This is a genomic window from Sporomusa intestinalis, from assembly GCF_055383785.1.
Genome location: NZ_AP042390.1, coordinates 402,330 through 460,000 on the forward strand (window position 1 = coordinate 402,330; position 57,671 = coordinate 460,000).

Sequence of the window (57,671 nt, forward strand, 5' to 3'; positions counted from 1 at the left end):
AATACCCGCGTGAACCCCAGATAAGGGTCTACCTGGCGGATAAGGGTTATGTTACCACTATGGCTTTGGAAACCTATATTGAAGGGGTTATTGCGCAGGAGATGCAGCCTGACTGGCCGCAGGAGGCGCTAGCTGCCCAGGCCATTGCCTCGCGGACCTTGACAATGAGCGCGATTGAGGCCGGCACAATTAAAAGGCTGCACAATGCTGATGTCAGCACCTCTAAAGAAGAGCTGCAAGCTTATGCACCGCAGAAGGTAAATGATAGAGTGCGGCAGGCTGTAAAAAGCACACGCGGCGAAATATTACTGTATGCAGGCGGTCTCGTTAATGCCATTTACAGCTCCTGTAACGGTCAGATCGGTGCGACCAGGGAAGAGAGCTTTCCCAAAGAGATCGATCATCCGACCCCCTATTTCCAGCCGGTGCCTGACAATTGTTTTAAATATGCTCCGGAAAATATAAAATCATGGACAGTTAAAATCCCCGCTTCCCAGGTTGCCAATGCGATTGGCTATACTGGCAATCCCCGTGATATCCGGATATTGGAGAAAGGCCCCTCCGGCCGTATTCTGTATATCGGCGCCGGCAATAAAAAAGTGTATGGTTCTGACTTCCGGCGCGCAGTCGGTTATGACCGGCTTAAATCAACGCTGGTTACGGAAATGACGTATGATGGCGGCAGCTTTGTCTTTAAGGGACTTGGCTGGGGCAATGGCGTCGGCTTATGCCAGTGGGGCGCCTATACCTTTGCCAAGGAAGGTAAAAAGGCCGAAGATATTATTAAGCATTATTATCCGGGGGCAGAGGTAAAAAAACTATGGCAGTAGGATGAATTTAAGTGAATTTTAATTCTAATACTGCATACATTAATTACGCGAGGTAGTATGGCGGCTACCTCCCGGGAATGCGCCGCCTGTCTGGTACGCACGGACAGGCGGCGCAGCTGTTCCTGCTGCCAGGCCTTAGGCGTAGTTCCGGCCGCCTGTCCGGCAGTCTTTAATAGATTTCATGTTAGCAGCGTGCCCTACCTTGGCGACAACTGGAGCAGCCTCCGGTTTTTGCCAGGCAAGGAGCAGGCTTATTTTTATTTTGTAAAGATTTTTTTGCCGGGAATATTGGCAGTTGCTTTGGACTACGCTATACTATTATAGTTAAGGTACTCTGAAAGGACTGAGTCTGACAGTGGCATTAAACGGCAATACTGGTATTAATCAGGTGTTAATCACTGTGACAGGCTGCCAGCGGGACGCTTTTGGTGCTGAAAACACAATGGAGCTGTTTACTTGCGGTCGTAGTTATATGAAAAACGGGGTCCACTATATCAGCTACCGGGAGACTGAGGTTACCGGCTTAGAAGGGGCCTTTACGCTGCTGAAAATATATGGGGACTATGTAATTCTGGTCCGCACAGGCCGGGTAGAACAGCACCAGGAGTTTCGAACCGGAAAAAGCTGCTCCTCCCGCTATGTTACACCCTATGGCACGATGAAATTGGGCGTACGGACAAAATACCTGGCCATCACCCGCTGTGCTGAAACCGACCTGGTACGCGGGGTAGACATTGAATACGAACTTGAAATTGACGGGCAGTGGCAAAGTTTCAATAAACTTGCCGTCATTGTACAGGGGGATAAACAAAATGGACATTAAACAACAGCTAATCAGGGCCATTGAGCAAGCTGCGGCCAGCGCAATGGCCGACGGCGTATTTAGGGCTGGGCAACTGCCTGATATAGCGCTGGAAGTGCCGCCGCAAAAGGAATTTGGCGACTATGCCACTAATTTTGCCATGCAGTCAGCCAAGGTTGCCAAAACGAATCCGCGGATCCTTGCGCAGGCAATTGTTGAGCGGCTTAATGCCTCATGGCTGGAAAAAGCAGTGATTGCCGGCCCGGGGTTTATTAATTTTTATTTAAAGCCTGACTGGTTGTATCAGGAGCTGGCAAAAATACTGGCAGCCGGGGAAAGTTTTGGCCGCACCAATGCCGGCCAGGGACAGCGTGTGCAGGTCGAGTTTGTTAGTGCTAACCCTACCGGACCACTGCATGTAGGACATGGCCGGGGGGCGGCTTTTGGCAGCGCCCTGGTTAACTTGCTGAGAGCCGCCGGCTATCAGGTGGAAGCCGAATTCTACATAAATGATGCCGGCAATCAGATTGACAACCTGGCCGCTTCCGTTAATGCCCGTTATTTGGAACTGTTGGGACAAGCTGTTGAATTTCCGGCCGACGGCTACCACGGACGGGACATTATTGATACCGCCCAAAGAATTATCAACAATCATGGCGATAAGTACCTGGCTTTGCCGGCGGCCGAGCGGCTGACAGCGTTCAAGGAACTGGCGCTTGCCGAAAAATTGGCCGGCGTAAAAGAAGATCTTGAGCAATTTGGCGTGACCTTTGATGTCTGGTACAGTGAACGCACTCTCCACCAAAATCAGGCCGTGGCCAAGACCTGTGAGCTCTTACAGGCCAATGGCAATATATATGAAAAAGACGGGGCCCTGTGGCTTAAATCAACCGCTTATGGCGATGATAAAGACCGGGTGGTTATCCGCGACAACGGTATCCCTACCTATCTGGCATCTGATATTGCTTATCACCGGCATAAATTTGGCCGTGGTTTCGAGCGTCTTATTAATATTTGGGGAGCAGACCATCATGGTTATATCAGCCGGGTCAAAGCGGCCATTGCCGCCATGGGCTATAACCCGGATAACCTGGAAGTCCTTATTTTGCAGATGGTTAGTCTGTATCAAAACGGTGAACTGGTCAAAATGTCCAAACGGACAGGCCAGGGTGTAACCTTAAGCGAATTGATTGAAGAAGTCGGCAGGGATGCGGCCCGCTTTTTCTTTATCATGCGCTCTATCGACAGCCAGCTCGATTTTGACCTTGATCTGGCGAAATCGAATTCCAATGATAATCCAGTCTATTACATTCAGTATGCTCATGCCCGTATCTGCAGTATTTTTCGGCAGGTTGCCGAGGCTGGCACGGTTGTGCCGGCAGTTCCGGACAGCCGTGTCAGTTCGCTAAGCCTATTGAATGAACCGGTGGAGATTGACCTGATTAAAAAGATGGCGATTTTTCCCGAGGAAATCGCCAGTGCGGCCCGGGAACGGGCACCACACCGCATTGCCCGTTACGCCCATGAACTGGCAGGTATGTTCCATACCTTCTATAACCAATGCCGGATTATGGGGGTTGAACCAAACCTGCAGTTGGCCCGGATAGCGCTGGTGACGGCAGTAAGATCAACGCTCAGGCAGGCATTAGCTATTTTGGGGGTAGCCGCGCCTGAAAAAATGTAGCAGGAATTTGCCTCTGCATGTGGAATATAAAGTGGGACTTGCCGCAGAGGATCCAGTCTGGCCCTATTCCTTGCGGGGTCTAACTGAACGCAGCCAGGGTTTAGCAGTTATTATAGACAATGGTGACGGCATGAGTGGCACTTGTTTTTTTGGTTAGCAGCGGATTGTTAAGGGCGGAGGTTAAGATTATGGCAAATAATACATCAAAGAATGATTTAGGGGAAGTTAGTTTAGCGTATCAAATCCTAAAGTCAGCAGGCCATCCGTTATATTATAGAGAGTTAATCGACCGGGTGGTTGCCGCTAAAGGCAGCACCATTCGCCCGCCTGCGCATATCATTGCAGAAATCCATACGCAAATTAATTTGGACAGCCGGTTTGTGCATACCGGCAAGAGTACCTGGGGCCTGACCGAATGGTCGCCGCAGCGCATAAGTCTGCGTGAAACCGAGGAAACGGCTGCCGCCCGCCAGGATGATGTACGGCGGGAAAAATTGCTTGCTGCGATCCAGCAGGATTTTGATCATGACGATGCCGGGCTTGCTGAAGAGCCGGCTGATTTGATTGAAGATGAAGCTGAAATGGAAGATGAGGAAGAAGACCTGGAAAGCAACTAACCGGTTGGGGCCATCGGATAAAAACAGCAAACAGTTGGTAAAACTAGCTTTGCAACAGCTAATTGTGGGAAGGTAGTAGGAGGATATTTTTTATGGCTAAATATATTTTTGTGACTGGCGGTGTGGTATCTTCACTAGGGAAGGGGATTACGGCCGCGTCGCTGGGACGCTTGCTTAAAAGCCGCGGCCTCAAAGTTACCATTCAGAAATTTGACCCGTACATAAACTTTGATCCAGGAACCATGAGCCCCTACCAGCACGGCGAAGTGTTCGTAACTGAGGACGGCGGTGAGACCGATCTGGATCTTGGCCATTATGAGCGGTTTATTGATATTAATCTGAGTAAAAGTTCAAATGTTACAGCCGGCAAAATATATTGGTCGGTGATCAGCAAAGAGCGTAAAGGCGACTATCTGGGCAGTACCGTCCAGGTAATTCCTCATATTACCAATGAGATTAAAGAACGCATTTACCGGGTTGGCAAGGAAGATAATGCCGATATTGTCATTACTGAAATCGGCGGCACCGTTGGGGATATCGAGAGTCTGCCGTTTCTGGAAGCGATCCGCCAGGTCAAAAAAGAAGTAGGCCGCGGCGGGGCCCTTTATATTCATGTTACGCTGGTGCCTTACATTTCGGCGGCCGGTGAGCTGAAAACGAAACCCACTCAGCATAGCGTAAAGGAACTTCGCAGTATCGGTATTCATCCAGATGTTATCGTATGCCGTACTGAACATGAGATTTCACCGGAGATGAAAGAAAAACTGGCTCTGTTTTGTGATATTGACGTCGATGCCGTCATCCAGAACAAAAATGCCGCCAGCATCTATCAGGTGCCGCTTATGCTGGAGAAAGAAGGACTGGACCGTATTGCCCTGGAGAAATTAAATATTGTGGATACCGGGGCCGACATGAGCGGCTGGCGGCAGATGGTGGATAAGATTGTCCATCCGTCCCGTAGTGTGCGCATTGCTGTTGTCGGTAAATATGTCGCGCTGCAGGATGCCTACATGAGTGTGTCTGAGGCCTTGCGGCACGGCGGTATTGCCAATGATGCGGCCATTGAAATCAAATGGATCAATGCTGAGGCTATCGAAGATGAGCAGGCCGATCTTGCGGTTTATCTGGGCGATGTCGACGGGATTCTGGTGCCGGGGGGCTTTGGTGACCGGGGGGTAGGCGGCAAGCTGAAAGCCATCCGCTATGCCCGGGAAAACAAAGTGCCATTTTTTGGGCTTTGTCTTGGCATGCAGTCGGCTGTCATCGAATTTGCCCGTAATGTCTGTGGCCTGGCTGATGCCCACAGTTCCGAGTTTAATCCGGATACGCCGCATCCGGTTATCGATCTTATGCCTGAGCAAATGGCGGTTGAAGATAAAGGCGGCACTATGCGCTTAGGTGTGTATCCCTGTAAAGTGACGGAAGACACGCTTACATATAAGGCCTATCAGGATGAGATTATTTATGAGCGCCACCGTCACCGGTTTGAGTTTAATAATGCCTATCGGGAGCAACTGGCGGCAGCCGGTCTGATTATCAGCGGCACGCTGCCTAACGGCCGGTTGGTCGAAATTGTGGAAGTAAAAGATCACCCCTGGTTCGTCGGCACCCAGTTTCACCCTGAATTCAAATCGCGGCCGACGGCGCCGCACCCTTTATTTAGGGATTTTGTCAAAGCATCGCTGGCGAATAAACAGGGTAAGCTATAACGAAGAGAAAACTGTTGGATAACCTCCAACAGTTTTCTTTTAACTATCTAAAGTATAAGGAGGCAGAATTGTGTTCAAAAGATCAGTGGTTCTTTTTCTGGCAGGAATTATCGGCATATCCATGCTTGCCGCACTTTTTATCACCCCAGGCCTCAGACAAAAGAAAATGACCGGCAATGATAAGCTGGCAGTCATTTATGTGGAAGGCATGATCATCGGCGGCCGTGGCCAGGTCGGATTATTCAGTGAGGGGGGTGGTACAGACCATCTGATCCGGCAATTGCATGCGGCCCGGGATGATGCCGCGGTAAAAGCAGTCATACTCAGGATTAATAGTCCCGGTGGCACGGTTCCGGCCTCGCAGGAGGTCGGGGAGGAGCTTAAGAAACTCCGGGTGGCAGGTAAGCCGGTTATAACCTCTATGGCCGATATGGCCGCCTCCGGCGGCTACTGGCTGGCTGCCTGCACTGACAAGATCTATGCCAACCCCTCGACAATAACGGGCAGCCTGGGAGTATATATGCCCTATTCCAACTGGGAAGAGCTATATAAGAAAATTGGCGTGCGGCAGGAAAAAATTAAAAGTGGACCGCATAAAGATATCTTATCACCGGACCGGCAGCTGACAGCAGAAGAGCGGGCGATTATCCAAACCATGGTTGATGATATGTACAATCAGTTTGTTGAGGTCATTGCCGAGGGCCGGCAGCTTGACCCGGATACAGTTCGGCAACTGGCGGACGGACGCATTTTTACCGGACGTCAGGCCAAGGAACTGGGGCTTGTCGACGAGCTTGGCAATATGTATGATGCGATTGATGGCGCTGCTGCGCTTGTGGGTATTCAGGGCAAGCCTGAAATTGTTGAATATGGAAAAATGAGTCCCCTCGAGGTTTTGTTAGGGGCTCAGACCAGATTTGCTTCAGACCAGATTATGCTTCAACGCCTGCAGGAATTGCTCTCGGCCAGTCCGGCGGCTGTGCCTCAGAGCAATTAAGGAAGGAGCAAGCTTATGGGAAGTTTTATTGAAATAATCTATGACGTACTGTTTAAGCCTAAAGCTGCCATGCAGTATATTGCCGAAAAAAGACTGGCCGGCCAGGCGGTAATTATGTTTATTATCGGCATGCTGGTGCCGGTATGGGCCGTATTCAGCAGCGTAAAAGGCACAGCAGGCATGCCGGCTCTGGGTTTCCTCTTTCTCTGTCATGTGATTGGCAGTTTTACTTTTTGGGTCCTTAGCGCCTCCCTTCTGGCCTTTATTGCTGAACTGGCCGGCGGCCGGGGGACGCCTGTCGGCCTGTTTTCCGCCTTAGGATTCTCTCATCTTCCCCGGGTTGTCGTTATGCCGTTATGGGTGGTTGCCTCGCTGCTGCCGGCCGGTATCCAGGAAGTCTGCTTCGGCCTTATCGGGGTGCTTGTCGTGGTCTGGACTCTGGCTTTACATGTCACAGCCCTGCAGGGCGCCTATGTGTTGTCAGGCGCCAAGGCCGTACTTGTGCTGATGACGCCGCTGCTTGTGAGTATGGCCGTTGTGGCGGGGATTATCATTTTTGCCGGTTCTGCCTTGCTGCACTTACCGTTTTCTGTTTAGCGGGCCTGATAGAGATAAATCTCCCATGGTGACCAGGGTTCGGTAAAGCGCTGTAAAAACTCAAGCTGGTTTTCTTTGTAATTTGTGATTTCGGCGGCCGACAGGATATACTGGCCGCCTAATTTTTTGAAGGCTTCCATATCAAGTTCCAGATGATTTAATTTTAGCTGATACGATTTCCGTATTTGAAAATATTCAAGCTCGGCGGGAAAGAGATAGCAGGTTATGCCCCAATCATCAAAATACCTTTGCCAGAACGGATTTTTGGCCAGTTCTTTGGCTATGATCTGACGGAAGGCATGTTTGTAGACAAGCGGATAAATATTGAGCCGTCCGTCCAGCGTGTAAAAACCATTGTACTGGGTGATGGCCGGATAGAGGCCGATGCTGGCTATCCGGTATTCCTGCTTGGGGCGGCCGATGTAATGATCGACTTTTTGGAGCAAACTGACCGAAAAAAACTCGCCGTAACTTACATTCTCATACAGCCAGGCGTTTTCCATAACTGAAAATCCTGTGTGCTTGTGGATAGCCAGGTTATATTCGCTGTGATTGCCAAATAGATAGCCAAGCTGCAGCACAATGAGCAACATCGCCAGCAGCCGGCCAATATACCGGATATTGGCAATAACAGACAGACACAGGGCAAAGATGATATACCAAATAAGCGGATGCAGCCAATGAAACCGCTGGAGCTGGAAGGTGTTGAAAAAGCTGATGCCGGCGACGGCGGACATAAAGAGCTCCGAATAACGCAGGCCATAGAAAATGGATAGGCAGAGCGCCAATGCCAGCAGCCAAATGATTAATTTCCACTCGCGTTTCTGCCGCCAGCCCAGGGCTAATGCCAGGGGCACGGCAAGGCATAAAATATATTTGTGCAAACTGACGGCATGATATTGCCCCATGGTGAAGTTTTCGGCAACCAAGGCCCGCACACCGGCCCAATCCCGGGCTTGGCCCAGGCTGATGCGGTTAATCTCCTCGCGGCTGGAAACAAAACCTGTACTGAAAAAGGCATTGTATATCAGCCAAGCTTCAGTAATGCAGTAGGCGCCGGCCAGGAGGGCGATTCCCCCCCAGAAGCGCGGCCGGTATTGCCGATTCCGCCAGTAATCGTAGAGAGCTGCAAGTCCGAGCGCGGCCAGAATAAACACGCCGGCAAGAGGAAGGGACGAATAGAGGGCGAATGTAATAATAATAATAGCAGAACCAATCACTTTTTTGTCATAAAACAGATTCACCATTGCATAGAATAGTAGAGGCTGTCCGGCGATAGACAGTCCATAGACTGTATAAAAGGGGATGGTGGCAAAGGCCGCCGCGCCTGCCCATGCCAACCAGCTCTGACGCTGGTCGGTAAGACAGTAGTGTCTTAATAAAAGATACATGCCAATAAAGGCGGTGCTATGTACAAGGAGCAGGTTGACGAGATAAGCGCGGAACGGCGGTAAAGCAAGATATAGCCAGGTAATAATATTAAAACCGCTTGGCAGGCAGCTGCGTGGCACTTCGCCCAGCATTTGCCCGACTGTTCCGGTCAGGCTGAATGTTTTGCCACTATTGGCCAGCACTGTCCAAGCGGTAATCCAGTCCAGATTATCATTAATGGTAAAATGAGCGTTTTGCCGCAAGATCACAAAAGGCGCTAAGTAGGCCAGCAATACAAAGCTAAAAAAAAGGGCAGCCTTGTGCCTTGGTAAGAATCGGCAAAGCTTATGCAGCAGGGCAATCATAATGGCACCTCATAAAAAATGTTTTATACAAATAGTAGCATAAACTTTTATATTTTAAAAATTTTTTGAAGATCAAGAGAAAAAAACTAAAAAATTTCTATTTTCTTCCAGAAATTAGCAGGATATTTTCATTTTATTGCGAATATGGATATATTAGGAAAAGCTAAGGAATATCTTGGGCGAATACTATGGAGAAAGCAAGGTGCAGAGTAATGAGCAGTTCCCGGGCAACGATTCTCGTGATTGATGACCAACCTGGAATTAGAAGATTGCTTACTGAAGTTCTCCAGGATGAAGGTTATAATGTAATGACAGCCTCTAACGGCTATGAGGGTATACAGGTGGCGAATGATGTTAAGCCGAATGTAATATTGATGGATATGAAGATGCCTGGTATGGACGGTATTGAGACACTAAAGGAGCTTAAACGCCATGGTCAGGGCGATCAGGTTATTATGATGACAGCTTACGGGGAATTGGATATGGTAAATGAAGCCAGAGAAGCGGGGATGCGTGATTATATTACCAAGCCCTTCGACATTATGTCCCTGTGCCGGATTATTGAAGAGCATATCGGCAGCAGTTTTGATGCACGCCGACTGTTGATCGGCTAACCCAGAGCAGATGGCATGACCCGGGGCATACAGGCCCCGGGTCATTACTTAATTGCCGGCTGGCTGCTCTTTCAGCCGGCCATGCTCTTTTTCCTGATGTTGCCAAGTTGAATAAAAGGCAGGCAGGATTTTTACTGCTGGCGGCGAAGTATATGGAGCAAGGGGGGATATCAATTGTTTATTAGCGCTGTTTCTACACTGGCGCTTTATTGTTCGCGCTGTGGCAATATTGAACTGCATAATGTCTCCCGGTTTGCGCTCAATAACTCGCGGCATCAGCTTGCCTGCAGCTGCGGGGAGGTGCAAGGTGCCATTGCCAGCGCGGGACGGCATCAATATTTACTGGATATTCCCTGTGTCGTATGTGAGACCAATCATTTGATTTTCCTTGACAGCCAGTTGTTTAGACAGCCTAAGGCTAGTAAAATATATTGTGCTCAGGCGAATCTTGAACTTGGGTTTATCGGCAGTCCGGCTGCGATTGCTGAGATTATTGCCCGGCATAAGCAGGAAGTAGCCAGTATAGCCAGTGAAATGGCAGAGCTGCCGGACGGCCAGGGAATAGAAAACTCGCAAATTTTGCTTGAGATCCTCAATAAAATTCATGATATTGCCGAGCAGGGCGGGGTATACTGCTGTTGTGGCAATGCCAATGTCGAAGCAGAGGTGTTAGTCGATGCCATTGCACTGACCTGCAGCCAATGCGACGGCCGGCTGGTTATTCCAGCCAAAGATGAGCGGGATTTGGCCCGTGTGTCCGTAATGGGTAGCATTGAACTGGTACCTCTCAGACGCACCAGCCGTAAGTGAATGCCGGAAAATAAGGTAAGACTGGCTTGGGCCAAGTCCTTCAGGACGCCGGCAGCAGTCAAGTCGTTCTTATGTCCACGGAATTTATTTTTAAATTCCGGTAGATTGAAAAGAAGCAGGTGAGCATCTGTGAAGTTTTTTCTTGATACAGCCAATATTACTGAAATAAAAGATATTCTGCCTTTGGGCGTCGTGGCCGGGGTAACAACCAATCCCACGCTCATTGCCAAAGAAAAGCAGGATATCAGAGCCGTAATCAGAGAAATTGCCGCCTTGACGCCAGGGCCGGTGAGTGCGGAGGTCATTAGCACAACATTCGAGGATATGCTGCCGGAAGCGCACGGTTTGGCGCAGCTTGGCAAGAATGTGGTCATTAAAGTACCGGTAACTGTGGATGGTTTAAAAACAGTCAGCGCTTTGGCTGCCGCTGGCATTAAAACAAATGTTACTTTGATTTTTACGGTTAATCAGGCCCTGTTGGCCGCCAGGGCCGGCGCTGCTTTTGTAAGTCCGTTTGTGGGCCGTCTTGACGATATCAGCCAGGATGGCATTGCCCTCATTAAGGATACTGCTGATGTATTTGCCAGCCATGGTATTGAAACGGAGATTATTGCCGCCAGCATTCGCCACCCCATGCATGTTACGCAGGCGGCACTGGCCGGTGCTCACATTGCTACTGTGCCGGCTAAGGTACTGGTATCACTGTTGAACCACCCTTTGACTGAGGCCGGCATACAGCGTTTCTTGTCCGACTGGCAAAAAGCCAACATGTAGACTGGTACTTCATCTCCCTTAAACCCTCGGTTTTAAGAAAGATGAAATACTGTGAGACTTGCCGGGCGGATGCCCGGCCTAATTTTTCATCAGGAATGTAAGGAGATGTAGTTCTATGGAACGTGAATTAGCACTGGAATTTGTACGGGTTACTGAGGCTGCGGCCATTGCCAGCGGCCGCTGGATGGGACGCGGTGATAAAATAGCTGCTGATCAGGCGGCAGTGGATGCCATGCGTGCTGCTTTTGATACAGTAAATATTAGCGGCTGTGTGGTAATCGGTGAAGGGGAAATGGACGAGGCACCCATGCTGTATATCGGCGAGCAGGTTGGACACGGTGGCCGGGAGGTCGACATTGCCGTTGACCCGCTCGAAGGCACCAATCTGGTAGCAAAGGGGCTGCCGGGGTCTATAGCGGTGCTGGCCATTGCGCCGCGCGGCTGCCTTTTGCATGCGCCGGATATGTATATGGATAAAATTGCTGTCGGACCGCGCGCCCGGGGCAAGATTGACATCAACGCCCCGGTGCGGGAGAACTTACAAGCAGTGGCTGCCGCTCTTGACCGCGCTGTGGAAGATCTGACTGTCGTAATTCTTGATCGCCCGCGTCATGCCGCTATTGTCAAAGAAGCCCGTGAGGCCGGAGCCAGGATCAAGCTGATTTCTGACGGCGATGTGTCGCCGGCGATTAATGCTGCTATTGAGGGTACGGCTGTTCATATGCTCTTAGGTATTGGCGGCGCCCCGGAGGGCGTATTGGCGGCCGCTGCTGTCAAATGTCTCGGTGGCGATATGCAGGGGCGGCTGTGGCCGGAAAGCGCTGCTGATATTGAAAGGGCCAAGGCCATGGGTATTGATGATATTAATAAGGTGTTTACCATTGATGATTTGGTTAAAGGCGATGAGGTTATATTTGCCGCCACCGCCATTACCCAGGGGGATCTCTTAAACGGCGTCCGCTATTTTGGCGGCGGGGCCCGTACGCATTCGATTGTTATGCGCGGTTCCACCGGTACGGTGCGGTTTGTTGACGCGATTCACAAATTTGATAAAAAACCGCTGCCAATTAAACGAACATAATATTTTGGCATGAAATTGCTCAGAATATGTATGTTTTCAGAAAAATAATCCAAGTTATGCATATTTTGCAGGCCTGTCGCTTATGCTAATACTGGGGGAGAATTTAAGTCAACAGCTGTATCGTTGGCTGAAATAGCCTAGTAAGCGAGGTGATAGTATTGAACCTGCTGAAAATGAATGCCCGGCAATGGGCTTATGTTGGCGGGGTTGCGCTGCTGGCCGGTGTATGGGCGGCTCCCGGCGGCGTACAAACTGTGCCGGAACCTGTGGTTGTACCGCCGCCAGCTGAGCAGCAAGCGGCACCGGTGCCGGCCGTTACTGCAGAGCCCAGCCGCCAAGCCTTTCAGAAACACGTTGTCGTTTCCGGTGATACCCTAAGTGGGATTGCCTACCACTACGGTATTGACCTTGAAACACTTATGGCAGCTAACCCTGGTGTAACTGAGCTGATTCACCCGGGTGACGAGTTAGTCATCCTCCCGCATAAAGGTGTTGTTTATCAAGTAGATACCGGTGACACGTTGTGGGAAATTGCCCGTGTCTACGGTGTACAGGTAGAGACCATTAAATCAGCCAATGCCAAAAGCAGTGATGATGTCGCTGTTGGTGAGAAGCTTTTTATTCCCGGTGCCCGCTGGGGCCGGGCTGAACCCGCGGTAGCAAGGGCTTATGCCAGCCGTTTCACCTGGCCGACCAAAGGGGAAATTTCTTCACCGTTCGGGTGGCGCTGGGGGCGTTTGCACGCCGGTGTTGATATTGCCAATGACATTGGTACCCATGTAATGGCTGCCCGGGCCGGGCTTGTGATTTGGGCCGGCTGGCGGGGCGGCTACGGCTACACGGTCATGATTGATCATGGTGGCGGCTATGTAAGCTTGTATGGCCACCTTAACGATTATTATGTTGAACGGGGCCAATACATCCGCGCCGGTCAGCGCATTGCCTCCATGGGGAATACGGGCAATTCCACCGGGCCCCATTTGCATTTTGAAGTGCAAAAAGATGGTCAGCCGGTTGATCCGATGGGATTACTGCCCTAAAGAGAGAATGCCGCGTCATAACGACGCGGCATTCTCTTTTTAGTCTACCAGAATTTATTTATAGATTCTGTGGATATAAGAACCCCTATCCCTACAGGGCATCGTCCTAAGGACTTGGCACAAGCCAAGTCTTTGCTTTATGTATCAGACTTGATATGCGCAAGCCAAATGAACCGCGCCAGCGGTTTTACGGGCGTTTGTTTTGATGCTGCAGCGTAGCATCGTGATAAGGCCAGGCAAAGTCGGCCAGCGCTTTATCGGCAGGGGCAATGGCTGAATAAAGGGTGGCGGTTTCTGTTTGTTTAAGCTGCCACTTCTTGCCGATTTTTTCAAAAGTGAGTTCTGTCCGGCTTAAGCTGCTGCCAAATTTGCCGGGGGCTGCCGCCGCAGTGCCGTTAATTTCCAGGCCATTATTTTTGACGATGATGATCGCATCCACTTTATTTTGCAGCTTTTTAACCGTAGCCGTAAGTGCGGCTGTCTGGTCGCTGAAGGCGAGTCCGCCATAGTTTTCGGGATTAATGGCCGTAGCGGCGGTTGTTAAGCCAATAATACCAATGCGAATTTTTTCCTTCTTTTTGTCTTTGCTTACGTCAAATTCTTTAATCGTATAGGGCTTGACGGCAGGCGAAAGCTGACCGGAACGCTGCATATTGGCGGACAAAACCGGAAATCTGGCGGTAGTGAGCGCTTTGGCCAGGAAATCGCCACCATAAGCAAACTCGCCCTCACCGAGCACAACTGCGTCATAGCCAAGATAATTATAGGCTGCCACCATCGGATTAGGCAGCTTCGACGGCTCAGTGGCAAACAGGCGGGTCAGGGGCGTACCTGTGAGCATATTGCCGCCATCGACTAAGAGGGTATAGGAATTGGCCTGTCGTTCTCTTTTTACCAGGCTGGCAATTTTGACAAGGCCAAAATCAGCAGTCTTGGGAACAGTATAATCCCAGTCAATGATATGGCCGTTGAGTCCGGCTGTTGCCAGCACCGTTATTTTAACAGGCGCTGGCGGCGGCGTAGGTTGTTTCGGCGCTGCCAGGGCAACGGACGGCAGGCTCCAGATAACGGCTAACCCCAAAGCGGCTAACCGGATTAATTGGTTCCAGTGTTTTTTCAAAGCGATCCCTCCAGTATTGTAATCTGCTATTATCCATAATTTCGCCAGATAGTTTTTTTTTTCCTGTTTTTTGTTGGCTTGAGAACGGAAAAAATACCGTAAAGCCAGCTGCCGGTATACAGGGCTGTTGGTTCGGGGAATAATAATACCATTCAATGCCCGCTGCGTGAGGATAAGTTATGGAATATGCAATCGCTGCCCTAATGGCAGGTCTGAGCTTTCTTGTCAACAGGCTGTTTATGCGGTATGTCGGGCCGGTAACAGTCATTAGTCTGGGGCCGGTTGCTGAAGAAGCGGCAAAAACCCTGCTTGCGTACTACCTGGGAGCCGCTATTATACCGGTACACGCGCTCTTTGGCATAATCGAAGCTGTCTACGATTGGATTCAGGATGAAGGCCGGCATCTTACAGCCCCGCTCCTTAGTATTATGGGGCATAGTTTCTTTGGGGCCGTGACTGCCGGTGTTCTGAGTAAGACAGGCAGTGTCTGGCTGGGATTGGCCGCAGGCTCCGCCGTGCATGTGACTTACAACGTAATTGTTGTCAGAATACTGGCGGCTAAAGCCGATAAAAACATATGAAAGAGGGGGTAGCCAATGAAAATTTTTTATACTTGCGAATATTGCGGCGAACATATCGATACATTAGAAGTAGACCAAATCGATGAAGTCAAGTTTGGCTTTGACTGCTTGACTGCTCAGGAGCGTCAAGATATAATTAAAACTGACGTGGAGCAGAATACAGTCCATGTTAAGTCATTATGCGACTTCTGCATAACTTCAATGGGAATTGATGATAATGTTGCATTTGGAATGCCGGCCATTAATAAAGGCTATATTCACTAAAATTTTCAAGCACATATAATATAGGGCTTTAGCCTAGGCTAAAGCCCTTTTGGTACTACCTGTAACTATTGAGAGGTATATATGGGAGAGAAAACAATGTTGACGCTGTTTGCTGCTTTTCAGGAGGATAAGCAGCTTCTGGCAGCGCAAGCTGCTTTCGGGGCAGCCGGTGATCAGAGTATCATTTATGGTGTGACAGGCGCGCAAAAGAGCGTACTTATGGCGGCTGCATTTCAGGCATCACCCCGGCCAACCATTGTCATTGCCGCCAGCCACGAAGCAGTTGAGCTGCTGCGAGCTGATTTTGCGACCCTGCTGCCCCAGGTGCCGGTAGTGGAATTGCCGGCGATTGATTTGATTACTTTTGCGGCAGCTGCCAAAAGCGTCGAACTCGCCTCGCGGCGCATGGACGTTCTGAGCCGGATGGTGCGAGGGGAAAAAATGATTGTCTTGGCAACTGCTGAAGCCGCGATGCAGCGGGTTTTGCCCAAACAAGAATTTTTAAACAGCCGGATTACGATCCAGAGCGGCGGGATGATCAGCCGGGAGAATCTTATTGCCTCTCTGGTCGAATTTGGCTATGAGCGGGTTGATCAGGTGGGGAGTGCCGGTCAATTCAGTATTCGCGGTGGTATTATTGATATTTTTGCTGTTAACCGGAGCCTGCCGCTCCGGTTAGAGTTGTTTGGCGATGATGTTGATTCACTGCGTGAGTTTGATCCGGTAAACCAGCGCTCGGTAACTGATCTGGGATTAGCTGATATTATGCCCCTGACTGAGCCTGAGCACAGTGGCAAACCGGCGGTATTCGTGTCTTATCTTCCCGCCGGTTCGTGCCTTGTGCTTGATGAACCGGCCCGGATCAGGGAGCAGATGACTAAAATTGTTAAAGAAAACCCGGATATAAAACGCCGGGTTTTTAGCTGGTCTGAGCTGACTGCTGCCTGCCAGGCCTATACGGTCGTTTACTTATCCTTGCTATTGCAGAAAATACCCGGTACTCAGCCGGCCGCCATTATCAGCATCACGGCTAAAGGCATCGCACCGTTCCACCGCCAGCTGGATATGCTGATTACGGAAATAAAAAGCTGGCAGGATAAAAAGCAAAATATTATTTTATTTATGCCCAGCCATGACAAGGCAGCCAATATCCAACACCATCTGACCGAAGAGGGGATTACGGCGGTCATGGCCCAGGAGGGGCACATGCCGCTGATTCCCGGTGCTGTTGTTGTGTCGACAGGCACCTTGTCAGGCGGCTTTGAATTGCCTCAGGCCCGGCTTGTTGTCCTGACGGAATTGGATATTTTCGGCCGCCAGAAGAAGAAGCGGCGCCCGCGGGTTGGCAAAGACCAGCAGATCACTTATTTCCGGGACATTAATCTTGGCGATTATGTCGTTCACGTTAATCATGGCATCGGCAAATATGTCGGTGTTGAAACCCTGGAGGTCGGCGGTGTTCATAAAGATTATCTCCATATCCGCTATGCCGGGGATGATAAGCTGTATGTGCCGACAGACCAGGTAGGCCTGCTGCAAAAATATATCGGTGCCGAGGGAGAAGTGCCCCGTCTGAGCAAAATGGGGGGCAGCGACTGGCTTAAAGTAAAGACCAGGGCGAAAGCGGCTGTGGCTGATATGGCCAAAGAGCTGATCGAACTTTACGCCCAGCGTCAACTGCAGGTCGGTCATGCTTTTGGCCCTGACACCCCCTGGCAGCGGGAGTTCGAGGATGCTTTTCCCTATGAGGAAACGCCGGATCAACTGCAGGCTATCGCTGAAGTTACTCATGATATGGAAGAGCCACGGCCCATGGACCGGCTCCTGTGTGGTGACGTTGGCTTTGGTAAAACCGAGGTGGCGATTCGTGCCGCCTTTAAAGCCGTTATGGGGGGCAAGCAGGTGGCGGTTCTGGTACCGACAACGGTTCTGGCCCAGCAGCACTATCAGACCTTTAGTGCGCGGTTTGCCGGTTTTGGCACGGTTGTTGATGTTGTCAGCCGGTTTCGCAGTGCCCGGGAACAGAAGGCTACCCTGCAGAAGCTGGCTCTGGGCCAGGTAGATGTGCTTATTGGCACTCACCGCATTCTTCAGGCCGATGTGGCATTTAAAGATCTGGGACTTCTGATTGTTGATGAAGAACAGCGGTTTGGCGTCGCCCAAAAAGAAAAAATGAAAAGGCTGCGTGCCAATCTTGATGTCCTTACCCTAAGTGCCACGCCGATCCCGCGCACTTTGCACATGTCGCTGGTAGGCGCGCGCGACATGAGTATTATTGAGACGCCGCCCGAGGACCGGTTCCCCGTGCAAAGCTATGTTGTCGAATATCATGAAGAAATCATCCGTGAGGCAATCGTGCGGGAATTGAAGCGCGGCGGCCAGGTGTATTTTGTTTACAACCGGGTACAGACTATTGATAAGGTCCGCCAGCGTTTAACCGAAATTTTGCCGGACGCTACGATAAAAACAGCCCACGGCCAGATGCCGGAGGAACTATTAGAGCAGGTAATGCTGGATTTCTATGAGAACCGGGATGAGGTGCTTATTTGCACAAGCATTATCGAAAATGGTTTGGATGTGCCTAATGCCAATACGATTATTGTCTATGATGCCGATCATTTTGGCCTGTCCCAGTTATATCAGATGCGCGGACGGGTTGGCCGTTCCCACCGTATGGCTTATGCCTACTTTACTTACCGGCGCGACAAAGTGCTTACCGAGGTGGCGGAAAAAAGGCTGCAGGCTATTAAAGAATTTGCCGAGCTGGGCTCAGGCTTTAAAATTGCCATGCGCGACCTTGAAATCAGAGGGGCCGGCAATCTGTTAGGCCGGGAACAGCACGGCCATATTGTCAGTGTCGGGTTTGAAATGTACTGTCGCCTGCTGGACGAAGCCGTGGCGGAGTTAAAGACCGGCAAGCCGGTTTTGCCGATCCCTGAGCCAACCATTGAACTCAACATCGATGCTTATCTTACCGGGGACTATATTAGCGATGCCATGCATAAGATTGAGATATACCAGCGGATTGCAGCCGTCCGTCAGGAGGAGCATTTGACTGAGCTTGTTGATGAACTGGTTGACCGGTTTGGTGAACCGCCAACACCTGTAATCAATCTTTTGGGTGTGGCCCGCATCAAGAATCTGGCCCGCTGTATCGGCGTTCGCTCCATTTCTGAACGGGAGAACCGGGTAGAAATTATTTTCAGTGATACGCCTCATGTCGCTGCCGATGGTTTAATGAACGCTAAAAATCTTTTTCCCGGTAAACTTGCTTTTATGCCCGGGCCGCCGGAGATGATGCGGCTGGCGACTTCGCGGCTGGGGCTGCCGCTCCTGGACGCTTTAACCAAGCTGTTTCTGGTATTAACAGGTATGGAAAAATGTTAACATAAACCTTCGCAGTATAAGCCAGAAAAATGAATAAAACGCACTTGCTGGATATATACTACTATCAATGAATGATTAGGTTATTGCTAGCAGTAATAGTAATGCCTGATGTATTCGCTATTCAAAAATTGACTGCAAAAAAAGTTAGTAGGTAAATCTAGCTAAGCTTGGCTAAAGCTGTAGAAAGGGGGATACTGGTGAAAGCAACCGGAATTGTACGTAGAATTGATGATTTAGGGCGAGTTGTAATACCGAAGGAAATCAGACGAACTCTCAGAATTCGTGAAGGGGATCCGCTGGAGATATATGTAGATCGTGAGGGTGAGGTAATACTCAAGAAATACTCTCCGGTAGGTGAACTGGGGGACTTTGCCAAAGAATATGCAGACTCTTTGTTTGAAGCTATAGGACATATTGTTCTGATCGCTGACCGCGACAATGTAGTGGCGGTGGCTGGTGCCTCAAAAAAGGAGTTCATGAGCAAACCGCTTGGCCCGGCTGTTGAAAAAGTGATGGAAGATCGTAAAACCGCGCTGATCAGCAATCCTGGCGAATACAAGCACTGCAAAGGTTGTGCAACGCAATGCGATGATGACGAGACCTGCAAATTTACTGCTGAAGTCATTGCCCCTATAATCGTTGAAGGCGATGCGATTGGTGCTGTTATTATCTGCTCCAAAGAGCCTGGGGCGCAAATGGCTGATATGGAGGTCAAACTAGCCGAAACAGCAGCAGGATTCCTGGCAAAACAAATGTCTCAATAACATTTTACACAGCAGAGTAAACAGCAAGTAGCGGACACTAACAATTACTGTTAAGTTCGCTACTTTTATATTACCTTTGCAAGCAATAGGGCAAGACGGACCAGTGCCACAGTGGTATTGCACCTGAGATAATGGCAATTATAGCAATTAAAATGTTCCGCCATGCATATAGTGTTTTATTGCTGGTAAGATTTTGTTATAATAGTAAAAGTGGCTGAAGCAGGCCAAATTTTGGAGAGGAATGACTCGTTTGAGTAAAGATACATTTTTAAAAGGGGCACTTATTCTGACGGTGGCCGGTATTATTGTAAAAATTATCGGATCAGTCAACCGGATTTTGTTATCCCGTCTCCTTGGCGGCGAAGGGGTAGGCCTTTATCAGATGGCTTATCCAATTTATTTATTGGCGCTCAGCGTTTCCTCAGCGGGTATCCCCGTGGCTATTTCGATTATTGTGGCCGAAAAAATTGCCCGCAGTGATTACCGCGGGGCTAATCATGTATTCCGCATTTCCTTGGGGGTTTTGGCTGCCACCGGGCTGTTTTTCACTTTTCTTTTATACTATGGTGCCGGCTGGCTGATTGAGCATAATTTTGTCCGCGACCACCGCGCCTATTATGCCATTGCCGCGCTAGCACCGGCGATCTTTTTTGTTACTGTGCTATCGAGTTACCGCGGTTATTTTCAGGGGCTGCAAATGATGACGCCAACAGCTGTTTCGCAAATATTTGAGCAGCTGATACGGGTTGTTACCATGATTGCCTTTGCCTATATATTGTTGCCGCGAGGTCTCGAATTCGCCGCCGCCGGTGCCAGTTTTGGCGCAGGTCCCGGGGCTGCGGCCGGGCTTTTGGTGCTGCTGTACTTTTATTGGCGTCATAAGCCGGGCTTTAAGCAGCAAATGGAAACCCAGCCGCAGATTAAGCAGGAGTCCAGCCTGAGTATAATCAGCCGGATCGTCAAACTGGCCTTGCCGGTATCGCTTGCTAACATTATGTTGCCTGTTGTATCTAATATCGATCTCCTGATTGTGCCGGCCCGGCTGGAAGTGGCCGGCCATACCGTCGAGCAGGCCACGGAAATGTTCGGCTATCTTACCGGTATGGCGGTCCCGCTTGTCAACCTGGCGACAATCCTGACGGCTTCGCTGGCCGCCAGCCTGGTCCCGGCGATATCGGAAGCGTACACCCTCGGCAACAAACAGAGGATTTACCAGCGGACGGCGACGGCCATGCGCATTTCCAACCTGATTACCATCCCCAGCTTTGTCGGCATGGCACTTCTGGCTACCCCTATTTCCCAGATGTTGTACGGTACGCCTAACGCCGGTGTCTCGATTGCCATTTTGTCGGTGGGCATTGTTCTCCTCGGTATGCACCAGGTAACAACCGGCGTTTTGCAGGGCCTTGGCCATACGGCGATTCCGGTAATTAACATGGCTGTTTCGGCCGTTGTCAAGATTGTTATGAGCTGGGTATTGACAGCGATACCTTCTCTCGGAATCATGGGGGCAGCCTGGGCTACCGTGGCTGATTTTGGTGTGGCCGCATTATTAAATATGTTTTTCGTTTACCGCTATGTCGGTTTCAGCCTGGATATCAAAGATACCTTTAAGGCCCTGCTCTCATCCGGGGTAATGGGTGTTGCCGTACTTCTGTCCTATGATGCGATAATGAGCCAAACACTTCACAATACACTGGCCACCATCGGCTCCATTGCCGCCGGCGGGACTGTATTCGGCATAGTTCTGCTGCTGGTAGGCGGGGTTGAGGCCCGTGATATTGAACAAATTCCCCGCATCGGTGGAAAAATTGCTGCTATTTTGACTACATTGCGATTGTTGAGGCGATAAAATGGGAATTACTATTATTGGGCTTGGGCCCGGAAGCTTTAACCAGCTGACACTGGAAGCCTGGGAACTGCTGTGTGGTGCAGAGGCGATTATGCTGCGCACGGCTAAACATCCCTGTGTGGATGCCCTAAAAAAAAGGGGTATTGTTTTTACCAGTTTTGATCATTTGTATGAGCAGGCGGACAATTTTACCGGTCTCTATCAGACAATAGCCAATGCGGTTGTCGGCCGGGCAGCGCAGGGGGAGCAGCTCGTCTACGCTGTGCCCGGCAGCCCGCTGGTGGCGGAAAAAACTGTCGAGCTTATTATTGAGCAGGCGAAAGCGGCCGGCGTCGAGCTTGCTATTGTGCCGGCCATGAGTTTTCTCGATGTGCTGTACACAAGGCTGGGGGTTGATCCGATTACGGGGCTCACCATTGTTGATGCGGCTGATTTGGCCGCCTTGCCGCCGGATTTGCCTACAGGTCTCATTGTTACCCAGGTATACAGCCGCCAGGTGGCGTCAGATGCGAAACTGGCGCTCATGCCTTACTATGGCGACGAATATCAGGTTACAGTGGTACGAAATCTCGGCCTGCCTGATGAACAAATACACAGGATTATGCTGTTTGAGCTTGACCGCTTGCCTGAAATTGATCATCTTACCAGTGTATATGTTCCGCCCCGTCCCGCCCGGAGCAAGGTATTTTCCCTGGACCCGGTTGTTGACGTTATGGCTCGTCTCCGATCGCCCGGTGGCTGTGTCTGGGATATTGAACAGACCCATCTCAGTTTACGCCGTTACCTGGTCGAAGAGGTGTATGAGGTGCTGGAAGCCATAGAGCTGGCTGATGGCGGAAAACTATGCGAAGAGCTGGGGGATTTACTGCTCCAAATAGTTTTTCACGCCCGCGTAGCGGAAGAGAGTGGCGGTTTTACCATGCAGGATGTCGTTGACCAGGTTACTGAAAAAATGCTACGCCGTCATCCTCATGTATTTGGCACGATCACGGTGCGGGATGCAGCAGAAGTGGTTGTCAACTGGGAGCAAATTAAAAAACTGGAAAAGGCAGGTGAAAGGACAGGGGTATTAGATGGTATTCCCGTGGGACTGCCAAGCTTAATGACTGCCTATAAGCTGCAGGCCAAAGCGGCCAAAGTGGGCTTTGACTGGCCTGAGATTGGTCCGGTGTGGGACAAGGTGGCCGAAGAGCTTGCTGAACTCAGGGAAGCAGCCCTCCTGCCGGCCCCGGCAGGCGATGAAAGCCGTGAGGCTGAACTGGGTGATGTATTATTTACGGTGGTCAATCTGGCCCGCTTTATGGGGATTGAGCCCGAAACGGCCCTTAACCGCACCAACAACAAATTCAGGCGGCGGTTTGGCTATATTGAGGCTTGTCGCAAAGAGCGGCAACTGGCCTGGGCAGATATGAATTTGGCCGATCTTGATGCTTTATGGGATGAAGCCAAGGCTAAAGAGGCTAAGTCATGAGTTTTTTTACCAAATTTTTTTACGGCAGCAGGAATAAAAAGTTGCGTAGCGAATAAAGCTAATCGTAATCGATTTATGTTAGGGGGAGCAAGATTGTGAATAAAACTGACCTTGTCAAAGCAGTGGCTCAAAAGGCTGATATGACTCAAAAAGATGCCGAGAAGGCTATCAATGCAGTATTTGCCTCGATTGAAGAAGCGTTAGCCAACGATGATAAAGTACAAATAATTGGCTTCGGCACCTTTGAAGTAAAAACCAGGGAAGAACGCAAAGGGCGTAATCCCCAAACCGGTAATGAAATTACCATACCCGCTTCAAAAAATCCGGTATTTAAAGCCGGCAAAGGCTTGAAAGATACCGTAAACGCCTAATTTTACAGTGGACAAGCTACCACCAAACCAGGTTAAAAACCTGGTTTTTGTTTAAAATAGGATCTGTGAGCTCCCGTCTCCAGTATGGAAAAGGCGACTGGCGGTTACGTTTGACTCTAAGGATGAATGAGGAGAGAATTTTATGGCAGGCAAAATTTTGGTTGTAGATGATGAACTAAATATTCGTGAACTCATCAAATTTAATTTGGAAAAAGCCGGTTATAAGGTTCTGGAGGCAGCCGACGGCCAGGCAGCGATAGATATAGCCAAAGGCAACCGGCCCGATCTTATTGTCCTTGATCTGATGTTGCCAGGTATTGACGGCCTTGAGGTATGCCGGATAATAAAAAATGCCCGGGAAACGTCCGCCATCCCAATTATTATGTTGACTGCCAAGAATGAAGAAATAGATAAAGTCATTGGTCTTGAACTTGGGGCCGATGATTATCTGACCAAGCCGTTTAGCTCACGGGAGCTGCTGGCACGGATTAAGGCCGTCCTGCGGCGCAGCCAGAAAGACAGCTCAGTGAGCGGAACCCTGTCTGTGGGTAAACTGACCCTGAATTTTAGCCGCTATGAAGCATACATCGGCTCACTTAAACTGGAACTGACGCCTAAAGAGTATGAAATGCTTAAACTGTTTGCCACAAATACCGGCAAAGTATTTACCCGCGAGCAGCTGCTTGAGAAAGTATGGGGTTACGAATATTTTGGCGATACCAGGACGGTTGATGTGCACGTACGTCACCTGCGGGTAAAATTATCCCAGGACAATGAGATTGCCGAAGCAATTGAAACCGTGCGCGGTGTTGGCTATCGGTTTCGCGATTTAGAATAAAGCAGGTTAAGCAAATTGCCCCGCCGCCAAGTAATGACTAGAGGATATTCTGGTTATTGCGATGCTGGCGGGCAATTTTTTCTTGGCCTTACATATAAGGCGTTTTGGCGATAAAATATAAATCTTAACAAGATGTTAACATTCGCGCTGCCGATTTTATGATATATTGCATATGAGAAACTACAGGAGGCATAGACTATTTATGAATGTTAAGGTTCAAGTAAATAAACTTGGGTTATATTATGGAGATGTCCTGGCCCTGAAAAAAATCTCTATTGATATCATAGAAAATAGCGTACTGGCCTTAATCGGGCCGTCTGGCTGCGGGAAGTCGACCTTTTTGAAAACGCTAAATCGCATGAATGATTTGATCGACAGTGTGAAAATTGAGGGTGAAGTCTTGCTGGATGGCGAGAATATCTATCATCCCAATGTGGATACAGTCATGTTGAGAAAACGGGTTGGTATGGTTTTTCAGCGGCCTAATCCCTTTCCCATGTCTATTTATGATAATATTGCCTATGGTCCGCGCATTCACGGGCAGAAGAAAAAGGCTGTGCTTGACGAAATTATTGAAAAAAGTCTTACTGGCTCCGCGCTGTGGGATGAAGTTAAAGACCGCCTGCATTCCTCGGCGATGGGGTTGTCGGGCGGCCAGCAGCAGCGGCTGTGTATCGCCAGACTGCTGGCAGTAGAGCCGGAAGTCCTGCTGATGGATGAGCCCTGCTCGGCCTTGGATCCGATATCCACCATGAAGATTGAAGAGTTGGTAACAGAGCTTAAAGCCAGCTATACGATTGTTATGGTTACCCATAATATGCAGCAGGCAGCCCGGGTATCCGACTATACCGGCTTTTTCCTCAATGGCGATCTGGTGGAACATGATAAGACAGATACAATTTTTACCCGTCCCCAGGATAAACGGACCGAAGATTATATTACCGGACGCTTCGGATAAAGGAGGAGGCAAAAGATGACAGTAAGGCATAACTACGATCAGGAATTAGAACAGCTGCGGCAGGATCTGCTGGATATGGGCACCGCTGTAGGCCGCGCCATTGATGATGCTGTGGCTTCGCTGGCCCGAGGGGATGTGGAATTGGCCCGTAAGGTCATGGAGCTTGATGATGAGATTGATCAAATGGAAGTTGATATTGAAGATAAATGCATGGTTCTAATCGCCAGACAGCAGCCAATAGCCCGCGATCTCCGGATTATTGGCACAGGTCTTAAGATAACTACCGATTTAGAGCGAATGGGGGACCATGCTTATGATATTGCCAAAATTACATTAGGTCTCGCCAATCAGCCGCTGATTAAACCGCTTGTTGATATTCCCCGCATGGCGCAAATGGCGCAAAAGATGCTTAAAGACGCGCTGGATGCCTATATCACCCTGGATATCCCGCTGGCCGAGCAGGTCTGCCTGAATGATGATGAGGTTGATGACCTTTATTATCAGGTATTCCGGGAATTGCTGACCTATATGATGGAAGACCCCACAACGATTACGCAGGCCACGCAGCTTATCTTCGTTGCCCGCTACCTGGAGCGGGTTGCCGACCATGCCACTAATATTGCGGAATGGACAATTTATTTAGTGACAGGGCAAAGACGGCGAAAAAAATAACTGGTTAAATAAAAAAGAAACCTGCTCCAGCCGGCCCGGAGCAGGTTTCTTTTTCGGCGTAGCCAAGACACGCAGGGCTTTTTTAGGTGTTGTTGCCGGCCTCATAAGCCGGCAGTGTTATTGTGAACGTCGTTCCGACATCCACCAGGCTTGCCGCCTCGATCCGGCCCCCTAACATTTCTACAATAAACTTGGCAATGGCCAGGCCAAGGCCGGTACCGCCGGCTGTGCGGGCCCGGGCGCGGTCAACTCGGTAGAAGCGGTCAAAGATCAGGGGCAGGTCTTTAGCCGGGATACCAATGCCCGAATCCTTGACTTTAATTTTTATCTGCCCCTCCTCCTGCCAGCAGGTTAATAGTATTTTACCCCCGGCCGGAGTATATTTGATACTGTTTTCCAACAGATTGACAATAACCTGCTTGAGCCAGTCCGGGTGAGCGAGGGCAGTCAGCGATTCTGTGGCGCCTGTTATCAGCAGGGTATGATTTTTTTGCTGCCAGCGCGGGGTTAAATCCTGTTTGGCGGCCTCTAATACGGGGCCCACCGGGACGGCATCCAGCTTAATTTGTTCGCGGTATTCCTGGGCGCTGAGCCGGGCCAGTTTGAGCAGGTCCTGTACCAGTCTGTGCATGCGGTCCGCTTCATCGTATATAATACGGATAAACTTTTCATTAAGCTCCGGCTGGGCAAGGGCGCCATCCAGCAGCGTCTCGGCAAAGCCCTTGATGGCAGTCAGGGGCGTGGCCAGTTCATGGGAGGCATTTGTCACAAAATCAGCCTGCCGGTCATGCATTTCCTGCAGTGTCGTTATATCATGAAATACAGTTAACACGCCGGTAACATCTTTTTCATTACCGGTAAAGGGGGCCAGAAACACCTGGAAAACCCGTTTTTTTCCATAAATATTGGTTTTAAGGTCAATACTCTTACTTTTTTTCTGCAGGATAGTCTCTTGCACCGCCTGGTCTAACAGACTGTTGCCGATTACCTGAATATTGTGCTGCCCCAGCATCTGGCTGGTTATACCGAAAATTGTCAGTGCCGTGTTATTCGCGGTGGTGACTTTGCCAAAACGGTCAAGCAGAATGACGGCGTCACCCATGTTCTGCAGAATTAGCTGCAGCTTGCGGTGCTCGGCCAGGGCATCATTAACTTTGTCCTCCAGACTGGAGGTTAAATTATTGATGGAATGAGCCAGGATCTCCAGCTCATCGCCTGTTTTGATGAATACCCGCTTATTTAACTGCCCTGTGGCGATATCGTTGGCAGTATGAATAATGTTGTCAAGAGGGCGGGTATATTTGTTGGCCAGAGCCAGGCTGAACGCGATTGCCACCAGCGATGTCAGCAGGCTGGCTGCCAGCAGCGCCGATAAAATTTTTCTATAGCCGGCGTCTACATGGTCAAGCGGCATCGCTACCCGTACTACGCCGGTGATCTCATTTTGAAAAAAGATTGGCGTGGAAACATATAGCAGTGATTTATCCTGAGTGGTGCTGGTACGAATGGTATAGCCGTTATTACCGGCAAGCGCCTCGGCTATTTCCGGCCGGTTGCTGTGGTTCTCCATCTGGACCGGACTCTGCTGCGAGTCGGCAATCACAGCGCCGGTGGCATCAATGACCGTTACCCGTAAGTCAATACGGGAGCTAAGTTCCTTTATCTTTTCATCAATCTGGGCCTTTTGGATGGGACCGGCCATGTCCCGGTAGATGAGTTCCTCAATAATTTTTCCCTGATTAAGCATGGCGGCATTGAGGCTGGCAATATTGTGCTGGTAGAAAAACCAAAGGATATAGCTGCCAAGGGCTGTTAGGGTAAAGATAATAAGCGCTAAGAACGATACAACCAGTCGGTTGCGGAGACTGCGGGCAAACATGGATCATCCCTCCCCGGAAACTAATTTGCTGGCCTTATTACTATTACAAATCATAACGTAAATTATCGTTTACCGCTACCGGTATTTTCTTAACATTCCTTTAACATTCTCTTAACACAACCGGCAGGCAAATGTCTTACAATAAAAGCAAGTTGCGTACAAACTTTGAGGAGGTCAAATCAATAATGAAATTTTCCAGAAAAATATTGGCAGGTGCCTTGGCAATGATGCTGGGCGTTAGCTTAGTAGCAGGCTGTGGCGGTCAAAAAGAGGCTGCCAAAGATGCGCCGGCAACGCAGGCGGAGTTAACCGGTACTGTTACTGCATCTGGGTCAACCGCGCTCTTGCCGTTCCTGAAACCGGCCCAGGAAGAGTTTCAGAAAAAACACGCTAAAGTTACCGTAAATATTGCCGGCGGCGGCTCTTTTACCGGCCAAAATCAGGTAGCTGCAGGCTCTGTCAATATTGGCAACTCTGACGTACCCCTGCAGGATAGCTTGAAAGACAAAGGCCTTGTCGAAACAAAACTTGTAGGCATTCCCTTTGTATTTATTGTAAATACCGATGTGGCTGTTGATAACCTGACCCAGCAGCAATATGTAGATATTTTTACCGGTAAAGTAACCAACTGGAAAGAAGTAGGCGGCAAGGATCAAAAAATTACGATCATTCATCGCGCCAAGTCATCCGGTTCCCGGGGCGCTATCTCCGAGATCGTTCTCAAGGGCGTAGCCTTTACTGATAATGCCGTTATCCAGGATTCTAACGGGGCCGTTAGAGCTGCTATCAGCAGTACACCGGGTGCAATCGGTTATGTTGATGCTGCCTATGCCGATCAGTCAGTCAAGACTCTTGCTTATAACGGTGTAAAATATAGCATTGATGAGGTAGTGAGCGGCAAATATCCGGTATTTACCTATGGCCGTATGTATACTAAAGGCGAACCGACCGGTGCGATAAAAGCTTTCATTGATTATGCAACAAGCAAAGAGTTCCAGGAAGCGTATGCTGAGAAAAACGGCTTTGTGCCTATCAATAAAATGAAACAGTAGCTAAGCTAAAAAAACTCTGACGTCCGGTCAGAGTTTTTTTATTATCGTGCATTCCCGGAGAAAAGCAGCCTGCTTCTGACATTAGCGGCTGGATTTATGTCTATAATAAAATTAACACAAATTTAACATGGGATTAACAAAACCGGCTGCCAGAATACCGTATAATGAATAAGAACTACTTTTTAGACAGGATGTGACTGCATGTCAACTACCGCTGCCGACCGGGATCACCGGCTTAAACTGGCCTATGACAGATATGTGCGCTATTTGTTTATTGCCAGCGCCTCATTAATGACAATCATTATTTTATCGATTATTGTATTTGTCGGGCAGCAGGGATTAATGACCTTTAAAGAAGTAAGTCCTATTGAATTTTTTTTATCGCCTAAATGGGATCCAACCGAAGGAAGCTATGGGGCCTTAAGCTTTATCATGGGCTCGCTTTACGTCACGGTATTGGCGGTATTGTTTGGAGCGCCGCTTGGCCTGGCCGGGGCTATCTTCATGGCTAAGATTGCGCCGGAGTGGCTGCGGGAGATTATGCGGCCGGCTACTGATCTGTATGTTGCTATTCCGTCTGTTGTTTATGGCTATGTGGGGCTGACCGTACTGGTGCCGTTTATACGCGAGTTTTTTCAGGTAAGTACCGGGTTTGGGCTGCTCACAGCTTCCGTAATCCTTGCCATTATGATTTTGCCGACAATTATCAGTATTTCTGAGGATGCTATCCGGGCTGTGCCCAAAACCCTGGAGGAGGCTTCCCTGGCGCTGGGAGCCACCCGCTGGCAGACCATTGCCAGGGTGTTGCTGCCGTCGGCCCTGCCGGGTATTCTTACCGCCATTATTCTGGCAATGGCCAGAGCCATTGGTGAGACGATGGCCGTGCAAATGGTCATTGGCAATACGCCGCAGATGGCCAGGTCGTTATTTATGCCAACCTCAACCCTGCCTAGTGAAATCGTTGTCGAGATGGGCAATACCCCGTTTGGATCAGCCTGGGGCAACTCTTTGTTTCTGATGGCACTGGTACTGTTATTGTTGTCGCTGGTCATGATCCTGATTATTAGACAGATTGCAGCAAGGAGGATGGCCTGATGCAGGCGCGGACTAAGGATAAAATCGCCACAGCGGTTATGTGGCTGGCAGGAATCATTATCTTAGCGGTACTGGTGGTATTCCTGGGCTATATGCTGTATAAAGGCCTGCCTGTTTTAAGCTGGAACTTTATTACCGGTATGTCAAGCGATATTAACGCCGGCGGCGGCGTGGGGGCGCAGTTCTTTAATTCTTTCTATATTCTGGGGTTGTCAATGGCCTTTTCTATTCCGGTGGCTGTGGGGGCGGGGATCTATTTAGCCGAGTATGCCGGCAATGACCGGCTGACGGATATGATCCGTTTAAGCACCGAGAGTCTGGCCACCGTGCCTTCGATTGTACTGGGATTATTCGGTATGATTATCTTTGTCAATCTGTTTGGCATGGGGTTCAGCATCCTCGGCGGGGCCCTTACCCTGTTGCTGCTGAACCTGCCGGTGCTGGTGCGGGTCACCGAGGAATCGGTCCGTACGGTTCCTGCTCATTACCGGGAGGCCAGCCTGGCGCTGGGAGCCACTAAATGGCAGACCATCTGGCGGGTAGTGCTGCCTAATGCCCTGCCCGGTATTATTACAGGCATTACCCTGACGTCCGGCCGGGCTTTAGGGGAAACTGCAATTTTGATTTTTACCGCCGGCACAACAGTATCCCGGACAATACCCGACTTTAATGTGATGGCGGCCGGGGAAACCCTGGCTGTGCATATGTGGTATGTAATGGCTGTCGGTCTTGTGCCTGACCGGGTAGCTGTTGCTGACGGCACCGGTGCCCTGTTGCTCATTACCATTCTGATATTTAATCTGATGTTTGCCTTACCCAGCAAATATATACAACGGAAGATGGCCGGCGGCGGCCATTAGTAGCTACTAGTGTCTTGACCACATTATCTTTTTAGTTTGATGACGGCCAAAATGGCCAATGGCGGCGTCAGCCCCTCCTAGCAGACCCCTTCCAGTATGCGTCGTCGGCGCTTCCTTGCCCTTGGCCATTTTGTCTCGCCCTAAAACTAAAATATAACCTGGCCAAGACACTAGGAAAGAAGTCCTGAGACAGCTAAATCTCAGGACTTCTTTTTGGGGGAGCAGCGGTATCGCTAAGTTTTAGTTTTTTTTGCTTTAACGCTGTTTTTTTTACCTTGTTCCAGACCTTGTGCCAGTTATTGATCGCTGTGGCTGATCTGGCCAGCTGCCAGCCAGTGATAAGACCGGCTTCGCGATGGGTCAGCCGGCTGGCTGAAGCCTTAACCAGTTCATACAGCAGTGGCGGTGTGTAGGCAACATCCTGCACATTGCCTAATATATCTTGCAGCTTTTCCAGGCGTTTGCTGAGCAAACGGGTATTATCAGGCAGAATAGGAGACAAGGAATCCAAAGTATAACGCAGGCGTTTGCCGGCGGTCCGGAGCTTCTGGACGGCATTCAGGTCGGTCAGGTCAAGCTCATCGCCGAGGCTCAGCAACTGCTGCAGCCAGTGCGTTAAGCGGGCCAGAGAAAAATCTTTACAGATTGGTGTTGCCTCTGCGGCATTTTTATCAGCCCAGGTTTCTATAAAAGCCCATAACCCTAACAGCACAGGTGTCAGCTGGCCGCTGCTGACAGCCAAATGGAGGCTGTTTCTTACGTCATGGTGTCTGGCGTCAATTAATGCTGCCAAACCTGATTTGCTTGCGGCTTGCGGGAGCATTTGCGCCAGGTAAGCAGTCATTTCCTCCCAGGCGGCGCTAAACACATCCAGATCGCGGACAGCCCCCAGTCTGTTGCCCCAGCTATTCAGCTTATCCTGCCATAACAAATACTCCTCGGTATTCAATAGCGGTTTGGTGAAATGGAGCAGCGCCCGCAGCTTGCGCGTTGCTATCCGGAAGTTATGCAGAGTTTCAGGCTGGTCGGGATGGTTTATGTAACTTTGCTGCGCTGCGATCACCTGGTGAATCGTGAAAACAATTAGTTGGCTGAGCACCTTGCCGGCCGGCAGGCCGGCACTCTGTTTTTTCAGGGGCGAGGGCTGCGGCGTATCGTGACCCAGATCATCAGCCAGACCGGCCAATAAGGTTGCCCTGTACAATTTGCTCTTTTGTTCCGGCAATAGCCCATGCTCGGCCGCTAAAGCCGCTCCCAGCCAAATTAAATCCCGTGGATGGCCTGTTTTTAATTCAAGCTCCAGCTCTAAAATTGGTTGCTGCTTGGCGCCAGCGCAAATATGGCCATTGTCCAGCGCCATTTCGATGCAACTGCCGCCTGGGGTAATGATATCCAGCTGATAGCGTTCAAAGCTAGTGCTGAATATAGGTTCTAACTGGCTGGACCCGGCTGCTGCCGCTAGGCGTTCGCCAATATCTGTGGTCAGGAATGGTTCAATGCTGGGGACTGGACCGTCGGCCGGAGAGTTGTACTCCTGGCGCTGGTGAAGTCCGCCGTCACTGGTGCCGTCCGCTTTGACGGTCGCCGTCCACTGCCCGTCGGCCCGACGCAGCCGGTAAGACAGGCGTGATTTGAGCAGACGCTGATCAGCAGTGTCGTAATAGGTGGTTTCAAGCCGCTGGGTAGTGGCCGGCTGGGCAGATAGTTCTGCCAACAGCGGTGATGCTAACAAACGCTCAAGGCAGGTTGGGTCAGCCAGGCGTAATTTCAATTCTGCTTCCGTGTTTGACACAGGCAAAATACCTCCTTTACCAATGTGATGTCCAAATAAGAATATTTTTATAGGTATTCGCCTTAGGTCAGGCAATGACCTTGTTCACTAACGGTTTTTTCGGCGCTCAGCCAGGGAGAAAAAAGTGACTCAAGAGAACCGTCCCCTTGAGTCACTTTCAATGCCGGCCAGGGTGAAAAAGCGTGCAAACAAGCCGGCTGTTGTTCGCTGGGCGAGGGGTAAGAGGTGGGTGGTTACTGTATGAAAGCGGGTATAATTCTCTTCTGTCAGCCATTCGAGGTAATCGGCCGCGGCCAGTGCATTGCTGATCAGCAACCGGTAGGGATCGTTGTTGTCAGGATATAGACCCTGGCTGTCTACCGCGAAGGCGGCATGATTGATTTTGACCCAGCTTTCATATTCTTTATGGCCGGAGAAGAGCCTGGCCCGGGCGTGATGAGGCACACACAGGTCCTGCAGCAAATGCGCAGCCGCCCCCAGCAGGAACGCGGTTTTAGCAAAATCATGCTGCCTGGCGCTGGTTAAGGCCGCTCTAAAGTAAACGGAGAAACTATCAAGGGCGGTGGCAAACTGCCATAACCCCTTACCTGTCAGTGGTTCGTAGTAATGGCTGACATTTTTCCAGCCTTTGTCCGCCCACTGCACACCGGCATTAAGTTCGGTAAGGAACCGCTGCAGGAATTTGGCGCAATGGGTAAAGCCATCATTATTCAAAATGATAATCGCTTGTCTGTTGAGAAATTCATGGGTTATACTGGGGCGGTCAAACAAGCTTTGAAAGGGACTGGCAATAGCCAGCAGCAGGTTGGCTCCTGCCAGATCTGCCTGCAGCACGGGTAATGACACTGATTTCATAGTCATCTCCTCCCAGTTCAAATCAGGCAAGACCGCCGGTTTGTTAACGCGAAACAGCCGCTCCTGCGGGAGACAGTACTTGCCAGACTGTGGTTGCAATCGTTTGGGCGGCGGCCGGCCGGCCAAGCATGGCGGCCATCTCCCGCATATAGCTTAATCGCTCCGGTGTCGTTATCAATTCATAGACAGCATTTGCCAGGGCGTGTGTGTGTTCAATCCATAGTGCGGCTCCTTTTCTGGTCAGGTAGGCTGCATTTTCCTCTTCCTGGCCGGGTATAGCCTGATAAAGGAGCATGGGCAGCTGGACGGAGAGAGCTTCGCTGATCGTAAGTGCCCCTGGTTTGGTGATAAGTAAATTGGCAGCTGCCATTAATTCCGGTATATGCCGGGTATAACCAAGGACTTTGACCGGGTGGACAAGCGTCTGGGATTGAGCGGCGAGACTGCGCCGCAGTGTGGCGTTGCGGCCGGCGACAACGATTAAGTTGAGCGGCAGCGGTAAGGCATCCAGGGTATGGACCGCCTGCTCAAGATCGCCCATTCCCAGGCCGCCGCCCATCATCAGAACAACCGGATCATTGTTGGCAAACCCGAGTTCACTGCGTATGGCCGCCTGCTCAAAGGGTTCAGGCCGGCGGCAAAATTTGGGGCCGACCGGAATGCCTGTGGCATAAATGCGGTTAGGGGCAATGCCTTGCAATGCCAGCCGGTGTTTGAGTTCAGGGGTGGCAACAAAATATAAGTCAGTTTCGTCGTAGCACCAAAGCCGGTGAATGGCAAAATCAGTAATGACACCAATCAGCGGCACGTTGACTCGCCGGGTGCGCTTCAGATAGGCGGCAGCGCCACAGGGAAACGGATGCGTACAGATAATAGCGTCAGGCCGATAGGTATTAATCAAGGTAAGCATACTGCGCTTCATGGCTATAGCCAGCAGGCTCTGCACCTTACTGCCCGGCAGCGGCATCTGCGATAACCGGTACAATAGGTCATACATATCGGGAAAGATATCAATCATTTTGAGGTAAGCATCTTTTACCAGCGTATTCAGGTACGAATTCTGACCAGCCATGAAATCAACCAGCTGCGAGACCGCCGGCTGTTGACTCTCCAGAGCCGTCTGAATCGCCTGGGCTGCCTGGGTATGGCCGGAGCCCATCGATGCTGAGACTAATAAAATTTTTGCCGACATATTGTTCACCTCGTTATTAATCTCATTTTTATTCTAGCAGATTTTACGGGCGAAACTGTTAACGACAGGTTAAGGGGGTGTTAATTCTGCTAAGCAAAAAAACGCCCGCGTTCATTGCTTACGAATGTTGCAAACAAGAGCGGCGCGTTGTCTGTTAATCTGTATGCGGCTGGGGCTGCGTAGCGGCGCTGCGGCGATCGCAAACCAGGCAGGAACCGGTCTGCTGCTTCGCCAGTTTTTTAAGCTCAGCGGCTGCCTCTATTATCTCCAGGTAATTGGTAAACTTATGTACCCGGTTAGTTACGACGGCAAGGGAGATGGTCATAATGGGAAAGCGCTCAGGCTGGCCCTTGCGATTTTTAAGCTCTAAATAACCTTTGCTCAGGTCAGCGGCATGATACTGACCTTTGATCTCCTGGTCAAATAACTTGATTATACTGGCAGCAAGGGCTGGAACATTATCGGGTTTAGTAATGAGAATAAAATCATCACCGCCAATATGGCCGAGAAAGTCATCGGTAGATCCGGACTTGCCGATGCTGCGGCTTAAAACCTGTGCGGTCAGGAGCAGCACTTTATCGCCGCGCTCAAAGCCATATTTATCATTGTACGCCTTAAAATTGTCAAGGTCAAGATACATAACTGCAAAAGGCTCGCTGGTCTCAACAAGTTCTTTTAGACGGTCTTCAATTACCCAGTTTCCCGGCAGGCCGGTAAGCGGATTGGAGTTGTGGGCCCGGCGGATTTGCAGGTTGGTAATTTTGTTAAGCAAAGACATAATCGATACGACGCCTATAAAAACTTCGTCTTTTACGACAATAATAAAGTCATAGAGATGAGAATCCTTCCGGCTCATTGCCATTTGGGAAACAGTCTCAAGCGGGAGCTCCGCCTTGACAATAAGCGGGTGTTTATCCATAACCCGCTCAACCGGGCGGCGGTAATAGAGGGAAATGCCATAATTGGTTCCTAATTGATAATACAATTTATTCTTCATTAGCAAGCCAACCGGGCGATCGCCTTCGACAATAACGATACCGCTGGTTTGCTCCCGCGTAAATATATCCTCAACCGCACTGACAACGGTGGACGGCTGAATGGCAGGGACCTGTTCGACAATTTCGCCGATGCTAACCCCAAGCCCTTTGCGGGCGCGGGATTTAGACTGCACATCCTGGAAATTGTACTCGGCAATCATTTCAAGCACCTCCGGCGATATTTCAGGGGGTGGGAAACCAGGCCGCGCCAGGAAAAAACCCTGACCGTAGTGAACCCTTTTGCTGATTAATATAGCCAGCTCGTCAGCTGTTTCAATTCCTTCGGCGATGACCTTGCTGTGAATAACGGCAGCCAGCCCGGTCATGGCATCTAACATGGCCTGTTTTAGCGGATCCTTATCGACATCATGGACAATTGAGCGGTCAAGTTTGATATAATTTGGCCTGAGTTCGGCAATGGACTGCAGGCTGGAATAGCCTGCGCCGGCGTCGTCGATAGCTATACTGTAGCCTTGGGTCCGGTAATGGTTGAGTGATTTGCTGAAGCTGTCAAAGTCGGTAATGGCTGTGCGCTCCGTAAGCTCAAACGTAACCTGCTCGGGATTAAGACCTTGTCTGATGACAATGGTTTTCGTCAGACCACCGCGGAAATCAGGGTCTTTGATAACCTCGGCATTCATATTGAGAAATAATCGCTGATTCCTGCCCAGGCCGGTTAAATGACTGACTGCCGCTTCCCGGCAAATCTGTTCCAGGACCAGCAGTTTGCCATGTTCGACAGCAACCCGGAAAAGTTCAAGCGGATAGTGGAGCGGGCTGTCTGCCGGACCCCGGCTCAAAGCTTCAAATCCCATAATTTCCCCTGTACTCAGATTAACGATAGGCTGATACACCGGGGAAATTTTTTTATTTTTAATAATCCTTATCAGCTCTTCTTTTAAATCTGCCGCTGTACCGGCCGGCAGGGGCGGTTGCGGCCCGCCAAACAAAGACAGGCTGCCGGCGGGGAGCGCGAGTGTATTGAATGCTGCAATAGTGTTATATACGGCCTTTAGCAACGGCGGCAGCTTAAGCTGCATAAAAAATACCTCCCGGGGGTAACCGAGTATTGGTTATCTCCATTATAATTCAGAAACCGGTAAAACTTTGTAATGATTGTGTTAACTTTTTGGAAATGTATGTAACCGGCTTTCATTTGCCATAATAACAAAGAAGTAAATCTTTAGTGAGGTGGATGTACAATGAACAGAAAAAGTATTGTTTTTTTAATCCTGACTGTGTTTGTGTGTCTGGTGCTTGCAGGCTGCAATAATCAGCCGCAGCAGAAACCTGAAACCCCGCCGATGCCCAATGCGGCACTCCCCGAACCGGCAGCCCCGCAGACTGAGCCGGAGATTACTGTGTTTATGCATGAAACAGGGGAAAAGAAAACCATGAAGATGGAAGAATATATTGCCGGGGTTGTGGCCGGGGAAATGAAGAACGACTGGCCGGTACAGGCGCTTGCCGCCCAGGCGATCATAGCCCGTACCTTTACCGTTGAAGCCATTGACACCAAGGGCGGGGTTCCCGAGCGGGGCACTCAGGCTTCGACTGATATTAAGGAGTTTCAGGCCTATAGTGCCAGGGATGTGAACGATAATGTGAAAAAAGCGGTGGAAATGACGCGCGGTATGGTAATTACCCATCAGGGAAAACCCATTAAAGGCTGGTTCCACGCCTCTGCGGGCGGGGTTACAGCCACTGCCAAAGAAGGGCTGAATTACCGGGAGGCTGAACCGCCCTATATCCAGTCGGTGCAGTCACCGGATGACCTGGCGCCGGCCGATGTGAAAAAATGGACAGTCGTTTTTCCGAAAGAAGCGGTTATTGCCGCGATGAAGAAGCTGGATAAACAGGTAAATGACATCAGCAGTATCCAAATTACGCAGAAAGGTCCATCCGGCAGGGCGACAATGCTTATGGTCAATAAGGCGGTTGAGGTTTCCGGACCTGAACTTAGAGTTGCCTTAGACAGCACTAAGCTAAAATCCATGCTGCTGGACAAGATTGAAGTAAGTGAAGATAGTGTAACCTTTGCCGGCAAAGGTTACGGTCATGGTGTCGGCATGTCCCAGTGGGGTGCTCATAGTATGGCGAAAGCCGGCAAAAAACCGGAAGAGATTGTCACTCATTATTTTAAAGATGTACAGGTGGAAAAACGCTGGAATTAAGGGCAGCATACACTTAGAGGCTGGGGAAAGCCGGAAGGAAGACAGCTATGGCCAGAATTGCCCGGCGCGAAAGTGCCAATATTGCCTATTATAATATTGCTGTTATTCACCGGCGTTCCCCCGGTCTGGTTGCGTGGTGGTCGGCCGCGTTTCCCGGTTTTGGCTTCATTGCTTTGGGCAGCTATGTGAAAGGCTACCTGTTGGTGATCTGGGAGTTTGTTATTAATATTAACTCGAACCTGAATTTAGCTATCATCTACGCTTTCACCGGCAGGTTTGAAATGAGCGCGGCCGTGCTGGATACCCGCTGGCTGCTCCTGTATTGTCCCATGTACATTATCGGCATCTGGTGCAGCTACCGTTTGACGATTGAATTGAATAAGGTGGCTCTTATCAGCCGTAATCAGCCGCTCAGTATCAGGCCGCAGATCATCAACGGCCTGGGGATTAACCTTTTGGACAAGCGGCTGCCGTATATGGCTATTGCCTGGTCGGCGTTGATGCCGGGGCTGGGCCATATCTATACGACCCGTCTTAGTACGGCGGTGGTATTGATTATAGCCTGGCTTGTGACCGTATTTAAGTCAGGATTTCTGCCGGCAGTTCATCTGACTGTGCTCGGCCGCTTTGGGGAGGCAACACTGGCCACTGACCCGGAATGGCTGTTGTTTCTCCCTTCCATTTACTGTTTCGCAATTTTTGATGCTTATGAGCATTGTGTGGAATATAACAAGCTGTTTAACCGGGAGCAGGCTCAATTTCTCCGCTGCGACTATCAGGACGCAGATTTTATTATGCCCCTGTAATCAAGTACTTGGCTGCAGGTTAGTGCCCCTGGCCGCTCTAAACAGCCGCGGGCCGAGGCGGGCGTTTTAGAACAGGTATTCAAGGATAAATTCCAGTTATATGGAAGGCCGGATTATGTATATTTTCGCAACCTATAATCACTCATTCTATCTGGAAGTAGCCCTGGCTCAACTGGCGGAATTAGGTTTAGGCCAGACCAGCATTGTTGCCGTACCGCTGGAGCGTCAGCAGGTAACTGCCCACATCTTCGATTCAATCAGCGATACCGACGGCACCAGCCTTCTGGGCGGCTCGCTGGCGTTTGGCACTGCAACCATGGTGTTGGCGACAATATATGGATTTATTTGGTACTGGGGACCTATTGTCTGGGGCTTGATCGGCTTGTTTGCCGGGACGGGTTTTGGCCTGGTAGTATCCCTTATTATCAGCCAGAGAAAAAGGCGGTCCCTAGCCCTGGCCGGCCGGGACAGGAATGAAAGCGGGGAGGTTGTGCTGCTGATCCGCTGCGGTGAGGCGCAGGCGCAACCTGTAAAAGAAATTTTGCGCAGCAATAAAGCCCTGGCTGTTGGCATATTAGAACGCTAAAGGGGGTTGTCTGGCAGTGGGTAAAAATAATAAGCGGTTCACTGTTGGCAAACTGTCAGATATCATGCCCGGCAATGCGCTGGATACCCTGAAAAAGCGGGTGGCTGCTTTGCGGAAACTGACTAAGGACAGTGCCGCCCTGGGCGAGGATATGTCCAGGATTGTTGCCGGCATCAGGGCTGTGCCGGCTCCGGGTGAAGACATGTTTGTGTTTACCTCTGCGCTGGCGCAAAATGTTAAGCTCCTGCAAACGGTGTTTCGTGATTGTGATGATGTCAAATTCCGTTTTTTTAAAACAGCCGGGAGGCAGGCCCTGTTAGTATCGTTAGACGGCATGACCGATACAACCACCCTGGAAGACAACATACTCAGACCGCTGATGCAGGCTGATGCCAGTCAGTTTGACCTCAGGCAGTTTATAGAAGAAAAACTTACGGCGGCGGTTGCTGTCATTGAGCTGTCGGCCGATAATGCCGTTGAGGAGGTTATGAGCGGCCGGTCCCTTGTTATGATTGAGGGGTTTGCCGAAATTTTGGCAGTCGGCGCTCCTAAATATGTCAAGCGCGGTGTCGGTGTGTCCAATGTGGAGGAAAATATTCGCGGCCCCCAGGATGCGTTCAACGAGACCCTTGTCGATAATGTTGTTCTTATTCGCCGCCGGGCTAGGGACCCTAATATAAAAATCCGTATCGTTGAGGTCGGTGAGCGCAGCAAAACCAGGGTGGCCATCGTCTATTCCGCCAGCCTGGTCAAGCCCGGGCTGAGCGAGGAAGTGGAACGGCGCATACGAAATATTAGTATTGACCAGGTAGTGGTATCCAAGGTTGTTGAAGATGCCATGGTAGAGCATCCCTGGACACCTTTTCCGCAACTGGATTCTACGGAAAGGCCGGAGAAGGTGCTGAATGCCATCTATGACGGCCGGGTTAGTGTTATTGTTGATAATACACCGGCGGTTATTATGGTGCCGGCGACTTACGCCAGCATTATGCAAGCTGTCGAAGACTATACCATGCCGGCCTCAGTGGCCAGCCTGATCCGGATTACCCGCCATATTGCCGCCTTTATCGCCATCTATACGCCGGCCCTTTATATTGCGGTTGTGTCTTATCACCCCGGTATGCTGCCCACCGGCCTGGCCATTTCCATTGCCGAACTCAGGGCCCGTACCCCGTTTCCGTCGTTCCTGGAAGCAGTCATGATGGAAGCCCTGCTGGAGTTGTTTCAGGAGGCGGTGGCGAGGCTGCCGAAGAAAATCGCCAGTGCGGCCAGTATGGTCGGGGCTTTTGTTATTGGCACGACAGTCGTTCAGGCCGGCCTTGTCAATCCCCTGCTGGTGGTGGTTACCTCGGTTACAGCCATCGCCTCCTATGTAATGCCGTATTATTCTTTTGGCCTGGCGCTGCGGTCCCTGCGTCTGCCCATGCTGTGCCTGGCGGCTGCGCTGGGATTGTACGGGGTTATGTTAGGCCTGCTGATCGTTACCGTGCATTTGTTTTCGCTGCGTAATTTTGGCGAGTCTTATATTGGCGGCATACTGGACGTTGACCTGTGGTCTGACTGGAAAGACGGGCTGGTCCGGCTGCCGCAGAAGTTCATGAAGAACAGGCCGGCTGAGTTTGGCGCCCAGGATAAGCAACGGCAAGGAGACAATAAGGGATATGGCTAATCTTGAAGCAAAAAGCAAAATGTCGGTGGCCCAGTTTGGTTTATTTATTACGGCCGTGATGTTCGGCACCCAGATTATCGGGCTGCCTGCCAAGGTGGTTCCGCAGGCGGAACAGTTTGCCTGGGTGAGTATCATCCTGAGCGGCGCGATGTATTTTGGCGCCGTCTGGATCCTGATGAAACTGGGAGAACTGTATCCCGGGCAGGATTATACCGGTTACCTGCCGCGGCTGTTGGGGAAATGGCCGGGGCTGGCGGTGGTTGGGGCCGTGCTTTGTTTGTTTTTAATCTTTGTCTGGGTGGTTTTTAACCAGTTTAGCAGGAGCCTGGCTTTTTTCATGTTTGACCGGACACCCTATGATGTTCTGATTATGGGCATGCTGGGGGTTGTTGTTTACTGTGCGCTGCAGGATCTAGGAACAATTATCAGGATTACTGAGTTTACCTTTGTTATTTCTACGCTCATGATGGGCAGTATCTGGATATTGGGGCTGTTTAATTTTCAGCCGGAAAACCTGCTGCCGCTGTGGCTAGAGAAGCCGTGGGGGATTGCCGGGGCCGCTTTCAACACCTGGGGGGTGTACGGCGGCTATGAGATTATTCTTTTGTTATTTCCGCTTATCAACAGGACCAAAGGCAACCTGACGCTGGTACTGGCATTGGCAATGGGGTTCGTAACGCTGATTAGCATTGCTGTTGTTGTGATAACAGTGGGGGTTTTGTCAGTGGAGGGGGTAAAAAATGAATCATATCCCATCTTGGTTGTGGTAAGAAGTGTTGAGCTGCCGGGAACTTTTATTGAACGCTTGGAAAACTACCTGTTGATCGCCTGGGTGCCGGCAGTTTTTAATACCATGTCCGTCCTGGTGTATGTAATCAGCCAGACCCTGAGCCGGCTGAGCGGCTTTGCCGACCACCGGCCCTGGGTACTCGCCATTACACCGGTTATTTTTGTAGGCGCGAGCCTGCTGGACGGGATGGAACTGATTAAACAGGCGGATAAGGTGGCCACCTGGCTGGGCGTAGTGCTGTCGCTGGGCATTTTGCCGCTAATCTATTTCCTGGCCTGGCGGAGTGAACGGAGGCGGACGTCAGGTGCGGGGTAGAGGACGGTTGCTTTGCTTCCTGCTGATTATAATTATGGCCCTGGCGACCAGCGGCTGCTGGGACCGGCGCGAGCTGCAGGACCGGAATTTTGTCCTGGCTGTCGCTATCGATACGGCCGAGGCCGGAGCCAAAGCCGGCCAGAGTCCGGCTGCCAAAGCAAATGAAACCTTTGTTCAGCCCCACGGGGAAAAACGGTACAGGGTTAGCCTGCAGATTTTGCGGGTGCGACCGGCCGGCGGGGGCGGGGAAGGGCAACAGGGCGGCCAGGGAGGAGGGCGGACCTATGTGCTGTCAAATACCGGGCAGTCGCTGTTTGAGATTGTGCGCGATACACTGGGCCAAAGCAGCAAACCCCTGTATTTTGAACATATCCAGACAATTGTTATCAGTGAAGCTGCTGTACAACTGGCCGGTTTAAAACCCATTGTTGATTTCTTCTTACGCGATGCCGAGATGCGTTGGCGGATAAAAGTATTTATCACCCCCGGCGAGGCCAGAAAAATCATTGAATACGTACCGCCGAACAAAGAGGCGGGCGGCATCTATCTGGCCAACATTCTCCGCAATCATGTCAAGAACATCCATGTGGCCGGTTTGCGCACTGATTTGGGCAATATCAGTGTCATGCTCGATAACAGCCGGGACCTGATTATTCCCCGTATCGACATGCGGGATAATATTGTAAAAAGCAGTGGCGTAGCCTTATTTAACAAAGACAAGTTCGCCGGTTATGCCGATGAACTGGCTGTGGCCGGCATAAAAATGATCAGGGATACGGAAAAGTCGGCGATTATCACCGTTCCCGGCGATACGCCGGATGAGGTGGTGGTATTTGAGCTGTTTATGCATGATACCAGACTGGATGCTCATGTAGACGGCGATCATATTTATTTTACCCTTGATATTAATATGCAGGGAAATTTGGGAGAATATCAGGTCCCGGGTCAGGTCAAAGGGGCGGCTGACCCGGATTTCATCCGCCGGATTGAGGTTAAAACAGCGGCCGAGGTCAAGCGGATTGTGTTATATGGCAAAGATATCTGTCAGGCGGCAGGCAGCGACGTGCTTAACTTTTCCGCCAAGCTCAAGGCCTACCATCCGCAAACCTGGGCTAAAGTAAAGGACAACTGGGATGAATTATTCCCCTATATTCCGCTGGTGGTGTCTGTTAATGTGGTTATTAATCAGATTGGTGAGCACCGATGAAGGCCGGGCTATTCTCTTGCAGCGTTTGCCGGCTGCTGGCATGCTGGCTGTTGTTAACCGCCTTGTGCCTGATACTGGCTGGCTGCTGGGACCAGCGGGAGCTGCAGGACCGGCATTTTGCCCTGGCTGTGGCTATTGATGCGGCCGCAGGCGATGAAAGCACAGGGGAAACGTTTGTCCAGCCCTATGGCGGCAAGGTGTTCCGCATGAGTGTGGAATTGCTTGACTTTGAACCCAATCAAGGCGAACGGGGCAGCCTGTCGCCGATTAAATCCTATGTGGTTACCAATGTCGGCCGGTCCTTGCTGGAAATGAACCGGGATATGATCAGCCAATTGGGCAAGCCGATATCGTGGGAACATATTCAGGTTATTGTCATCAGCGAAGCGGCCCTGGCCGCCGGCGGACTTGATCAAATACTTGACTGGTTTTTGCGGGATAACGAAATGCGGTGGTGGATGCGCCTGTATGTTACCCCGGGCGAAGCCCGGTCGGTCATTGAGTTTAAGCCGCCCAGCGGTGAGCCGGTAGGCATATTTTTGGCCAATGCGGCCCGCAACTATTTTAGGAATCCTCACATTGTCGGCATTCAGGACGTTGGCTCTACCGCCGTGAGTCTTGATAAAAAATTGCCTCTCGTTCTGCCCAAGGTTGAACTAACTGATGATATTATCAAGCTAGGGGGCGCGGCTGTTATTGATAAGACTGGTCACTTGGCAGCTTATCTTAATGAGTATGAGACAATGGCCGATAAATTTGTCGTCGGCCTGGAAAAAGGGGCTGTGATTACTAGCCCGTGTTCAGAACATCCTGATTATATTTTCGTTTATGAGTTATTCCGGCATGATACGCGCCTGCGCGCTCATCTGGATGGAGAGAATCTCTACTATACCCTGGATATTACTATGTATGGCAATATTGCCGAGATGCAGCGCTGCCCTGAACGCCATGTGCATGCCAGTGATAATCCTGCTTATGCCCGCAAGCTGGAGCGCCAGTTTGCCCAGGAGGTAAAACAGATGGTGGAGCATGGCATTAAGGTGCAGCAGGAAATGGGGGTTGATGTGCTGTTTTTTGGCCGGAAACTCAAAATCAGCTACCCCAGGAAATGGGAAGAGGTTAAAGACCGCTGGGACAAAGAGGTGTTCCCGAAAATCCCGGTAATTGTCTCGGTTAATGTCAATATCAACGGGGTGGGTGAACACAAGTAGCTGGAGAAAATCTCCGCCAACTACGCCGGGGGCTGCAGGCAAGAAGAAGTGCTAACTGAAGAAAAAGCTGCACATCCATAAAACCAAGGCAGCGGCGGCATAAAATGCCGCCGTTTTCCGTGCGAACCTGGCTTCCCGTCCCCGGGCGTTATGCTGATTCAGCACCGATCCCAGTCCCCAGGCAACGACTGATGTTGTAAAAAAGACGATCAGCAGCCATAAAGTAGTTTGGTGCACAATATGATACATGAGCTTCTGCCAGTAGTAGGCGAGGTCGGCCATTACAAAACCTCCGTAAACACTTGGATTTAACCGCGCTGTTTAATCTTTGTACTAATAATCTGTTATGGGGCATATACATAACTTGAAATAGCATTGGCCGGGAGGGTGAGTTTTATGCCAATAGATAATAAGACGCCAAAGTGGCGGCATCAGCTGACACTAGTCGATAGGGAAGATCTTAATGTTGACGGGGTCGTCAGTCTGGGGAGCTATGATGAAAAAGAAATTATTATGGAAACTGAGCAGGGGATGCTGATTATTAAGGGGGAAGGTCTTAATATTAAGCAGCTTAATCTTGAACAGGGGAATATTATTATAGAAGGAATCGTAAAAGGGATGAATTACGAGGATGAACAACGGCAGCGCAAGGGGCTGCTGGAACGGTTTTTAAAATAATATGCGTAGCCGGCTCCTGTCATTATGGCTGATTCTCCTGGTTGCACTGGCAATTCAGGCTGTGGCTTACGGTCTGGCTGCCAGTCTGGCTGACTACAGCCGCAGGGCTGTATACGAAAAATTTTCGTCAGGAGCTGCGGCTATGAAGGAAGTGAGCGGACTACCCTATGCTGACAAGATAAACCAGGCCGGCCGGGTGTACGGTGTTAATCCAGAGGTTATTGCCGCTGTTGTTAAGGCGGAAAGTTCTTTTAATCCCCGGGCTTTGTCTAAGGCCGGGGCCTACGGGTTGATGCAGGTTATCCCCGGTACCTGGCGGCTGGTAAACAGCCAGGCCGGGATCTGCCGTGGCCGGCATGAAGGCGAATGCGGCAGTGCCTGTTTTTATGATCCTGATCTTAATATCGCCGTAGGCACCTATTATTTGGGGCAGTTAATACAGCGTTATGGGGCTCACTCGGAACTTGCCGTGGCTGCCTATAATGCCGGGCCTGGCGCTGTGGACAAATACGGCGGCATTCCCCCATATACCGAGACCGCCCGGTATGTTGAGCAGGTAATCGCTAATTGGTATGAGATAAGTGGCCGCTGGCCCCCAGGGGCGCTGGCCGCTAAAAAATGGGAACAGGTTGCTTTCGTGTTATGCTTGACATTTATGTTAACTGTGACGGCACTGGTTTTTGTGGGGAAACGATTATGTTGCCGGTATAAATCGCTGCGCTGGCGGTAAAGGACAGAGCGCCTTCGTACAAAAGAGGTGAACAGGTGGAGTTTTCAACGCAATTGAATACCTTCTTGCTAATTGCCGCAACTGGAATTTTGCTGGGCATGCTTTTTGACACCTACCGGGTACTGCGGGGCTACTATCGTCCTCCCTGGCTGGTTACTTCGATTACGGATTTGTTATACTGGCTGGTGGCGGCAGGCATTGCTTTTCTAGCCCTTATTATGGGTAACTGGGGTGAGTTGAGATTCTATGTGTTTATAGCGATGTTTGCTGGTGTAGCTGCCTATTACCGGCTTGTGAGTAAACAGTTTCTCAAGTTGATTATCTTTGTTTTTAAGCTGGCCGGCCGCCTGTTGCGGACCGGGAAACGTATGCTGGTGTTTACTTTTATTAAACCGGTACGGCTGTTTGTAACAGCATTGTTTTGGCCGGTCCGCTATATTGGCAGAAAGTGTTGGGCCTGGTATAAGAAACGGCAGCCACCGCCGCCGCCGCCCGAAGAGGTGCCGCCGCCATGAAATTTCCATATAAATTACCATAAATAAAAAGGAATTGCCGTTTAAAGGGCGAATACAGTTAACATCAAATGTAGTATGGTGATGTTATGGCGCAAAAACGTAAGAAAGCAACACGGTTTAGCTGGTTCAGGCTATGTGTATTAATTATGGCCGGTTACTTTTGTTATGTATTTATTCTGCAGCAGACAGAGCTTTATAAAATCCGTCGGGAAATGGATGTGGCCAATACCCGTTTGGCTCAGGCCCAAGGGGTTAATAAAACTTTGACGGCGGAGAAGGAAAAGCTGAGTATGACCGAGTATATCGAAAAAGTAGCCCGTGAGCAGCTTGGTTTGGTAAAACCGGGGGAAGTACCGTATATTCCGGCCAGATAGGCGCCATTCCTTGACACATTTTCATTATCAAGAGTATAATATGGATTGCGGGTTCCAAAACAGGCTAGAAAAAGTACGAAAGATTTTAAGGAGGAAGTTTGATTAGTATGTCCATTGAAGTTGGCAGTGTTGTAGAAGGAGTTGTGACCGGCATAACAAACTTTGGCGCTTTTGTCGAGTTGCCGGGTGGGAAGGTAGGATTAATTCACATCTCTGAAGTTGCTGACGTATACGTCCGCGATGTCAAAGATTTTTTGAAGGAACAAGACAAGGTTAAGGTAAAGGTCTTATCTGTAGACGATCGCGGCAAAATTGGCCTTTCTATTAAGCAGCTGCAGCCTCCCGCTCCAAGAAAGCAGCATTCCAACGATTTCCGTCGCTCTAATAGAGTGAACAGCTTGACCTTTGAAGATAAGCTAAGTAAATTTTTAAAAGACAGTGATGAGCGCCTGACTGATTTAAAGCGCAACACCGATTCCAAACGTGGCGGCAATGGTGGCCGGGGTGGTGCCGGCGGCGGCGGTGGCAGTGCAGCGCGCCGGGCTGAATAAATATAAGGTATTTGTATAGTTTTATTGGATTATCGACAAAAAATGGAATAGTTTAATCGGAAAAATAGAACTAAAACCACTTGGTCATGCTGACCGGGTGGTTTTTTGCATAAAAGCATACCTTTTATGTCGGATTTTTTTTAGGGCTGGGTGACGCAAATAGACAAACATTTTCATGGAAATATCTGTAAAATCTTAGGTGCAGTGTAAGACACTTTTTACAGGGGTGAAAAATCATGCCAAAAGTATCTATTATTACCCTGCCTGAAGAAATGCTGCAGGCGCCGCCGGTGCGGCAGCCGGCAGATTCTGTGCCTGAGGATAAGCCGGGGTTTCCGTGGCGGGAATTCTTTGAGTGGATCAGGCTGAGCTTAAAGGCTCTGTTTCATCAGGACAACCTGCCGGTCAACCTCCTGGCACTCTTAATTGGGCGGGTTTCGCTTATGGGAGAGATAGCCCCGTTCGGGCTGGCTTTATTTGCCGCCATTGCCGGGCTGGCCCGGGAGCGGGCCGCCGCTGCAGGCGTGTGGGCACTGGCCGGCGTAATCAGCGCGGGCTTTTATCAGGAGGGGATTATTTACTTATTGTCAATGCTTCTCTATTGGCGCTTGTCGGACAAGCTTTCGCGCTATGAGAAAAAAGTACAGGCGATTCCGTTGTTTATGTTTGGCTGTGTGTTTTTAAGCGGGATGGCCCTTACCTCCCTGGGAGAAGCTTCGTTGTATGGCGCTATGCTGGTTGTGTTTAATGCAACATTATGCATGATATTGGTTTTTATTTTTCAATATGGAGTGCCGCTGTTCCTGAATAATAAACTGTATCAGGCCGGGGCGGAAAACCTGATTTGTGGAATGATTATGCTGGCCACCGCGGTAGCCGGGCTGGGCAGCTTGACGATATATGATTTTAGCGTGCGTAATATTGCCGGCTCGCTTATCGCCATGACCCTGGCGTTTAGCGGCGGTTCCGGGCTGGGGGCTTCAGTCGGCATTATCACCGGCCTGGCTGTTGGTTTAAGCGACGGGAACGCCGCCTCCACCATTGCCATGTATGCGTTGGCAGGCATGTTGGGCGGGTTGTTCCGGGAAATGGGCAAGGCCGCCGTATTGTTAGGTTTTATTTTAGGCAGTGCCATTGCCGTATTATATCTGGGGCAGCCTGGTGAACTGCTGCTGGCAATGGGCGAGGCGGCGGTGGCCGGGGCCGCCTTTATGCTGGTTCCTGCCGCCAGGATGAGCCAATGGCGGGAACCATGCATAGACGAGGCCGGCAGTGCCGAGGCTGTGCGGCAGACGGTCAACACAGCCGTGGATAAGCTGAATAATATTGCTGATATCTTTAAGGACTTATCGGGGGTCTTTGATTCGGGCCGTATGAATGATAATGCGGCCTATAGCGCAAAAATTAAAGACCGGCAGCTGGCGCACATGCTGTCGGCAGTGGGGGAACGCATCTGCGGACCCTGTGAATGCCGGAGCAAATGCTGGGATCGTGATTTTTACCAAACCTACCAGGCTATGCTTGATATGCTGGCGTTGGCTGAAGCCGGCAAGCTTAAAGCAGAGGCGATTCCCGCTGGTATAAGAGACACCTGCATAAACCAGCAGGAATTAGTGGCTCTAATTAGCCAGGTGGCGGACAGTAACAGGACGCACTGGTACTGGCACAAAAAACTGACAGAATGCCGTCAGGTGGCCGTTGAACAGATGAAAGCCACCGGGGTCATTATTGGCAATCTGGCACAGGAGTTAAAGAGAGGTCCCCAGACAGACGCCGAGGTTGCGGGTATGCTGGCAGAGCGGGCCTCAGTCCTGGGCTGCCCGCTAAGCAGGGTACGGGTAATTGGCGAGCGGGGCAAGGTGACTGTGGAGGCCCATAAAGCGGTGTGCGATGGGACGCGGGAGTGCGTCAATACGGTTCTGCCGCTTACAGCCAATTTATTGCAGGAAAAAATGGCACTACAGGCGGAGTGCGGCAGTAAGATACGGAATAAGACCTGTAAATTAACGATGGAACTGGGGGAACGCTATTTTGTGGAAACAGGCATGGCAACAGTGGCCAAAGAGAGCGGCGGGATTTCTGGCGATACCTGTATTGCCCAGCCTGTCGGCCGGGGCCGGACAGCACTTATCCTAAGTGACGGTATGGGGAGCGGGGAAGCAGCGGCCAGCGGGAGCGGACATGCTGTGAAATTTCTCCAGCAGCTGCTGGCGGCAGGTTTTGAAGTGGATACAGCCATTAAAACAGTTAATTCCATGTTGTTGATAAAAATGCCGGGAGATATGTTTGCTACCGTGGATATGGCCGTGGTGGACACGTTTACCGGGGAAACAGAGTTTTTGAAAGTGGGCTCGGCTCCCAGCTATATAAAACGGGTGCGGGAAGTGACGACAATTAATCCGGCCGCCCCGCCGATGGGCATATTGGAGAATGTCGAGATCGAACCGGTGCGGCGGGTATTGGCTCCAGGTGATATTATTGTGATGGTAAGTGACGGCATGATTGACGCGGCCCGCAGCTCGGAACGGGAAACCTGGGTGGCGAACTTCCTTCGCCGCACAGGGAGCGAGCGGCCGCAGGATATTGCCGAGAGATTGTTGAAACAGGCAATCGACCTGGCAGGCGGTGTGGCTAAAGATGATATGGCGGTGCTGGTAGCCAGGGTGGCTGAGCGGCCGGAGACTGTGCAGTAGCGGCTGGAGCAAACAGAGTCAGACAAAACCATGACTCCGTTTGCTCCGTTTATTTTATGCCGCTACCGGAAAGACTACCATAATGCCTAATTTATGGCAGGAAATTATTCCGACAGGCGCGAATTGACAACTAAAACAGGCAGCGGCGGGGGAAAATATGCAAATCCTGTTAGAGCAGATAATCGACATAACAATTCTGGCCGGGGAGATTATGCTGAAGAATGGGGCTGAAACCAGCCGGGTGGAGGAAACTATGTTTCATATTGCCCGGTCATTAGGGGCCGCGAAGGTGGAGAGTTTTGTCATCCCTACCGGTGTGTTTGTTACTGTCACTGATACGGCAGGGCGGACCAGCACGGTCATGCGCCGGGTGCATGACCGGACAATTAACCTTGACCGTATTGCCAAAGTAAATGAATTATCCTGGCGGCTGGCAGGCAGGCGGATCGATTATCAGCAAGCCTATGCCCATCTTGAGCGCATTGCCAGAGAACGAACCGGCTTTTCCCTTGTTCCCTCCATGCTGGCCTCCGGGACAGTGGGCGGGGCGGCAGCCATTCTCCTGAATGCCGGCGTAGCCGAGAGCCTGGCTGCTTTTTGCACCGCGCTGATTGTCCGGTATATTGCTCATGTTATTTCCCGTCTGCATGGTGTTAAGTTTACTTTTGAATTCTTCGGCGGCATGACAGCGGCGATGGTGGGGATGTTGTTCAGCCATATGTGGCCGGAGCTCCGGCCGGACAATGTGGTTGTGGGGGGAATCATGCCGCTAGTGCCGGGAGTGGCCATAACCAACGCGATCCGGGATGTTATTGCCGGTGACCTGCTAAGCGGGTTGTCCCGCGGCCTTGATGCCGCGTTGACTGCTGTGGCAGTATCCATGGGGGTTGTAATCATTTTGGCCGTCAGCACATATTGATTGGGGTGATATATGTTTATTGTTAAGGTGATTGCGGTTTTGGCGATGGGCACTGCGATTGGTGTCCTGTACCGCATTCCCCGCCAGCTTCTGGGGTATGCAAGTGCTACCGGGGTGGTGGGGTGGCTCGTTATGTATGGAGTGGTTCTGAATGGGGTAAACAGTATTATGGCCAATTTTCTTGGCAGTATGGCTGTTGGCTTGCTTGCTGAACTTTTGGCCAGAATTCTGAAAAAGCCAGCAACAATTTTTATTGTTCCCGGCTTTATTCCTTTAGTCCCGGGGCGTGAAGCCTACACGGCCATGCGTTTTATGGTCGAGGGACGGTATGACGAAGGGGTAGCCATGGGCATGCTGACCCTGTTAACGGGGGGCGCGATTGCTTTCGGTATTTTTGTAAGTTCTACTTTGTATCGGTTAACACGCTCGGGTACAGAATATCAAATAGGGAGCCGGGGATAGAGGATGCTTGATAAAATAAAGGCCTGGGCAAGCCGTCACCGGCTGTTAGCACCGGGGAGCCGGATTTTGGCGGCTTGTTCGGGCGGCCCTGACTCGCTGGCTCTTGTGCACATACTTAACCAGCTGCAGGCTGAATATGGCTTTTGCCTGGCAGTAGCCCATATAAACCATATGTTTCGCCCCGAAGCCGCGCAGGAAGCAGAGTTTGTTGCGGATTTTTCTGCCGGACTGGGGCTTACCTGTCATATAACAACAATTGATGTTCCTGCCTATCAGCAGGCCAATAAACTGTCGGCCGAGGAAGCCGGGCGGACACTCCGGTATCAATATCTGCGTCAGGTGGCTGCTGACTGGGGCGGGGCGCGGATTGCCACAGGCCATCACCGGGACGACCAGGCGGAAACGGTACTGATCAATCTGCTGCGCGGCGCCGGCAGCGGCGGACTGCGGGGCATGCGCCCGCTAAGCGGTGATATTATCAGGCCCCTGCTGTCTGTAAGCCGCCGGGAGATCGAAGAATACTGCCGCAGCCAGCATTTGACTCCCTGCCAGGACAGTTCTAATTTTACAACCGAATATTTACGGAACCGGGTTAGACTGAACCTGCTGCCGGCGCTGGAAACCGAGTATAATCCCTCCATCCGTGAGGCGTTATGGCGCCTGGCCGTGCTGGCCGGGGATGAACATGATTATATTTGTCAGGAAGCCGGCAAACTATGGGGAACAATAATTAGTGACGACCAGGGTAAGGCCAGCATTAACAGCCAGGCTTTGGCCGGTTTGCATCCGGCCCTGCAGCGCGCCTGTATCCGGCAGGTTATTGAGAAAAAACGTGGCAACCTGACAGGAATAAGCTTTATTCATGTGGAAAATTTAATTACTATGGCCTTACGGGGTGACGTCGGTTCACAGCTGACACTGCCGGGGGGGCTCTTTGCCAGGCGAACCTACACAACGCTGGAAGTAGGGACCGCCTGTCTTACGGCCGGGAAACACCGGCTGGAAGCTGCGATAGAACTCGCGATTCCTGGCATAACAAGGATAAATGGCTTGACGGTAATGGCCGAGATCGTTTCTGCGCCGTCCGCCGCCGGGCGGGCAACGGCAGTTTTTGATTTTGAACAGCTCTGTTTGCCGGTTACCCTCCGGGGCCGCCTGCCAGGTGACCGGTTCCGGCCGCGCGGGCTTAACGGCAGCAAGAAAATCAAAGATTTTTTTATTGATAGCAAGGTGCCTGCAGCGCAGCGGGACGCTATCCCCATTGTTTCTGATCAGCAGGAAATTATCTGGATAGCCGGCTATCGCCAAAGTGAACATGGCCGCATCACTGGCAATACGAAAAAAATTTTGCAGCTTACTATTACTAAACAGGAGGAAATTTGAATATGAGTAATAATATGATGGATGACGTGGAGAAAATATTGCTTAGTGAGGAAGAGCTTGCTGCCCGGATTAGGGAAATGGGCGAGGCGATCACTGCTGATTATGCAGGCAAAGAAATATTGATGATTGGAATTCTGCGGGGTGCGGTTATCTTTATGTCTGATCTGGCCCGGGCCGTCAAGCTGAGTGTGGCTATCGATTTTATGGCTGTTTCCAGTTATGGGGCCGCGACTTCCTCCAGCGGCGTTGTCAGGATTTTAAAAGACCTGGATGAAGATGTGGAAAATAAGCATATCCTGATTGTCGAGGATATTATTGATTCCGGGCTGACCTTAAACTACCTGATGGAAAACCTTTGGTCCCGTAAACCGGCCAGCATCAAAATCTGTACGTTGCTAAACAAGCCTGAGCGGCGTAAGGTGGAGGTGCCAATTGCCTACAATGGTTTTACAATTCCCGATTACTTTGTTATCGGCTATGGATTGGATTATGCCGAAAAATATCGTAATCTTCCGTTTATCGGGGTGCTTAAGCCTGAAGCCTATGCAGGATAAATGTTTTTCCGTAATTGTCAATTATTACTTAGTATGCTATAATTATGCGATATGAATGGTAACATGTTTCTAACGCCGTTTTTGTGGTCCAGCGAGAGGAGGGCTACTTGTTGAACAAGTTTTTCCGGAATGTAAGTTTTTACCTGTTGATTATCATTATCGCAATTTCGATAATCGACTATTATTCGTCACGGACGACCCCTAAGCAGGAAATCAGCTATACTCAGTTCCTGAAGCAGGTAGAGGAACAGAAGGTTGAGCGGGTGACTATTGTTGACAATACCATTCGCGGTAAGCTGAAAGACGGGCAGGAGTTTGCCACCATTGCTCCCAATGATCCCACGCTGATCAATGAACTGCGGGAAAAAGGCGTGGATATCAAGGCAGAACAGCCGCCTCAGCCCCCGTGGTGGACGACTATTTTTTCTTCTATTCTGCCAATGCTGTTGCTCATTGGTGTGTGGTTTTTCATCATGCAGCAGACCCAGGGTGGCGGCAACCGGGTAATGTCGTTCGGCAAATCACGGGCTAAGCTGCATGGGGAAGAGAAAACCAAGGTTACGTTTGCGGATGTGGCCGGCGCGGATGAATCCAAGCAGGAATTGGAGGAAGTTGTCGAATTTCTGAAGCATCCCAAAAAGTTTAATGATTTGGGGGCGCGCATCCCGAAAGGTGTGCTGTTATTCGGGCCGCCTGGCACAGGTAAAACGTTACTGGCAAGAGCGGTAGCCGGTGAAGCCGGTGTTCCTTTCTTCAGTATCAGCGGCTCTGACTTTGTGGAGATGTTTGTTGGTGTCGGGGCATCAAGGGTACGGGACCTGTTTGAACAGGCCAAGAAGAGTGCTCCCTGCATTGTATTTATTGACGAAATTGACGCTGTCGGCCGTCAGCGCGGAGCCGGTCTTGGCGGCGGCCATGATGAGCGGGAGCAGACATTAAATCAGCTGCTTGTGGAAATGGATGGCTTTGGTGTCAATGAGGGGATCATTATTATTGCTGCCACCAACCGTCCGGACATTCTTGATCCGGCTTTGCTGCGTCCCGGCCGGTTTGACCGCCAGATTGTGGTTGACCGCCCTGATGTAAAAGGCCGGCTGGAGATCTTGAAAGTACACACCAGAGGCAAACCTGTTGCCAAGGAAGTGGACCTTGATGTGCTGGCACGCCGGGCCCCGGGTTTTACCGGTGCCGATTTGAGCAATCTGGTCAACGAGGCCGCGTTGCTGGCTGCCCGGCGCAATAAACGCCGTATTGAAATGCCTGAGCTGGAAGAAGCCGTTGAGCGGGTGGTCGCAGGACCTGAGCGCAAATCCAAGGTTATCAGCGACAAAGAGAAAAAGCTCACAGCCTATCATGAAGCCGGGCATGCGCTTGTCGGCATGATGCTCACCCATACCGATCCTGTACACAAAGTATCCATTATTCCCCGCGGCCGGGCCGGCGGTTATACCCTGATGCTGCCGAAGGAAGACCGGTACTATGCTACCAGGACCGAACTGTTGGAGCAGCTTAACACACTGCTCGGCGGCCGGGTTGCCGAGGCGGTGGTGTTGGGTGAAATCAGCACCGGTGCCCAGAATGACCTGGAGCGTGCCACCGATCTGGCGCGCAAGATGATTACAGAATATGGTATGAGCGAGGCACTGGGGCCGATTACCTTTGGCCGCCGCCAGGAACAGCAGGTGTTCCTGGGCCGGGATATCTCCCGGGACCGCAACTACAGTGAAGAGGTAGCCTACTCAATTGACAAGGAAGTCCGGCGGATGATTGAAGCCGCTTACGCTAAAACTGAAGGAATGCTGAAGGACAATATTGAGAAGCTGCATCTGGTAGCTACTGCGCTGTTAGAACGGGAAACCCTGGAAGGCGAGGAGCTTGCACAGCTGTTAAACCAGGGCAAAATAAATGAAAAAGATGAAAATAGCGATGATAATCAACCCCCTGTTGACATCATGGCGCCTGTCAATGCCCAGAATGGGCCTGACGACGGCACAGGGCCTAAGGTTGTATATAGTTTTGGGTTGCCGGATTCACGCTATTAATTGGTGTACTAAACACGGCAGGAATTTATCCTGCCGTGTTTTTATTGCCTGTCAGCCGTTTTTTAGTTGAAAGAATCGCTTGGGTGGGCTAATATGGAGATAGCTAGACAGGAGGGTTAGTTTGAAAAAACTGCTATTGTTGATTCTGGTAATGTTATTGCCAACCGGTATTATGCAGGCAGCCCCGGCCCCAGCCCCGGTTGCCTATGAAAAGGGGATAGTGGTCTTTGTCGGCCCCCTGGGTCAGTCTATGCAGAAACAGTATCAGCTGGCGAAGGGCGAGCTTGTCAGTATCAGGCTGACAAGTGGACCGGAAGCCGGTAAGGTTGTTGATACGTTTAATTTTGTCTCCACCCATTCGGCGTATGAGATAAAGGTCAACCCCGGGGATAAAGTAATTGTCGCCGTTACCCATGACCTGGGGAAAACCAGCTATTATGTCAGTGATTTTGACCGTTTTGACTACGTATATGTTTTAGGCGGCTTGTTTGTTCTGGCGCTGATTGTATTCGGCGGCTTTATTGGCGCTAAGTCCGTATTTGTTATTGCCTTTTCCGTGCTGCTGATTTTTAAGTTTTTCATCGGTCAGGTGCTTGCTCATCAATACAGCCTGACCCTGCTGACCCTAGCCGTGGCGGCAGTGATTGCCATGGCTACGCAAATTGTCATCAGCGGCTTATCCAAAAAGACGCTGGCCGCTGTGCTGGGCACAATCGGCGGTGTGGCAATAGCCGGGCTGCTTTCCATGGCGTCGATAAAACTTATGCATCTGACAGGGCTTGATTCGGAGGAAGCCATGTTGCTTAAAGCATCAACCTTAGCTAATATTGATTTCCAGGGGGTGCTGTTCGCCGGTATGGTCTTTGGGGCGCTGGGAGCTGTTATGGATGTTACCATTTCCATTGCCTCCGCTGTATATGAAGTCAAGAGCGTACAGCCGGCGATCCGCTTTAAGGAGCTGGTGCGGGCGGGCATGAATGTGGGACGGGATATTATGGGGACAATGTCTAATACATTGATCCTTGCCTATGCCGGCAGCGCGCTGCCGCTGATGCTGCTGATCGCCTCGCAGCAAAATGCGCCGATGCTGAAAATCCTTAACCTAAATCTGATTGTGACTGAGTTTGCCAGGGCGCTGACCGGCAGCATCGGCCTGATTTGTGCCATACCGCTGACGGCAATGATTGCCGCTGTGCTGCTTAACCGGGAATAATGACAATCCGGGAGGCCGCTCCCGGAGTTACAGGGAGGAAAAACATATGAGCTGGATAAAACCGCACCGGGCCACCGGCATTGGGAGCCTACCCTATCAGGAGGAGGAGACTGCGCTTACGGTAATTGCCGCAGCAATGCCTTACTGGCCTCACTGGCCTCAATTGCCGGCTAAGATGCCTGAGCAGGGTTTTGTTGTGCAGTATGTACAGCCGCTGATTAAGTTGGGTGTATTATCGGTTAGCCCGCTTAAAGATCCGGTTTTTGACCGGCTGGCACCTGGCTGGGCCGATAAAGCGGCTGAGTTTTTTGAACAATATATGCAGTTTATGAATGGCAATGACGGTGCTGCCGGCAGTTTTGCCCTGACAGGGGAAGCGTTTGCCGGGCTGGATGCTTTCACCGGCCATTTTCACCGCTATTTCCCCCGGGCGGAAGGCGTAAAGGGCCATATCAGCGGGCCGCTGACAGTTGGTCTGCAGATCAAGGATGAGCGGGGACGAGCTTGTTTTTATGATGAGTCGCTGCGGGACATACTGGTCAAATGTCTGGCTGTGCAGGCAGTGCTTGAGGCCAGGCGCCTTAAGGCGCTCGGCTACCCTGTGCTGATCTTTATTGACGATCCCGGTTTATTTCTAATCGACACATCCACCCATATAACGCTAACCAGGGCAGACGCGGCAGCAGCCCTTACCGTTCTTATCAACGCCCTGCACCGGGAGGGTGTCCGGGTGGGCGTTCATACCTGCGCCGCGATCGACTGGTCAGTTCTTTTTGCCTTGCCACTGGATATGATAAGCTTTGATGCATACCATTACTTTACCGGCATGGCGCTGCAGGCCGAAGGACTCGCCGGCTATCTGCAGCAAGGGGGCAAACTGGCGTGGGGGTTGATACCAACCTCCGAGGAGGCCTGGCAGGAAACACCGGCGACAATTCTTGACCGGTTTGAAGGGCAGGCCGCTGAGTTGGCGGAACGGGGCATTGATCCGGCTGTCTTTAGGGACAATATGATATGGACACCCAGCTGTGGTACGGGGGCATTACCCTATGACCTGGCCAGGCATATTTATGAGTTAACAGCAGGTGTAGCCGCCCGGTTGGATGGCTAATAAGCAGTTGAAAAAATAAACAGCGGGAGTGCTGCAGGTGCCCGCCTGACAAAAGACTGGAGGAGAGCAGCCTTTGGCAGTGCGAACCTGTGAGCATTCCCGCTTTTATGGTTTTAGGGCTGGGGTTTATGTTTGTCCCGGCCTGTTTCCTGTTTTAGCGCTTTAAGGTCAATGCCAAGTTCGGCGGCAACATCATGCCAGGTGTTATTAACCTTTTTCAGAGCGATCACTTGAGCAATGTCCTGGTTGCTTTCCTTGGCAAGTAAGCCGGCCATCGCAATATCGCGGTGGTGATAGCCTTGGTTGAACAGGTCCTGCACGTCTTCCTGATTCAGGCTGTATTTGAGAGAGATGCGT

Annotated in this window: 55 protein-coding genes (2 of these 55 cut by a window edge); 46 read left to right on the forward strand and 9 right to left on the reverse strand. The window is 50.7% G+C overall.

The features are described 5' to 3' along the window. The 8 genes from ACZ481_RS01860 to ACZ481_RS01895 form a co-directional block, all read left to right on the forward strand. Positions 1-830: the 3' portion of a SpoIID/LytB domain-containing protein gene (locus ACZ481_RS01860; protein WP_464768505.1), read on the forward strand. The gene continues 184 nt to the left of window position 1, outside the view; the window shows 830 of its 1,014 coding nt (coding positions 185-1,014); its start codon lies beyond the left edge, outside the window; its stop codon occupies positions 828-830. 57 nt (positions 831-887) lie between these two features. Further along, the gene (locus ACZ481_RS01865) at positions 888-1,154 is read left to right on the forward strand and encodes a hypothetical protein (RefSeq protein WP_464768506.1); all 267 of its coding nucleotides are present in this window, start codon (positions 888-890) and stop codon (positions 1,152-1,154) included. Between the two features lie 64 nt (positions 1,155-1,218). Continuing rightward, a complete protein-coding gene (locus tag ACZ481_RS01870) occupies positions 1,219-1,653 on the forward strand; it encodes a YwiB family protein (RefSeq protein WP_464768507.1) in 435 nt (144 codons plus the stop codon). After that, entirely contained in the window at positions 1,643-3,316 is a 1,674-nt protein-coding gene (argS, locus tag ACZ481_RS01875) for an arginine--tRNA ligase (RefSeq protein ID WP_464768508.1), read from the forward strand. Before ACZ481_RS01870 ends, argS begins: the two co-directional genes overlap by 11 nt. Positions 3,317-3,504: 188 nt before the next feature. Then, on the forward strand, positions 3,505-3,933 hold the full coding sequence (gene rpoE, locus ACZ481_RS01880; RefSeq protein WP_464768509.1) for a DNA-directed RNA polymerase subunit delta: 429 nt from the start codon (positions 3,505-3,507) through the stop codon (positions 3,931-3,933). Positions 3,934-4,025: 92 nt separating this feature from the next. Further along, a complete protein-coding gene (locus tag ACZ481_RS01885; protein ID WP_464768510.1) occupies positions 4,026-5,642 on the forward strand; it encodes a CTP synthase in 1,617 nt (538 codons plus the stop codon). A 70-nt stretch (positions 5,643-5,712) separates the two neighbouring features. Next, entirely contained in the window at positions 5,713-6,639 is a 927-nt protein-coding gene (sppA, locus tag ACZ481_RS01890) for a signal peptide peptidase SppA (protein WP_464768511.1), read from the forward strand. A 15-nt stretch (positions 6,640-6,654) separates the two neighbouring features. After that, positions 6,655-7,236, forward strand: a complete 582-nt coding sequence (locus ACZ481_RS01895) for a Yip1 family protein (protein WP_464768512.1) — start codon at positions 6,655-6,657, stop codon at positions 7,234-7,236. Here the strand turns inward: ACZ481_RS01895 and ACZ481_RS01900 are convergent. Continuing rightward, a complete protein-coding gene (locus ACZ481_RS01900; RefSeq protein ID WP_464768513.1) occupies positions 7,233-8,972 on the reverse strand; it encodes a DUF6044 family protein in 1,740 nt (579 codons plus the stop codon). The genes ACZ481_RS01895 and ACZ481_RS01900 overlap by 4 nt on opposite strands. A 212-nt stretch (positions 8,973-9,184) precedes the next feature. On the opposite strand from ACZ481_RS01900, the gene ACZ481_RS01905 reads away from it, so the two are divergent. From ACZ481_RS01905 to ACZ481_RS01925, 5 genes are all read left to right on the forward strand, one after another. Beyond that, complete coding sequence (locus ACZ481_RS01905) at positions 9,185-9,586, forward strand: response regulator (RefSeq protein ID WP_464768514.1); 402 nt, start codon at positions 9,185-9,187, stop codon at positions 9,584-9,586. Between the two features lie 174 nt (positions 9,587-9,760). Then, positions 9,761-10,396, forward strand: a complete 636-nt coding sequence (locus tag ACZ481_RS01910) for a hypothetical protein (RefSeq protein ID WP_464768515.1) — start codon at positions 9,761-9,763, stop codon at positions 10,394-10,396. Positions 10,397-10,525: 129 nt separating this feature from the next. Continuing rightward, positions 10,526-11,170 carry a fructose-6-phosphate aldolase gene (gene fsa / locus ACZ481_RS01915; RefSeq protein ID WP_464768516.1) on the forward strand — a complete coding sequence of 215 codons (645 nt, stop codon included), beginning with the start codon at positions 10,526-10,528 and terminating at the stop codon, positions 11,168-11,170. Between the two features lie 115 nt (positions 11,171-11,285). Then, complete coding sequence (glpX, locus tag ACZ481_RS01920) at positions 11,286-12,251, forward strand: class II fructose-bisphosphatase (protein WP_464768517.1); 966 nt, start codon at positions 11,286-11,288, stop codon at positions 12,249-12,251. A gap of 149 nt (positions 12,252-12,400) precedes the next feature. Next, positions 12,401-13,291, forward strand: coding sequence for a peptidoglycan DD-metalloendopeptidase family protein (locus ACZ481_RS01925; protein WP_464768518.1), 891 nt, complete (start codon positions 12,401-12,403; stop codon positions 13,289-13,291). Between the two features lie 187 nt (positions 13,292-13,478). On the opposite strand, the gene ACZ481_RS01930 is transcribed toward ACZ481_RS01925, so the two are convergent. Then, complete coding sequence (locus ACZ481_RS01930; RefSeq protein ID WP_464768519.1) at positions 13,479-14,411, reverse strand: bifunctional metallophosphatase/5'-nucleotidase; 933 nt, start codon at positions 14,409-14,411, stop codon at positions 13,479-13,481. A gap of 179 nt (positions 14,412-14,590) precedes the next feature. Between ACZ481_RS01930 and ACZ481_RS01935 the strand changes: the two genes are divergently transcribed. The 10 genes from ACZ481_RS01935 to phoU all read left to right on the forward strand — a co-directional run bounded on the left by ACZ481_RS01935 (position 14,591) and on the right by phoU (position 25,569). Then, positions 14,591-14,992: a hypothetical protein gene (locus ACZ481_RS01935; RefSeq protein ID WP_464768520.1), complete on the forward strand. Its 402-nt coding sequence runs from the start codon at positions 14,591-14,593 to the stop codon at positions 14,990-14,992. A 15-nt stretch (positions 14,993-15,007) separates the two neighbouring features. Next, positions 15,008-15,256, forward strand: coding sequence for an anti-sigma-F factor Fin (locus ACZ481_RS01940; RefSeq protein ID WP_464768521.1), 249 nt, complete (start codon positions 15,008-15,010; stop codon positions 15,254-15,256). A gap of 96 nt (positions 15,257-15,352) precedes the next feature. Further along, entirely contained in the window at positions 15,353-18,643 is a 3,291-nt protein-coding gene (gene mfd, locus ACZ481_RS01945; protein WP_464770560.1) for a transcription-repair coupling factor, read from the forward strand. 197 nt (positions 18,644-18,840) lie between these two features. Next, on the forward strand, positions 18,841-19,407 hold the full coding sequence (gene spoVT, locus ACZ481_RS01950) for a stage V sporulation protein T (protein WP_464768522.1): 567 nt from the start codon (positions 18,841-18,843) through the stop codon (positions 19,405-19,407). 241 nt (positions 19,408-19,648) lie between these two features. Then, positions 19,649-21,259 carry a putative polysaccharide biosynthesis protein gene (locus ACZ481_RS01955; protein ID WP_464768523.1) on the forward strand — a complete coding sequence of 537 codons (1,611 nt, stop codon included), beginning with the start codon at positions 19,649-19,651 and terminating at the stop codon, positions 21,257-21,259. A gap of 1 nt (position 21,260) precedes the next feature. Further along, entirely contained in the window at positions 21,261-22,730 is a 1,470-nt protein-coding gene (gene yabN / locus ACZ481_RS01960) for a bifunctional methyltransferase/pyrophosphohydrolase YabN (protein ID WP_464768524.1), read from the forward strand. Between the two features lie 95 nt (positions 22,731-22,825). Then, positions 22,826-23,101: an HU family DNA-binding protein gene (locus ACZ481_RS01965; RefSeq protein WP_325525436.1), complete on the forward strand. Its 276-nt coding sequence runs from the start codon at positions 22,826-22,828 to the stop codon at positions 23,099-23,101. 142 nt (positions 23,102-23,243) lie between these two features. Further along, the gene (locus ACZ481_RS01970) at positions 23,244-23,939 is read left to right on the forward strand and encodes a response regulator (protein ID WP_464768525.1); all 696 of its coding nucleotides are present in this window, start codon (positions 23,244-23,246) and stop codon (positions 23,937-23,939) included. A 202-nt stretch (positions 23,940-24,141) separates the two neighbouring features. Then, the gene (gene pstB, locus ACZ481_RS01975; RefSeq protein WP_464768526.1) at positions 24,142-24,897 is read left to right on the forward strand and encodes a phosphate ABC transporter ATP-binding protein PstB; all 756 of its coding nucleotides are present in this window, start codon (positions 24,142-24,144) and stop codon (positions 24,895-24,897) included. A 15-nt stretch (positions 24,898-24,912) separates the two neighbouring features. Then, positions 24,913-25,569: a phosphate signaling complex protein PhoU gene (phoU, locus tag ACZ481_RS01980; RefSeq protein WP_464768527.1), complete on the forward strand. Its 657-nt coding sequence runs from the start codon at positions 24,913-24,915 to the stop codon at positions 25,567-25,569. An 82-nt stretch (positions 25,570-25,651) separates the two neighbouring features. Here phoU and ACZ481_RS01985 read toward each other — a convergent pair whose 3' ends face one another. Then, positions 25,652-27,448, reverse strand: a complete 1,797-nt coding sequence (locus ACZ481_RS01985) for an ATP-binding protein (RefSeq protein WP_464768528.1) — start codon at positions 27,446-27,448, stop codon at positions 25,652-25,654. A gap of 185 nt (positions 27,449-27,633) precedes the next feature. Here ACZ481_RS01985 and ACZ481_RS01990 point away from each other — a divergent pair, with 185 nt between their 5' ends. From ACZ481_RS01990 to pstA, 3 genes are all read left to right on the forward strand, one after another. Continuing rightward, on the forward strand, positions 27,634-28,500 hold the full coding sequence (locus ACZ481_RS01990) for a phosphate ABC transporter substrate-binding protein (RefSeq protein ID WP_464768529.1): 867 nt from the start codon (positions 27,634-27,636) through the stop codon (positions 28,498-28,500). A 201-nt stretch (positions 28,501-28,701) separates the two neighbouring features. After that, positions 28,702-29,595: a phosphate ABC transporter permease subunit PstC gene (gene pstC, locus ACZ481_RS01995; RefSeq protein ID WP_464768530.1), complete on the forward strand. Its 894-nt coding sequence runs from the start codon at positions 28,702-28,704 to the stop codon at positions 29,593-29,595. Beyond that, positions 29,595-30,455: a phosphate ABC transporter permease PstA gene (gene pstA, locus ACZ481_RS02000; protein WP_464768531.1), complete on the forward strand. Its 861-nt coding sequence runs from the start codon at positions 29,595-29,597 to the stop codon at positions 30,453-30,455. Before pstC ends, pstA begins: the two co-directional genes overlap by 1 nt. Positions 30,456-30,648: 193 nt before the next feature. Here pstA and ACZ481_RS02005 read toward each other — a convergent pair whose 3' ends face one another. The 4 genes from ACZ481_RS02005 to ACZ481_RS02020 form a co-directional block, all read right to left on the reverse strand. Next, on the reverse strand, positions 30,649-32,247 hold the full coding sequence (locus ACZ481_RS02005) for a CYTH and CHAD domain-containing protein (RefSeq protein WP_464768532.1): 1,599 nt from the start codon (positions 32,245-32,247) through the stop codon (positions 30,649-30,651). Positions 32,248-32,376: 129 nt separating this feature from the next. Further along, positions 32,377-33,102: a zinc dependent phospholipase C family protein gene (locus ACZ481_RS02010; RefSeq protein WP_464768533.1), complete on the reverse strand. Its 726-nt coding sequence runs from the start codon at positions 33,100-33,102 to the stop codon at positions 32,377-32,379. 43 nt (positions 33,103-33,145) lie between these two features. Beyond that, positions 33,146-34,294 (reverse strand): MGDG synthase family glycosyltransferase, encoded by a 1,149-nt coding sequence (locus tag ACZ481_RS02015; protein WP_464768534.1) that lies wholly within the window; start codon positions 34,292-34,294, stop codon positions 33,146-33,148. Positions 34,295-34,448: 154 nt separating this feature from the next. Then, positions 34,449-36,371 (reverse strand): EAL domain-containing protein, encoded by a 1,923-nt coding sequence (locus ACZ481_RS02020; protein ID WP_464768535.1) that lies wholly within the window; start codon positions 36,369-36,371, stop codon positions 34,449-34,451. Between the two features lie 162 nt (positions 36,372-36,533). On the opposite strand from ACZ481_RS02020, the gene ACZ481_RS02025 reads away from it, so the two are divergent. From ACZ481_RS02025 to ACZ481_RS02055, 7 genes are all read left to right on the forward strand, one after another. Beyond that, positions 36,534-37,505 carry a SpoIID/LytB domain-containing protein gene (locus ACZ481_RS02025; RefSeq protein WP_464768536.1) on the forward strand — a complete coding sequence of 324 codons (972 nt, stop codon included), beginning with the start codon at positions 36,534-36,536 and terminating at the stop codon, positions 37,503-37,505. Between the two features lie 47 nt (positions 37,506-37,552). Beyond that, positions 37,553-38,311, forward strand: a complete 759-nt coding sequence (locus ACZ481_RS02030) for a hypothetical protein (protein WP_464768537.1) — start codon at positions 37,553-37,555, stop codon at positions 38,309-38,311. Between the two features lie 115 nt (positions 38,312-38,426). Beyond that, positions 38,427-38,897, forward strand: a complete 471-nt coding sequence (locus ACZ481_RS02035; RefSeq protein WP_464768538.1) for a hypothetical protein — start codon at positions 38,427-38,429, stop codon at positions 38,895-38,897. 16 nt (positions 38,898-38,913) lie between these two features. Next, positions 38,914-40,566 (forward strand): spore germination protein, encoded by a 1,653-nt coding sequence (locus ACZ481_RS02040; RefSeq protein ID WP_464768539.1) that lies wholly within the window; start codon positions 38,914-38,916, stop codon positions 40,564-40,566. After that, positions 40,559-41,671, forward strand: a complete 1,113-nt coding sequence (locus ACZ481_RS02045; protein WP_464768540.1) for a GerAB/ArcD/ProY family transporter — start codon at positions 40,559-40,561, stop codon at positions 41,669-41,671. The genes ACZ481_RS02040 and ACZ481_RS02045 overlap by 8 nt, the downstream gene beginning before the upstream one ends. Further along, positions 41,661-42,878, forward strand: coding sequence for a Ger(x)C family spore germination protein (locus ACZ481_RS02050; protein ID WP_464768541.1), 1,218 nt, complete (start codon positions 41,661-41,663; stop codon positions 42,876-42,878). Before ACZ481_RS02045 ends, ACZ481_RS02050 begins: the two co-directional genes overlap by 11 nt. Continuing rightward, positions 42,875-44,089, forward strand: coding sequence for a Ger(x)C family spore germination protein (locus tag ACZ481_RS02055; RefSeq protein WP_464768542.1), 1,215 nt, complete (start codon positions 42,875-42,877; stop codon positions 44,087-44,089). Before ACZ481_RS02050 ends, ACZ481_RS02055 begins: the two co-directional genes overlap by 4 nt. A 51-nt stretch (positions 44,090-44,140) precedes the next feature. Here the strand turns inward: ACZ481_RS02055 and ACZ481_RS02060 are convergent, their stop codons facing one another. After that, positions 44,141-44,371, reverse strand: a complete 231-nt coding sequence (locus ACZ481_RS02060; RefSeq protein WP_464768543.1) for a hypothetical protein — start codon at positions 44,369-44,371, stop codon at positions 44,141-44,143. 114 nt (positions 44,372-44,485) lie between these two features. Between ACZ481_RS02060 and yabP the strand changes: the two genes are divergently transcribed. From yabP to ACZ481_RS02125, 13 genes are all read left to right on the forward strand, one after another. Continuing rightward, positions 44,486-44,767 carry a sporulation protein YabP gene (yabP, locus tag ACZ481_RS02065; protein ID WP_464768544.1) on the forward strand — a complete coding sequence of 94 codons (282 nt, stop codon included), beginning with the start codon at positions 44,486-44,488 and terminating at the stop codon, positions 44,765-44,767. 1 nt (position 44,768) lies between these two features. Continuing rightward, positions 44,769-45,497 (forward strand): lytic transglycosylase domain-containing protein, encoded by a 729-nt coding sequence (locus ACZ481_RS02070; RefSeq protein WP_464768545.1) that lies wholly within the window; start codon positions 44,769-44,771, stop codon positions 45,495-45,497. Positions 45,498-45,532: 35 nt separating this feature from the next. After that, positions 45,533-46,012 carry a spore cortex biosynthesis protein YabQ gene (gene yabQ, locus ACZ481_RS02075; RefSeq protein WP_464768546.1) on the forward strand — a complete coding sequence of 160 codons (480 nt, stop codon included), beginning with the start codon at positions 45,533-45,535 and terminating at the stop codon, positions 46,010-46,012. 86 nt (positions 46,013-46,098) lie between these two features. Further along, positions 46,099-46,386, forward strand: a complete 288-nt coding sequence (locus ACZ481_RS02080) for an FtsB family cell division protein (RefSeq protein WP_464768547.1) — start codon at positions 46,099-46,101, stop codon at positions 46,384-46,386. A 107-nt stretch (positions 46,387-46,493) separates the two neighbouring features. Beyond that, the gene (locus ACZ481_RS02085; protein ID WP_464768548.1) at positions 46,494-46,937 is read left to right on the forward strand and encodes a S1 domain-containing RNA-binding protein; all 444 of its coding nucleotides are present in this window, start codon (positions 46,494-46,496) and stop codon (positions 46,935-46,937) included. Between the two features lie 236 nt (positions 46,938-47,173). After that, on the forward strand, positions 47,174-49,630 hold the full coding sequence (spoIIE, locus tag ACZ481_RS02090; RefSeq protein WP_464768549.1) for a stage II sporulation protein E: 2,457 nt from the start codon (positions 47,174-47,176) through the stop codon (positions 49,628-49,630). A gap of 157 nt (positions 49,631-49,787) precedes the next feature. Further along, positions 49,788-50,549 (forward strand): threonine/serine exporter family protein, encoded by a 762-nt coding sequence (locus ACZ481_RS02095; RefSeq protein ID WP_464768550.1) that lies wholly within the window; start codon positions 49,788-49,790, stop codon positions 50,547-50,549. Between the two features lie 12 nt (positions 50,550-50,561). Further along, positions 50,562-51,011, forward strand: a complete 450-nt coding sequence (locus ACZ481_RS02100; protein ID WP_464768551.1) for a threonine/serine exporter family protein — start codon at positions 50,562-50,564, stop codon at positions 51,009-51,011. 3 nt (positions 51,012-51,014) lie between these two features. Further along, positions 51,015-52,394 (forward strand): tRNA lysidine(34) synthetase TilS, encoded by a 1,380-nt coding sequence (gene tilS, locus ACZ481_RS02105; protein WP_464768552.1) that lies wholly within the window; start codon positions 51,015-51,017, stop codon positions 52,392-52,394. Between the two features lie 14 nt (positions 52,395-52,408). Next, positions 52,409-52,948 (forward strand): hypoxanthine phosphoribosyltransferase, encoded by a 540-nt coding sequence (gene hpt / locus ACZ481_RS02110; RefSeq protein WP_464770561.1) that lies wholly within the window; start codon positions 52,409-52,411, stop codon positions 52,946-52,948. Between the two features lie 110 nt (positions 52,949-53,058). Beyond that, on the forward strand, positions 53,059-54,990 hold the full coding sequence (gene ftsH, locus ACZ481_RS02115; RefSeq protein ID WP_464770562.1) for an ATP-dependent zinc metalloprotease FtsH: 1,932 nt from the start codon (positions 53,059-53,061) through the stop codon (positions 54,988-54,990). 121 nt (positions 54,991-55,111) lie between these two features. Further along, positions 55,112-56,203, forward strand: a complete 1,092-nt coding sequence (locus ACZ481_RS02120) for a YibE/F family protein (RefSeq protein ID WP_464768553.1) — start codon at positions 55,112-55,114, stop codon at positions 56,201-56,203. A 46-nt stretch (positions 56,204-56,249) separates the two neighbouring features. After that, positions 56,250-57,314, forward strand: a complete 1,065-nt coding sequence (locus ACZ481_RS02125; protein WP_464768554.1) for a uroporphyrinogen decarboxylase/cobalamine-independent methonine synthase family protein — start codon at positions 56,250-56,252, stop codon at positions 57,312-57,314. A gap of 113 nt (positions 57,315-57,427) precedes the next feature. On the opposite strand, the gene ACZ481_RS02130 is transcribed toward ACZ481_RS02125, so the two are convergent. Continuing rightward, positions 57,428-57,671 carry the end of a hypothetical protein gene (locus tag ACZ481_RS02130; protein WP_464768555.1) on the reverse strand. 392 nt of this gene lie beyond the right edge of the window, so the window shows 244 of its 636 coding nt (coding positions 393-636); its start codon lies beyond the right edge, outside the window; the stop codon is at positions 57,428-57,430.

Excerpts from the sequence above, each read along its gene's own strand:
- phoU (WP_464768527.1), top strand. The coding sequence starts at position 24,913 with ATGACAGTAAGGCATAACTACGATCAGGAATTAGAACAGCTGCGGCAG.
- rpoE (WP_464768509.1), top strand. The coding sequence starts at position 3,505 with ATGGCAAATAATACATCAAAGAATGATTTAGGGGAAGTTAGTTTAGCG.
- ACZ481_RS02125 (WP_464768554.1), top strand. The coding sequence starts at position 56,250 with ATGAGCTGGATAAAACCGCACCGGGCCACCGGCATTGGGAGCCTACCC.
- ACZ481_RS01885 (WP_464768510.1), top strand. The coding sequence starts at position 4,026 with ATGGCTAAATATATTTTTGTGACTGGCGGTGTGGTATCTTCACTAGGG.
- pstC (WP_464768530.1), top strand. The coding sequence starts at position 28,702 with ATGTCAACTACCGCTGCCGACCGGGATCACCGGCTTAAACTGGCCTAT.
- ACZ481_RS02070 (WP_464768545.1), top strand. The coding sequence starts at position 44,769 with ATGCGTAGCCGGCTCCTGTCATTATGGCTGATTCTCCTGGTTGCACTG.
- tilS (WP_464768552.1), top strand. The coding sequence starts at position 51,015 with ATGCTTGATAAAATAAAGGCCTGGGCAAGCCGTCACCGGCTGTTAGCA.
- ACZ481_RS02020 (WP_464768535.1), bottom strand. The coding sequence starts at position 36,371 with ATGCAGCTTAAGCTGCCGCCGTTGCTAAAGGCCGTATATAACACTATT.
- ACZ481_RS02055 (WP_464768542.1), top strand. The coding sequence starts at position 42,875 with ATGAAGGCCGGGCTATTCTCTTGCAGCGTTTGCCGGCTGCTGGCATGC.
- ACZ481_RS02085 (WP_464768548.1), top strand. The coding sequence starts at position 46,494 with ATGTCCATTGAAGTTGGCAGTGTTGTAGAAGGAGTTGTGACCGGCATA.
- pstB (WP_464768526.1), top strand. The coding sequence starts at position 24,142 with ATGAATGTTAAGGTTCAAGTAAATAAACTTGGGTTATATTATGGAGAT.
- ACZ481_RS02025 (WP_464768536.1), top strand. The coding sequence starts at position 36,534 with ATGAACAGAAAAAGTATTGTTTTTTTAATCCTGACTGTGTTTGTGTGT.
- ACZ481_RS01895 (WP_464768512.1), top strand. The coding sequence starts at position 6,655 with ATGGGAAGTTTTATTGAAATAATCTATGACGTACTGTTTAAGCCTAAA.
- glpX (WP_464768517.1), top strand. The coding sequence starts at position 11,286 with ATGGAACGTGAATTAGCACTGGAATTTGTACGGGTTACTGAGGCTGCG.
- ACZ481_RS02080 (WP_464768547.1), top strand. The coding sequence starts at position 46,099 with ATGGCGCAAAAACGTAAGAAAGCAACACGGTTTAGCTGGTTCAGGCTA.
- ACZ481_RS02010 (WP_464768533.1), bottom strand. The coding sequence starts at position 33,102 with ATGAAATCAGTGTCATTACCCGTGCTGCAGGCAGATCTGGCAGGAGCC.
- ACZ481_RS01940 (WP_464768521.1), top strand. The coding sequence starts at position 15,008 with ATGAAAATTTTTTATACTTGCGAATATTGCGGCGAACATATCGATACA.
- mfd (WP_464770560.1), top strand. The coding sequence starts at position 15,353 with ATGTTGACGCTGTTTGCTGCTTTTCAGGAGGATAAGCAGCTTCTGGCA.
- ACZ481_RS02035 (WP_464768538.1), top strand. The coding sequence starts at position 38,427 with ATGTATATTTTCGCAACCTATAATCACTCATTCTATCTGGAAGTAGCC.
- ACZ481_RS01985 (WP_464768528.1), bottom strand. The coding sequence starts at position 27,448 with ATGTTTGCCCGCAGTCTCCGCAACCGACTGGTTGTATCGTTCTTAGCG.
- ACZ481_RS02030 (WP_464768537.1), top strand. The coding sequence starts at position 37,553 with ATGGCCAGAATTGCCCGGCGCGAAAGTGCCAATATTGCCTATTATAAT.
- hpt (WP_464770561.1), top strand. The coding sequence starts at position 52,409 with ATGATGGATGACGTGGAGAAAATATTGCTTAGTGAGGAAGAGCTTGCT.
- ACZ481_RS01955 (WP_464768523.1), top strand. The coding sequence starts at position 19,649 with ATGACTCGTTTGAGTAAAGATACATTTTTAAAAGGGGCACTTATTCTG.
- spoIIE (WP_464768549.1), top strand. The coding sequence starts at position 47,174 with ATGCCAAAAGTATCTATTATTACCCTGCCTGAAGAAATGCTGCAGGCG.
- yabP (WP_464768544.1), top strand. The coding sequence starts at position 44,486 with ATGCCAATAGATAATAAGACGCCAAAGTGGCGGCATCAGCTGACACTA.
- argS (WP_464768508.1), top strand. The coding sequence starts at position 1,643 with ATGGACATTAAACAACAGCTAATCAGGGCCATTGAGCAAGCTGCGGCC.
- ACZ481_RS02015 (WP_464768534.1), bottom strand. The coding sequence starts at position 34,294 with ATGTCGGCAAAAATTTTATTAGTCTCAGCATCGATGGGCTCCGGCCAT.
- yabN (WP_464768524.1), top strand. The coding sequence starts at position 21,261 with ATGGGAATTACTATTATTGGGCTTGGGCCCGGAAGCTTTAACCAGCTG.
- ACZ481_RS01905 (WP_464768514.1), top strand. The coding sequence starts at position 9,185 with ATGAGCAGTTCCCGGGCAACGATTCTCGTGATTGATGACCAACCTGGA.
- ACZ481_RS02100 (WP_464768551.1), top strand. The coding sequence starts at position 50,562 with ATGTTTATTGTTAAGGTGATTGCGGTTTTGGCGATGGGCACTGCGATT.
- ACZ481_RS02060 (WP_464768543.1), bottom strand. The coding sequence starts at position 44,371 with ATGGCCGACCTCGCCTACTACTGGCAGAAGCTCATGTATCATATTGTG.
- ACZ481_RS02095 (WP_464768550.1), top strand. The coding sequence starts at position 49,788 with ATGCAAATCCTGTTAGAGCAGATAATCGACATAACAATTCTGGCCGGG.
- ACZ481_RS01900 (WP_464768513.1), bottom strand. The coding sequence starts at position 8,972 with ATGATTGCCCTGCTGCATAAGCTTTGCCGATTCTTACCAAGGCACAAG.
- ACZ481_RS02045 (WP_464768540.1), top strand. The coding sequence starts at position 40,559 with ATGGCTAATCTTGAAGCAAAAAGCAAAATGTCGGTGGCCCAGTTTGGT.
- pstA (WP_464768531.1), top strand. The coding sequence starts at position 29,595 with ATGCAGGCGCGGACTAAGGATAAAATCGCCACAGCGGTTATGTGGCTG.
- ACZ481_RS01935 (WP_464768520.1), top strand. The coding sequence starts at position 14,591 with ATGGAATATGCAATCGCTGCCCTAATGGCAGGTCTGAGCTTTCTTGTC.
- ACZ481_RS01970 (WP_464768525.1), top strand. The coding sequence starts at position 23,244 with ATGGCAGGCAAAATTTTGGTTGTAGATGATGAACTAAATATTCGTGAA.
- ACZ481_RS01990 (WP_464768529.1), top strand. The coding sequence starts at position 27,634 with ATGAAATTTTCCAGAAAAATATTGGCAGGTGCCTTGGCAATGATGCTG.
- ACZ481_RS01865 (WP_464768506.1), top strand. The coding sequence starts at position 888 with ATGGCGGCTACCTCCCGGGAATGCGCCGCCTGTCTGGTACGCACGGAC.